Origin of the sequence: Streptomyces swartbergensis, assembly GCF_002148965.1 — a bacterium.
GTDB classification, from domain to species: domain Bacteria; phylum Actinomycetota; class Actinomycetes; order Streptomycetales; family Streptomycetaceae; genus Streptomyces; species Streptomyces swartbergensis.
This window is the reverse complement of the sequence record NZ_NGFN01000020.1, coordinates 1-46,472: the sequence shown is the minus strand read 5'-3', so window position 1 is coordinate 46,472 and position 46,472 is coordinate 1. Positions and strand designations below refer to the sequence as shown.

General features: G+C 71.5%; 42 protein-coding genes. 33 read left to right on the top strand and 9 right to left on the bottom strand.

Features of this window, described 5'->3' with window-relative positions; all coding sequences use genetic code 11:
• The first annotated feature begins 54 nt into the window (after nucleotides 1-54).
• The 21 genes from CA983_RS05810 to CA983_RS05710 all read left to right on the top strand — a co-directional run bounded on the left by CA983_RS05810 (nucleotide 55) and on the right by CA983_RS05710 (nucleotide 27,656).
• Nucleotides 55-1,533 carry a sugar transferase gene (locus CA983_RS05810; protein WP_107500203.1) on the top strand — a complete coding sequence of 493 codons (1,479 nt, stop codon included), beginning with the start codon at nucleotides 55-57 and terminating at the stop codon, nucleotides 1,531-1,533.
• 133 nt (nucleotides 1,534-1,666) lie between these two features.
• Nucleotides 1,667-2,983, top strand: a complete 1,317-nt coding sequence (locus tag CA983_RS05805) for a nucleotide sugar dehydrogenase (RefSeq protein WP_086599805.1) — start codon at nucleotides 1,667-1,669, stop codon at nucleotides 2,981-2,983.
• Complete coding sequence (locus CA983_RS05800) at nucleotides 2,973-4,253, top strand: glycosyltransferase family 4 protein (RefSeq protein ID WP_086599804.1); 1,281 nt, start codon at nucleotides 2,973-2,975, stop codon at nucleotides 4,251-4,253. Before CA983_RS05805 ends, CA983_RS05800 begins: the two co-directional genes overlap by 11 nt.
• Entirely contained in the window at nucleotides 4,250-5,620 is a 1,371-nt protein-coding gene (locus tag CA983_RS05795) for a Wzz/FepE/Etk N-terminal domain-containing protein (RefSeq protein WP_086599803.1), read from the top strand. Before CA983_RS05800 ends, CA983_RS05795 begins: the two co-directional genes overlap by 4 nt.
• Nucleotides 5,617-7,137: a Wzz/FepE/Etk N-terminal domain-containing protein gene (locus tag CA983_RS05790; protein WP_086599802.1), complete on the top strand. Its 1,521-nt coding sequence runs from the start codon at nucleotides 5,617-5,619 to the stop codon at nucleotides 7,135-7,137. Before CA983_RS05795 ends, CA983_RS05790 begins: the two co-directional genes overlap by 4 nt.
• Nucleotides 7,138-7,140: 3 nt before the next feature.
• On the top strand, nucleotides 7,141-9,054 hold the full coding sequence (gene asnB / locus CA983_RS05785) for an asparagine synthase (glutamine-hydrolyzing) (RefSeq protein ID WP_086599801.1): 1,914 nt from the start codon (nucleotides 7,141-7,143) through the stop codon (nucleotides 9,052-9,054).
• A 26-nt stretch (nucleotides 9,055-9,080) separates the two neighbouring features.
• Nucleotides 9,081-11,267, top strand: a complete 2,187-nt coding sequence (locus tag CA983_RS05780) for a bi-domain-containing oxidoreductase (RefSeq protein ID WP_086599800.1) — start codon at nucleotides 9,081-9,083, stop codon at nucleotides 11,265-11,267.
• Nucleotides 11,264-13,207, top strand: coding sequence for an alginate lyase family protein (locus tag CA983_RS05775; protein WP_086599799.1), 1,944 nt, complete (start codon nucleotides 11,264-11,266; stop codon nucleotides 13,205-13,207). Before CA983_RS05780 ends, CA983_RS05775 begins: the two co-directional genes overlap by 4 nt.
• A gap of 8 nt (nucleotides 13,208-13,215) precedes the next feature.
• Nucleotides 13,216-14,751 (top strand): right-handed parallel beta-helix repeat-containing protein, encoded by a 1,536-nt coding sequence (locus tag CA983_RS05770; RefSeq protein ID WP_086599798.1) that lies wholly within the window; start codon nucleotides 13,216-13,218, stop codon nucleotides 14,749-14,751.
• 1 nt (nucleotide 14,752) lies between these two features.
• A complete protein-coding gene (locus CA983_RS05765) occupies nucleotides 14,753-16,054 on the top strand; it encodes a hypothetical protein (protein ID WP_107500202.1) in 1,302 nt (433 codons plus the stop codon).
• Nucleotides 16,055-16,056: 2 nt separating this feature from the next.
• On the top strand, nucleotides 16,057-17,265 hold the full coding sequence (locus CA983_RS05760; RefSeq protein ID WP_086599797.1) for a glycosyltransferase: 1,209 nt from the start codon (nucleotides 16,057-16,059) through the stop codon (nucleotides 17,263-17,265).
• A complete protein-coding gene (locus CA983_RS05755) occupies nucleotides 17,262-18,497 on the top strand; it encodes a class I SAM-dependent methyltransferase (protein ID WP_086599796.1) in 1,236 nt (411 codons plus the stop codon). Before CA983_RS05760 ends, CA983_RS05755 begins: the two co-directional genes overlap by 4 nt.
• Nucleotides 18,494-19,288 (top strand): glycosyltransferase family protein, encoded by a 795-nt coding sequence (locus CA983_RS05750; RefSeq protein ID WP_086599795.1) that lies wholly within the window; start codon nucleotides 18,494-18,496, stop codon nucleotides 19,286-19,288. Before CA983_RS05755 ends, CA983_RS05750 begins: the two co-directional genes overlap by 4 nt.
• On the top strand, nucleotides 19,285-19,932 hold the full coding sequence (locus tag CA983_RS05745; protein WP_086599794.1) for a PIG-L deacetylase family protein: 648 nt from the start codon (nucleotides 19,285-19,287) through the stop codon (nucleotides 19,930-19,932). Before CA983_RS05750 ends, CA983_RS05745 begins: the two co-directional genes overlap by 4 nt.
• A 3-nt stretch (nucleotides 19,933-19,935) precedes the next feature.
• Nucleotides 19,936-20,961 (top strand): NAD-dependent epimerase/dehydratase family protein, encoded by a 1,026-nt coding sequence (locus CA983_RS05740; RefSeq protein WP_086599793.1) that lies wholly within the window; start codon nucleotides 19,936-19,938, stop codon nucleotides 20,959-20,961.
• The gene (locus CA983_RS05735) at nucleotides 20,949-22,298 is read left to right on the top strand and encodes a DUF4910 domain-containing protein (protein ID WP_086599792.1); all 1,350 of its coding nucleotides are present in this window, start codon (nucleotides 20,949-20,951) and stop codon (nucleotides 22,296-22,298) included. Before CA983_RS05740 ends, CA983_RS05735 begins: the two co-directional genes overlap by 13 nt.
• A gap of 5 nt (nucleotides 22,299-22,303) precedes the next feature.
• Nucleotides 22,304-23,593, top strand: coding sequence for an MATE family efflux transporter (locus CA983_RS05730; RefSeq protein WP_086599791.1), 1,290 nt, complete (start codon nucleotides 22,304-22,306; stop codon nucleotides 23,591-23,593).
• Nucleotides 23,590-24,537, top strand: coding sequence for a glycosyltransferase family 2 protein (locus CA983_RS05725; RefSeq protein ID WP_086599790.1), 948 nt, complete (start codon nucleotides 23,590-23,592; stop codon nucleotides 24,535-24,537). Before CA983_RS05730 ends, CA983_RS05725 begins: the two co-directional genes overlap by 4 nt.
• On the top strand, nucleotides 24,534-25,775 hold the full coding sequence (locus CA983_RS05720) for a polysaccharide pyruvyl transferase family protein (protein ID WP_086599789.1): 1,242 nt from the start codon (nucleotides 24,534-24,536) through the stop codon (nucleotides 25,773-25,775). Before CA983_RS05725 ends, CA983_RS05720 begins: the two co-directional genes overlap by 4 nt.
• A complete protein-coding gene (gene rfbC, locus CA983_RS05715; protein ID WP_086599788.1) occupies nucleotides 25,772-26,323 on the top strand; it encodes a dTDP-4-dehydrorhamnose 3,5-epimerase in 552 nt (183 codons plus the stop codon). The genes CA983_RS05720 and rfbC overlap by 4 nt, the downstream gene beginning before the upstream one ends.
• 7 nt (nucleotides 26,324-26,330) lie before the next feature.
• On the top strand, nucleotides 26,331-27,656 hold the full coding sequence (locus tag CA983_RS05710; protein WP_086599787.1) for a glutamate-1-semialdehyde 2,1-aminomutase: 1,326 nt from the start codon (nucleotides 26,331-26,333) through the stop codon (nucleotides 27,654-27,656).
• Between the two features lie 44 nt (nucleotides 27,657-27,700).
• Here CA983_RS05710 and CA983_RS05705 read toward each other — a convergent pair whose 3' ends face one another.
• Nucleotides 27,701-28,387, bottom strand: a complete 687-nt coding sequence (locus CA983_RS05705) for a phosphatase PAP2 family protein (RefSeq protein ID WP_086599786.1) — start codon at nucleotides 28,385-28,387, stop codon at nucleotides 27,701-27,703.
• Nucleotides 28,388-29,303: 916 nt separating this feature from the next.
• On the opposite strand from CA983_RS05705, the gene CA983_RS05700 reads away from it, so the two are divergent.
• Entirely contained in the window at nucleotides 29,304-29,954 is a 651-nt protein-coding gene (locus tag CA983_RS05700) for a uridine kinase family protein (RefSeq protein WP_086599785.1), read from the top strand.
• 136 nt (nucleotides 29,955-30,090) lie between these two features.
• Here the strand turns inward: CA983_RS05700 and CA983_RS47640 are convergent, their stop codons facing one another.
• The 5 genes from CA983_RS47640 to CA983_RS05675 form a co-directional block, all read right to left on the bottom strand.
• A complete protein-coding gene (locus CA983_RS47640) occupies nucleotides 30,091-30,507 on the bottom strand; it encodes a P-loop NTPase family protein (RefSeq protein WP_244206658.1) in 417 nt (138 codons plus the stop codon).
• Nucleotides 30,507-30,932 (bottom strand): PPOX class F420-dependent oxidoreductase, encoded by a 426-nt coding sequence (locus CA983_RS05690; RefSeq protein ID WP_086599784.1) that lies wholly within the window; start codon nucleotides 30,930-30,932, stop codon nucleotides 30,507-30,509. The genes CA983_RS47640 and CA983_RS05690 overlap by 1 nt, the downstream gene beginning before the upstream one ends.
• Nucleotides 30,933-30,989: 57 nt before the next feature.
• Nucleotides 30,990-31,352, bottom strand: a complete 363-nt coding sequence (locus tag CA983_RS05685; protein ID WP_086599783.1) for an MmcQ/YjbR family DNA-binding protein — start codon at nucleotides 31,350-31,352, stop codon at nucleotides 30,990-30,992.
• 8 nt (nucleotides 31,353-31,360) lie between these two features.
• The gene (locus tag CA983_RS05680) at nucleotides 31,361-31,744 is read right to left on the bottom strand and encodes an MmcQ/YjbR family DNA-binding protein (protein WP_086599782.1); all 384 of its coding nucleotides are present in this window, start codon (nucleotides 31,742-31,744) and stop codon (nucleotides 31,361-31,363) included.
• 153 nt (nucleotides 31,745-31,897) lie between these two features.
• Nucleotides 31,898-32,317, bottom strand: a complete 420-nt coding sequence (locus CA983_RS05675) for an alpha/beta hydrolase fold domain-containing protein (protein WP_086599781.1) — start codon at nucleotides 32,315-32,317, stop codon at nucleotides 31,898-31,900.
• Between the two features lie 296 nt (nucleotides 32,318-32,613).
• Here CA983_RS05675 and CA983_RS05670 point away from each other — a divergent pair, with 296 nt between their 5' ends.
• From CA983_RS05670 to CA983_RS46130, 5 genes are all read left to right on the top strand, one after another.
• Nucleotides 32,614-33,639 carry a helix-turn-helix domain-containing protein gene (locus CA983_RS05670; RefSeq protein WP_425276420.1) on the top strand — a complete coding sequence of 342 codons (1,026 nt, stop codon included), beginning with the start codon at nucleotides 32,614-32,616 and terminating at the stop codon, nucleotides 33,637-33,639.
• Between the two features lie 341 nt (nucleotides 33,640-33,980).
• On the top strand, nucleotides 33,981-34,490 hold the full coding sequence (locus tag CA983_RS05660) for a MarR family winged helix-turn-helix transcriptional regulator (protein ID WP_244206656.1): 510 nt from the start codon (nucleotides 33,981-33,983) through the stop codon (nucleotides 34,488-34,490).
• Nucleotides 34,491-34,525: 35 nt separating this feature from the next.
• On the top strand, nucleotides 34,526-35,176 hold the full coding sequence (locus CA983_RS05655) for a LysE family translocator (protein WP_158101832.1): 651 nt from the start codon (nucleotides 34,526-34,528) through the stop codon (nucleotides 35,174-35,176).
• A 45-nt stretch (nucleotides 35,177-35,221) separates the two neighbouring features.
• Nucleotides 35,222-35,986, top strand: a complete 765-nt coding sequence (locus tag CA983_RS05650) for a class I SAM-dependent methyltransferase (protein WP_086599777.1) — start codon at nucleotides 35,222-35,224, stop codon at nucleotides 35,984-35,986.
• Between the two features lie 151 nt (nucleotides 35,987-36,137).
• On the top strand, nucleotides 36,138-36,299 hold the full coding sequence (locus CA983_RS46130) for a hypothetical protein (protein WP_158101831.1): 162 nt from the start codon (nucleotides 36,138-36,140) through the stop codon (nucleotides 36,297-36,299).
• A 52-nt stretch (nucleotides 36,300-36,351) separates the two neighbouring features.
• Here CA983_RS46130 and CA983_RS05645 read toward each other — a convergent pair whose 3' ends face one another.
• From CA983_RS05645 to CA983_RS05635, 3 genes are all read right to left on the bottom strand, one after another.
• Nucleotides 36,352-37,062: a type 1 glutamine amidotransferase gene (locus CA983_RS05645; RefSeq protein ID WP_086599776.1), complete on the bottom strand. Its 711-nt coding sequence runs from the start codon at nucleotides 37,060-37,062 to the stop codon at nucleotides 36,352-36,354.
• 52 nt (nucleotides 37,063-37,114) lie between these two features.
• On the bottom strand, nucleotides 37,115-38,539 hold the full coding sequence (locus CA983_RS05640) for an amino acid permease (protein ID WP_086599775.1): 1,425 nt from the start codon (nucleotides 38,537-38,539) through the stop codon (nucleotides 37,115-37,117).
• Nucleotides 38,540-38,811: 272 nt separating this feature from the next.
• The gene (locus CA983_RS05635; RefSeq protein ID WP_425276419.1) at nucleotides 38,812-40,167 is read right to left on the bottom strand and encodes a glutamine synthetase family protein; all 1,356 of its coding nucleotides are present in this window, start codon (nucleotides 40,165-40,167) and stop codon (nucleotides 38,812-38,814) included.
• A 268-nt stretch (nucleotides 40,168-40,435) separates the two neighbouring features.
• Between CA983_RS05635 and CA983_RS05630 the strand changes: the two genes are divergently transcribed.
• The 6 genes from CA983_RS05630 to CA983_RS05605 form a co-directional block, all read left to right on the top strand.
• Nucleotides 40,436-41,011, top strand: a complete 576-nt coding sequence (locus CA983_RS05630; RefSeq protein ID WP_086599773.1) for a MarR family transcriptional regulator — start codon at nucleotides 40,436-40,438, stop codon at nucleotides 41,009-41,011.
• Between the two features lie 215 nt (nucleotides 41,012-41,226).
• On the top strand, nucleotides 41,227-42,693 hold the full coding sequence (locus CA983_RS05625; RefSeq protein WP_086599772.1) for an aldehyde dehydrogenase: 1,467 nt from the start codon (nucleotides 41,227-41,229) through the stop codon (nucleotides 42,691-42,693).
• Nucleotides 42,686-43,624, top strand: coding sequence for a 3,4-dihydroxyphenylacetate 2,3-dioxygenase (locus CA983_RS05620; protein WP_086599771.1), 939 nt, complete (start codon nucleotides 42,686-42,688; stop codon nucleotides 43,622-43,624). The genes CA983_RS05625 and CA983_RS05620 overlap by 8 nt, the downstream gene beginning before the upstream one ends.
• A gap of 33 nt (nucleotides 43,625-43,657) precedes the next feature.
• Nucleotides 43,658-44,503: a fumarylacetoacetate hydrolase family protein gene (locus tag CA983_RS05615; RefSeq protein ID WP_086599770.1), complete on the top strand. Its 846-nt coding sequence runs from the start codon at nucleotides 43,658-43,660 to the stop codon at nucleotides 44,501-44,503.
• Between the two features lie 42 nt (nucleotides 44,504-44,545).
• Complete coding sequence (locus CA983_RS05610; protein ID WP_086599769.1) at nucleotides 44,546-45,910, top strand: pyridoxal phosphate-dependent decarboxylase family protein; 1,365 nt, start codon at nucleotides 44,546-44,548, stop codon at nucleotides 45,908-45,910.
• Between the two features lie 183 nt (nucleotides 45,911-46,093).
• The coding region (locus tag CA983_RS05605; RefSeq protein ID WP_208636893.1) for an acetoacetate decarboxylase family protein at nucleotides 46,094-46,472 on the top strand (379 nt) is incomplete at its 3' end.

The following is a 46,472-nucleotide window of genomic DNA, read 5'->3' as shown; positions in this document are numbered from 1 at the left end:
GGGAGGAACGGTGTTGGGCGACCACGTCGAACCACTGGGGACCGGGGGGGTTCTGTGCGGCAGGGGGGATTAGCCGGCCCTTTATCGTCGGCGCGCGGGAGTCTGGCGAATGGGGCGATCAGCAGGCCCGCGATCGACTGGGAGCAGCGGTACCGCCGTACCGTGATCACCAGCGATACCGTGGCCACCGCCTTGGTGGTGGCGGCGATCGGCAACTTCTTCGGGGCCCGGGACGCGGCCGACTGGCACGAGAAGTGGGGAATCCTCGCATTCGGCACCGAGCTGCTGGTGCTGGGAGCGCTCGCGGTGAGCAGGGCGTGGTCTGCGGCCGTGCTCGGCCAGGGAGCCGAGGAATTCCGCCGGCTCGGACGCTCACTGTTCGCGGCGACCGTCGTACTGGCGCTCGGCGGGATCGCCCTCACCTCGCGCAACATCAAGCTCTGGATCTTCGTCGCGATCCCCGCGATCGCGCTGGTCACCATGACCGCGCGGTATCTGCTCCGCCTCTGGCTGCACAAACAGCGTAAGGAAGGCCGGTGCCTGAGACCGGTGCTCGCTGCCGGGAGCCCGGACACCTTGCGCGACCTGATCACCCGGACCCGCAAGTTCCCGCACCTCGGCTGGCGGGTGGAGGCGGTGTGCACGGCAGACGGTCTCGGCCTCAACGGTGACCAACTGGACGGAGTGCCGGTCGTCGGTCAACTGGCGGACGTCGCCAAGCACGTCCGCCACGACGGTTACCGTGTCGTCGCGGTCACACCCGACCCGCATTGGTCACCGGACCGGCTGCAGCGGCTGGCCTGGAACCTCGAAGGCAGCGACACCGAGATGGTCGTGGCCCCCGTGCTGATGGAGGTGGCCGGCCCGCGGCTGCACGTCGACGCGGTGCTCGGGATCCCGCTGCTGCGGGTCAGCATGCCGGCCTTCACCGGCGGTCGCCGGGTGATCAAAGGGGTCGTCGACCGGCTGGGCGCGGCGATCCTGCTGGTGCTGTTCGCGCCGCTGATGGTGCTCGTCGGGCTGCTCGTGCTGGTGGACAGCCGGGGCGGGGTGTTCTACCGCCAGCGCAGGGTCGGCAAGGACGGCCGCGAGTTCACCATTCTCAAGTTCCGCACCATGGTCGCCGGGGCTCATAGGGCACGCGCCGGGCTGGCCGACCGCAACGAGGGTGCGGGGCTGCTGTTCAAGCTCCGCCGGGATCCGCGGGTGACCCGGGTGGGAGCGGTGCTGCGCCGGTACTCGATCGACGAGCTCCCGCAGCTTTTCAACGTGCTCACCGGCTCGATGTCGCTCGTCGGTCCGCGGCCTCCGCTACCGGAGGAGTCCGCCGCGTACGGCCCGGACATCCGGCGGCGGCTGCTGGTCAAGCCCGGGCTCACCGGCCTGTGGCAGATCAGCGGACGCAGTGATCTGCCGTGGGAGGAGGCGGTCCGTCTCGACCTGCGGTACGTGGAGGACTGGTCGCTCGCCCTGGACACCGTGATCTTGTGGAAGACGCTGCGTGCGGTGCTCCATGGGCAGGGGGCCTACTGATGCGCGGTGGCCGTCGTCCGGACGGTGCGCGGATCGCAGGCCACAAGGGCTTGCCGTGGGGGAGCGCAGGCCACAAGGGCCTGCTGTGGGGGAGCGCAGGCCACAAGGGCCTGCCTGGGGGGAGGGACGGGTCATGAGAGTCAGCGTTTTCGGGCTCGGCTACGTGGGCTGCGTTTCGGCCGCGTGCCTGGCCAGCATGGGGCACGATGTCATCGGGGTGGACGTGAACCAGGCGAAGGTCGACCTGGTCAACGACGGCAAGGCCCCGGTGGTCGAGGAGCGGATCGGCGAGCTCGTCGCCGAGGTCGTGCGGACCGGAGCGTTACGCGCCACCGGCGACGTCCGTGAGGCGATCATGGGCAGCGAGGTGTCGCTGGTCTGCGTGGGCACGCCGTCGGAACCCAACGGCAGCCTGTGCACCACGTATCTGGAGCGGGTCACCGAGGAGATCGGCGCCGCGCTGGCCGAGCGGGGCGGGCGGCAGACCGTCGTGTTCCGCAGCACCATGCTCCCGGGCACCTGCCTGAACCTGCTGGTACCGATCCTGGAGAAGTACGTCGGCGGCACGGCCGGGGTGGACCTGGGGGTCGCGGTCAACCCGGAATTCCTGCGCGAGGGCACGAGCGTGCGGGACTTCTTCGACCCGCCCAAGACCGTCATCGGCGAGCTCGACCCGGCAAGCGGCGACGCGGTGATGGCGCTGTACGACGGCCTGCCCGGCGAGGTGTTCCGGGTGCCGGTCCCGACAGCCGAGGCGATCAAGTACGCGGACAACGCGTTCCACGGTCTCAAGATCGGCTTCGCTAACGAGCTGGGCGCGGTGTGCCAGGCGCTCGGGGTGGACTCGCACCAGGTGATGGACGTGTTCCTGGCCGACCGCAAGCTGAACGTCAGCCCCGCCTACCTGCGGCCCGGCTTCGCCTTCGGAGGCTCCTGCCTGCCCAAGGACCTGCGCAGCCTGGTCCACGCGGCGCAGCGGGCCGACGTGTCGGTGCCCATCCTCGCCCACGTGCTGCCCTCCAACTCCGCACATCTGCAACGCGCGGTGGAGCTGGTCGAGCGCACCGGCAAGCGCCGGGTGGGCCTGTTCGGACTGTCCTTCAAACCCGGCACCGACGACCTCCGCGAGAGCCCGCTCGTCGAGCTGGCGGAGAGGCTCTTCGGCAAGGGGTACGACCTGCGGATCCACGACGCCAACGTGAGCCTCTCCCGGCTGATCGGCGCGAACCGCGAGTACATCGAGACCCGGCTGCCGCACCTCGCGCAACTGCTCGCGGATTCCGTCGACGAGGTACTCGAACACGCCGAGGTGTGCCTGGTCGGGACCAGGGATCCGGCCGTGCTGGCCGCGCTGCCCCATGGCGGCGGCCCGGTGATCGTCGACCTCGTCCACCTTCCCGACGCCGACGCGCGCCGGGCCGAACCGGGGTACGTGGGCCTTGCTTGGTGACACATCGTTCGGTGACACAGCCGGCGGCGACCGTCCGGGCCGGCGCGCGCTGATCCTGGTGGAGAACCTGTCGGTGCCCTTCGACCGGCGGGTGTGGCAGGAGTGCACGACGCTGCGCGACGCGGGCTGGACGGTGCACGTCATCTGCCCCCAGGGGAGCAAGCGGGACACGGAGCCGGAGGCGGAGATCGACGGGGTGCGGATCCACCGCTACCCGTTGCGCGCGGCCACCGGAGGACCGGCCGGCTATCTGCGGGAGTACGGATCGGCGTTGTGGCACACGGCCCGGCTGGCCCGCGAAGTCGGCCCGGTCGACGTGGTCCACGCCTGCAATCCGCCCGACCTGCTGTTCCTGCCCGCACTGTGGCTGAAGAGGCGCGGCGCGCGCTTCGTCTTCGACCAGCACGACCTGGTGCCCGAGCTGTACCTCTCCCGGTTCGACCGCGGGGAAGACCTGCTCTACCGCGCCGTGCGCGCGCTGGAGCGGCTGACCTACCGGGCCGCGGACGTCGTCCTCGCCACGAACGAGAGCTACCGGGACGTCGCGATGCGCCGTGGCGGTCGGCGGCCGGAGGACGTCTTCGTGGTGCGCAGCGCACCCCAGGTCGACCGGTTCCAACCCGTGCCGTCCGAACCGGAGTTGAAGCGCGGCAAGCCTCATCTGCTGTGCTATCTCGGCGTCATGGGCCCTCAGGACGGCGTCGACTACGCCCTGCGGGCCCTCGCGAAGCTGCGCGACGAGCTCGGGCGTAGCGACTGGCACGCGGTGTTCGTCGGCTCCGGTGACGCCTTCGACGCGATGGTGGAGCTGTCCCGGCGGCTCGGGCTGTCCGATCAGGTGCAGTTCACCGGGCGCGTTCCGGACGCCGACCTGGTGCGCTACCTGTCCACCGCGGACGTGTGCCTTTCCCCCGACCCGCGCAATCCGCTCAACGACGTGTCGACCATGAACAAGGTCCTGGAGTACATGGCGATGGGCCGGCCGATCGTCTCCTTCGACCTCCGGGAAGCGCGAGTCTCCGCCGGTGACGCCGCGCTCTACGCGCCCGCCAACGACGAGGCCCGATTCGCCGAGCTCATCGCGCTGCTCCTCGACGATCCGGAGAAGCGGGCCCGGATGGGCAAGACCGGCCAGGAGCGGATCAGCGGGCCGCTCTCCTGGCGGAACTCGCAAGCGTCGCTGCTCGCCGCCTACGCCGCCGCCTGCCGTGACCACACCCCGGTGTCGGCGGGCGACCCGGCCCGCACAGGGAAGAGGCGGCGCGGTTGAGCGAGGACACGATACGCCTGGTCACCATCGGGCGGATGCTGCGTCGGCGCCGGCGGCTTCTCGCCGTCCTCGCCGTGGTGGGCGCGCTCGTCGGTTACGGCACCTCGCTGGTGTTTCCGCCGCGGTACACGACGTCGGCGTCCGTACTGCTGCCGGGGCAGTGGGAGGAGCGCGAGCTGCTGACCCAGGTGGACATCGCGACCAGTTCGACGGTGGTCGACCGCGCGGCCGCCACGCTCGGCTGGAGGGGCGTCAGCGGCGCCGAGCTGCGGGATCGAGTGACCGCCGAGGCCGCCGACGGGAACATCGTCAAGATCTCGGGTACGGCCGACACCCCGGAGCGCGCGCAGCGGCTCTCCGACCAAGTGGCCGGGCAGTTCGTCGAGTTCGCCGCGCGGATCGCGGGCGGCGGCACCGACTCCGAAGCAGCCACGGGGCTCGAGGCGCTGCGGAAGAACGTCGAGGAGACCAACCGCCGCATCACCGACCTGGCCAGCGCGGCCGGTTCGGGGCAGACCGTGGAGAGCGTGCAGGGCCGCACCGCGCTCGAGAAGCTGCGCACCTCGCTGGAGCAGGCCATGACGAAGCTGGACGAGGCCGACCCGGCGACCAACAAGGCCGGCATGGTCGTCATGGGGCCGGCGGCCCGGCCGGCCGGCGAGGCACCGCCGACGAGGACGCAGCTCGTCGTCTCCGGGGCGCTGCTGTTCTTCCTGCTCGCGGTCATCGGCCATCTCGCCGCCGCACGGATGAATCGCCGACTGCGCACCGAACCGGAGATCGCCGCGGCGCTGGGCTCGGCGCTGCTGGGCACCGTCGACGTGCCCGAGGAACGGAGCGGCGCGCACCGGCCGGAAGACCGCGTCCCACGGGCCCGGATCCGCCGGCTCCTCGGTGTCGACACCCGGTGGGACCTGCCGACCCCGCAGAGGTCCGGCGACGAGGCCGGCAGACGGATCCGCTACCGGCGGGTGTGCGCTCGCCTCCGGGACCGGCTGCCGGCCCCCGGGCGGCTGCTGGTCGTCGTACCGGACGGCGACGAGATCGCCCGCCGGGCCGCCGGGCAGCTCGTCGCCGAGGCCAATGGCGATCTGCTGCTGCGGGTGGTGGAGGTTTCCGTGGACCGGCCGATCGTGCCGGACCGCGACACCGAGTCCGGAGCCCTGGTCGTCCTCAGCGCGGGCGGCCGGACCGCTCAGGAGCTCGCCGGCATCGCCGAGGCGTGTGCGGACGGCGGGCACGAGGTCGTCGGCGTCGTCGTCGCCGGCACGGTCCGGGTCCGTCCGACGCGGTCCGCCGGCCATCCTCCGGATGACGCCACTCCCGCGCTGGCGGTCCGCGGCCACGTGACGGGAGGTTCAGCGTGACGACGAGCACGACGTCGGAGTCGTCGCCAGCCGCTCCGCTCATCGACCTGCAGGCGCTGGTGGTGGCGGTGCGCAGGCGCCGCCGCCTCTGGTGCGCCATGGCGCTGCTGGGACTGCTGGCCGGCGCGGCGGTGGCGGTCCTGATGCCGCCACCGCCGACCGCGGTGACCAAGGTGCTGGTCGCGCACCGGGAGGACCAGCCGAACGACACCGGAACGCTGATCCGCACCGACGTCGAGCTGCTGGGGACCACGCGGATCGCCGAGCCGGCCCTGCGGTCCCTCAACTCCCGGGAAACACCTGAGGACTTCATGCAGGACTACCGGGGTACCGGCCTGACCAACAACCTGCTGCGGATCGATGTGACAGGTGACAGCGAGGCGGAAGCGGTGGCCCGGGCCAAGGCACTGGCCGACGCGTTCGTCGCGGACCACGTGAGGCGGATGCGGGAAACCGCGAAGGCCGAGTCCGAGGCCCTGCTCGACCAGCGTGACCGCATGCGGGACGAGCTCGCCCAGGTCAACAAGGCGATCGGCGACCGCTCGGCCGAAAGCGACCCGGAAGCGTCGGCGAGCATGGAGTCGCTCTTCGCCCGCCGGGCCGAGCTCAACTCGCGGATCGCCGACTTCGACCAGCGCGCCGCGGAGGCACGCACCGGCACGCCCGAGGTCATCTCCGGCACGCAGATCGTGGACGCCCCGCGCGCGGTGCGGCACTCCCTGCCCAGGGCGGCTGCCACCAACGCCGCGATCGGGCTCGTCCTCGGGCTCGTCCTCGGGCTCGCGCTGGCCGCGGTCGGCACGGTGGTGGCGGACCGCCCCGTGCTGCGCCGGGACATCGCGGGGAACCTGGGCGCTTCGGTCATCGCGGAGCTGCCCCGCCGGTCGGGCAGGCGGTGGCGGCGCCGACGGACCCGAGCGGCACGCGAACGGCTCACCGGGACCCTGGTCCGCACCGTGCGCGGCTCCGCGGAACCGCTGTCGCTGCTGGAACTGGGCTGTGCGCGCAGCACGAGCGTGATCGCCCTGGGCCTCGCCCGGGCGATGGCGGCTGAAGGGCCGGTGGTCGTCATCGACGGTCTGCCGGGCCCGCAGCTCGCGAACCGCCGTCCGAAGCCGGGAGACCCCACCGTGGTCGGCGGCGAGCGCGCCGCGACCGTGTCGCACGAGGAGCGCCGGATCGGCGTCGGATCGGTGGCGCCCGGCACGGCGTGGACCGACCTCCAGTACCTCGGCACCCGGACCGTCCTCGTCGTGCGTGCCGGGCACGGCAGCGCCGCATGGCTGCACACCGTGGCGCGACAGCTCGCGGACCAGCGCATCCCGGTGATCGGCGTGGTGCTGATCGACCCCGATCCGCGTGACCGGACCGACGGCACGCTGTGGGACGGCCTGCACACCGCGCTGCGCGGCCGCAGTGAGCGGCCCGCCCGGCACAACGGGACGGGCTCGCCGCGGACGGAGCGGCAGCCGATGTGGGCCGCACGGGTCCCGGACGACGACCAGGAGGCGCGGTAGGACATGTGTGGCATCGCAGGTACGTACCGCTGGCCGGACGGGAAGGCCGTGACCGACCGGCTCACCGACACCCTCGCCCACCGCGGTCCGGACGGGGCGGGCCGCTACGGCCACCCCGCCGGTGACGGCGAAGTGCACCTCGGGCACCGCCGACTGGCCATCATCGACCTGTCCGAGACCGGCGCCCAGCCCATGGTCTCGGACGGCCTCGCCCTGACGTACAACGGCGAGCTGTACAACGCGCCCGAGCTGCGTGCCGAGCTGGCAGCCGCCGGGGTGCGCTTCCGTGGCACCTCCGACACCGAGGTGCTCCTTGAGGCCTGGCGGCGCTGGGGCACGGACTGCCTGCCCCGGCTGCGCGGCATGTTCGCGTTCGGGATCTTCGACGAGCGCACCGGTGAACTGGTACTGGTCCGCGACCAGTTGGGCATCAAGCCGCTGTTCCTGCTCCGGCGCGGCGCGGGCCTGGCGTTCGCCTCCGAGCTCAAGGCGCTCGCCGCCGCGGCCGGCGGGAAGCTGGCGGTCGACCACGCGGCGCTGGTGGCCTCGCTGCTGTACTACTGGGTGCCGGACTCGCGCTGCGCGTTCCGGGAGGCGGAGAAGCTGCCGCCCGGGAGCTGGATGAGGTTCCGGCCCGACGGCCGGGTGGAGCGCGGCCGGTACTGGAACCTCCGGGACGTCGCCCACGAGGCCCGGGACAGTGAACCACCGGACCTCGCCGCCGTCGTCGAGGAGTCGACCCGGCGCCACCTGCTCTCCGACGTCCCCGTGGCGACGTTCCTCTCCGGCGGCCTCGACTCCAGCTACCTGACCGCCCTCGCGGCCCGCCACCAACCCGGGATCTCCGCCTACACGATCGGATTCCGCGCCGAGGACGCCAAGTTCGAGGCGATGCCGGACGACCTGCGCTACGCGCGGCAGGTGGCCCAGCGGTTCGGCGTCGACCTGCACGAGATCGAGATCGCCCCGAACGTGCTCGACCTGCTGCCGCGGATGACGTACCACCTGGACGAGCCGATCGGCGATCCCGCCGCGATCAACACGTACCTGATCTGCTCGGCCGCCCGGGAGGCCGGGATCAAGGTGATGCTCTCGGGGATGGGCGCCGACGAGCTGTTCGCCGGGTACCGCAAGCACCTGGCCAACCTGCTCGCGCTGCGCTACCAGCGCGTCCCGCGACCCCTGCGGCACGGTCTGTCCGGGGCCGTGAACCGGCTGCCCGTCGCCACGTCCCGCCGGGGGTACCGGTCGGTGCGCTTCGCGAAACGGTTCCTCTCCTTCGCCGGCCTGCCGGAGGAGACCGCGTTCCGGCGCAGCTACACCATGTACGACCAGGACGAGTTGCTCGCCCTGATCGATCCGGACCTGGCCCAGGCGGTCGACGACGTGCTCACCGAGCATGCGGACACCTACCAGGACAACGACCTCGACGACTTCGTCAACCGCATGTGCCTGACCGACGCCCGGATGTTCCTGCCGGGCCTGAACCTCACGTACACGGACCGGTCGAGCATGGCCGCGTCGACCGAGGTGCGGGTGCCGTACGTGGACGTCGAGGTGGTCAGGGCGGCGTTCGCCGTGCCCGGCGATCGCAAGATCGTCGGACGACAGGGCAAGGCCGTCCTCAAGGAGGCGGCCGCCTCGGTCCTGCCCCGGGAGATCGTGTACCGGCCCAAGGGCCTGTTCAGCGCCCCGCTGCGTGCCTGGATGAGCCGGGATCTGGCACCGCTGGTGCGCGAGGTGGTCAACGACGGCGTGCTCGTCCGTTCCGGGTTGCTGCGCCGCGACGCGCTGGCACGGATGGTCGCCGAGGACGCCGCCGGGCAGCGGGACTTCTCCAAGCATCTCTGGCACGTACTGACCCTCGAGTACTGGTATCGCGACGCGACCTCTGGGTCCGGCCAGAGCACTCGGTAGACGGCTTAGGAATCAGAGGAGTTCGGGTGAAACAGGTTGTGCAGAACTACAAGAGCGGCGAGCTGGCGGTGCTCGACGTGCCGGTGCCGGAGTGCAAGCCGGGCGGTGTGCTGGTCCGCAGCGCCTTCTCGCTGATCTCCACCGGGACCGAGCTCATGAAGGTGTCCGAGGCCGGCATGTCGATGCTGGGCAAGGCCCGTTCCCGCCCGGACCAGGTGGCCAAGGTCATGCAGAGCGTGGCCACCAACGGGGTGCCCGCCACCTACCGCAAGGTGATGGGCAAGTTGGACTCCTACACGCCGCTGGGCTACTCGCTGTGCGGGGTGGTCGAGCAGGTCGGCGCCGGGATCGAGGACGTGGCGGCCGGTGACCTCGTGGCCTGCGCCGGCAATGAGCACGCGCTGCACGCCGAGCTGAACTGGGTGCCGAAGAACCTCTACGCCCGGGTGCCGGACGGCCTCGCGCCGCGGCACGCGGCCTTCGGCACCGTCGGGTCCATCGCGTTGCAGGGCGTCCGCCAGGGCGAACCGCAGCTCGGTGAAGTGGCACTGGTCATCGGCCTCGGGCTGATCGGGCAGCTGGTGGTGCAGCTCCTCGCCGCCTCGGGAGTCCGCGTCGTCGGTGCCGACCCCGACCCGGTGCGCTGCGAGCTCGCCGAGCGCCTGGGTGCCGCGGCCGCCGGCGATCCGGCGTCAGCGGCCGTGGAAGCCTCCGTCGCCGAACTCACCGGTGGGCACGGCGTGGACCAGGTGTACCTGGCGGCCGGCGGCGGCAGCAACCAGCCCGTCGAGCTGGCCGCGCGGCTCTGCCGGGACCGCGGCCGGGTCGTCGACATCGGCAAGTGCCGCCTGGACCTGCCGTGGAACGCGTACTACGAGAAGGAACTCGACGTCCGCTTCTCCCGGTCGTACGGCCCCGGGCGCTACGACCCGGAGTACGAGCTGGAGGGCCGGGACTACCCGATCGGCTACGTGCGCTGGACCGAGCGCCGCAACCTGGCGTGCTTCCTCGATCTCCTCGCCCGTGGCAGCGTCGACGTGGAGCCCTTGATCTCCCACATCGCCGACTTCGACGACGCCGTCGAGACGTACCAGAGCCTGAAGGACGGCGAACTGAAGGCCGTGGCCGTGCTGTTCCGGTACCCCCGACGGGCGGGGGAAGCGGAGGCCCCCGCGGTCGCCGTGCCCGCGRTGAACGTGAAGCCGATACCGGCCCGGACCGCCAGGACGCCGGTGCGCCTCGCGTTCGTCGGCGCGGGAAACTACGCGACGTCGATGCTGCTGCCGCACCTGGTGCAGCGCGACGGCGTCGAGTTGTCCACGGTCGTCACCACGACGGCGCTGTCCGCGGCCAACGCGCGGCGCACGTTCGGCTTCGCCGAGGCGACCACCGACCTCGACGCCGTGCTCGGCGACAAGTCCATCGACGCGGTCTTCGTCGTCACCCGGCACAGCTCGCACGCCGAACTGACCCGGCGGGCACTCCTCGCCGGCAAGACCGTGTTCGTGGAGAAGCCCCTGGCCCTCACCGAGGACGAGCTGGCCGGCGTACTCGCGGCGGTGGAGGAGTCCGGCAACGACCGGCTCCAGGTGGGCTTCAACCGCCGGTTCGCACCGCTGCTGCGGGAGGCCCGGCGGCGGTTCGGCGCCCGGACCGGTCCGGCGAACCTCCGCTACCTGGTCAACGCGGGCCGCCTGCAGCACGGCAGCTGGTACCTCCAGCAGGGCAGAGAGGGCTCGCGGTTCGCCGGCGAGGGCGGACACTTCATCGACACGGCGAGCTGGCTGCTCGATGCCGACCCGGTCTCGGTGTACGCGGTCGCCACGTCCGGCAACGAGGACCTCCAGGTCGTGCTGCGCTACCCGGACGGGTCCACCGCCACCATCAGCTACGTCACCACCGGCCCGGCAGGCTTCCCCAAGGAGACGCTGGACCTGGTCGCGGACGGCCGTGCGCTGCGGCTCGACGACTTCGTCCGTGCCTCGCTGTATCTGGACGGCAGGGCCGGCCGCAAGCGGTGGGTCAGTTCGCGGCTGCCCAAGGCCCGGGACAAGGGCCAGAACGCCGAGCTGGCCGCGTTCGTCAAGGCCGTGCGGACCGGCGGGCCGATGCCGGTGCCGCTCGACTCTCTGGTCGCCACCACGGCGGCCACCCTCGCCGTGCAGACCGGACTCGCGGGCGGTGCGCCGGTGACGCTGGCGAGGGCGCGATGACCATGAGCGCGGGCTGGTACCTGCGGCGGCTGTCCCGGATGGGACCGCGGGAGGTCGGCGGCCGGGCGGTCGACGCGGTGCGCAGACGGCGGTGGCGGTCGGCGCGGCCGGCCTGCCCGAGCGTGACCGGCGCCCGGTTCACCGCGGTCCTGCCCGCCGGGACGATCGCCGCGATACCTCCGGACGCCGCGAAACGCCTCATCGCCGAGGCGGACCGGCTGATGTACGGGCACGCCGAGTACTTCGGGGTGGTCCGCGACGACCTGGCCGACCCGGACTGGTGGTACGACCCCAGGACCGGGCGCCGGGCTCCGTGGGGCTACGCCTTCGACGTGCCGTACCGGAACGAGGACGCCGTCGGTGACATCAAACAGATCTGGGAGCTGTCCCGGCATCAGTACCTCACCGTGCTCGCCGCCGCCTACGCCATCACCGGGAACGAGCGGTACGCCGAGCGCGTGGCCGAGCACCTGCGGTCGTGGTGGGCGGCCAACTCACCGCTGCGCGGCGTGCACTGGATCAGCGGCATCGAGCTGGGCATCCGGCTGCTGTCCTGGGTGTGGATCCGCCGGCTGCTCGACGGCTGGCCGGGCGCGGCCGGACTGTTCGAGGGCAACTCGGTCGCGGTGAACCAGATCTGGCACCACCAGCGCTGGCTGGCCGCCTTCCCCAGCCGGGGCTCTTCGGCGAACAACCACGTCATCGCCGAGGCCGCCGGGCAGTTCGCAGCGGCCTGCGCGTTCGGGTGGTTCCCCTCCTCGGAGCGTTGGCGAGCCGACGCGCTGCGGTCGCTGGAGCGGCATCTGCGCAGCAACACCTTCGACTCCGGTCTCAACCGCGAGCTGGCCACCGAGTATCACGGACTGGTGCTGGAACTCGGCCTGGCCGCCGTGGCCGAGGCGGATGCCGCAGGGGTGCCGGTCCCCGCGTCGATCCGGACGGTGCTGCTGCGGATGACCGACACGCTCGCGGCCGTCGTGGACAGCCGCCTACGGCCGCCGCGCCAGGGGGACGCGGACGACGGGCACGGTCTGGTCGTGGACGGCGCGGGCACCGACCGCTGGGCCTCGCTGCTGGCCACCGGGGACGCCGTGTTCGGCCGGCTGGCCTGGTGGCCGACGGTGACCGGCACCGATGTGCGCACCCCGCTGCTGGCCGCGCTCATCAAGCCCGCTGAACTGTCCGTGATTCGTCCGGCAACCCGGCCGGCCCACTTCGCCGACGCGGGCATGACCATCCTGCGTGGTCCGGGAGAGATCTGGTGCCGCTGCGACGGTGGTCCGCACGGCTTCCTGTCCATCGCCGCGCACGCCCACGCGGACGCGCTGTCCGTGGAGGTCCGGCACGACGGGGTCGACGTGCTCGCCGACCCGGGGACGTTCTGCTACCACGGGCAGCCCGAGTGGCGGCAGTACTTCCGGTCGACCCTCGGCCACAACACCCTGCAGCTGGACGGCACCGACCAGTCCGTCTCCGGCGGCCCGTTCCTGTGGATCCGGCATGCCAGGAGCCGCGTCCTGACCGCGGACACCTCCGGCGAGGGGGTGGCCCACTGGTGTGCCGAGCACGACGGTTACCAGCGCTCCGTGCACCGCCGCCGGGTGGAGCTGACGGCCGCGAGCCAGGAGCTGAGGGTGGTCGACGAGGTGCGCGGCCCGAGCCGGGACGTACGCCTGGCGTTCCACCTCGGCCCGGCGATCGCCGCGGACCTGGTGGGGAACCGGGCCGTGCTCACCTGGATCCGGGACGGCGAGGGGCGCTCCGCGGTGCTCGATTTGCCCGGGCAGTTGTCCTGGCGGGCGCATCGCGGCGAGACCGACCCGCCGCTGGGCTGGTACTCCGCCGGATTCGGGCGCAGGGAACCCAGCACCACGCTGGTCGGCACCGGCTTCGCCGAGGGCGCGGAGGGCTTCACCACCGTGCTCAGGTTCCGCGGCTAGGGGGGCGCGTGGGGATCAGGAGGCGGCACTGGGCGTGGGCGGCGGCACCGCTGGCGCTGGCCCTGGCGGCGGCGACCGGCTGTGAGAGCACGAACACGAGCACGCCGGGCGCCCGGGCCAGGCCGACCGCAGCGCCGTCGTCCACGCCCGTGGCGCGGGTGTGCGCCAAGCCCGCGGCCGGGCCGGCGAAGGCGCCGGCGGGCGCGGTGACGGTCGACCCCGCGGTGGTCGGTGACCTGGTAGCGAAGACCAAGAACAACCCCCCGAACACCACGTTCTGGCTTCGACCGGGCAAGCACAGGCTCGACCCGGACCGCTACGCCCAGGTCGTCCCCAAGGAGGGGAACCGCTACCTCGGCGCGCCGGGCGCGGTGCTCGACGGCCGGAAGACGAACCAGTACGCGTTCGGCGGCACCGCCCGCGACGTCACCATCCGCCACCTGACCGTGCAGCGTTTCGTCGCGCCGCACGACGAGGGCGTGGTCAATCATGACTCGGCCGACGGGTGGGTGATCGAGCACGCGACGATCCAGTACAACTCCGGCGCCGGGCTGATGGCCGGTGCCCGCCAGCGGGTCCGCGCCTGTTGCCTGCGCGGCAACGGTCAGTACGGCATGAACGCGTACAAGGCCGAAGGCCGTCTCAGCGGTCTGGTGGTCGAGGGCAACGAGATCGTGGGCAACAACACCGGCGACTGGGAGCGGCGGCGGAAGGGCTGCGGCTGCACCGGGGGCGTGAAGTTCTGGGCCGTCGACGGCGCCGACGTGCGCGGCAACTGGGTGCACCACAACCGCGGAACGGGGTTGTGGGCGGACACCAACAACAACGACTTCCGCATCGAGAACAACGTGGTCGAGGCCAACGACGGTGCCGCGCTGATCTACGAGACCAGCTACAACGCCGTCATCCGGAACAACACGATCCGGCGGAACAACTGGGTCGAGGGCCGCAGGGAAGCCGACCGCGGCGACACCTTCCCGTTCGCGACGGTCTACCTGTCCGAGTCCGGCGGCGAACCACGGATCCGAGCCCGCACGGACAAGATCGAGATCTACCGGAACGTGCTGGAGAACAACTGGTCCGGGATCACCCTGTGGGAAAACGCCGACCGGTTCTGCAACAGCCCGGCCAACACCTCGTCCGGTGACTGCACTTTGCTGGTGCGGGACACCGACCGCTGCGCGAAGCCGGCGATCGCCGAGCCACCGCTCTACGCCGACTGCCGGTGGAAGACCCAACGGGTGGACATCCACGGCAACCGCTTCGTGCTGGACAAGTCCGTCGTCAAGTGCACCGTGAAGTGCGACCGCATGGCGGTGCTGGCCAACTACGGCACCTATCCGGACTGGTCGCCGTACCAGGGCGAGAAGGTGGCTGAGGCGATCACCCACAAGCAGGGCAACCGCTGGCACGACAACGTCTACCTCGGACCGTGGAAGTTCGTCGCCCACGACCCGAGCCGGGTGCTCGACTTCGGGCAGTGGCAGGGCACGCAGTACCAGCAGGACGCGGGCAGCACCCTCGCCCCACGGGCCGGTGGCTGAGATGGGCGGGGACCTGTGGCGCGGTGGGCTGCCGGGCGGACCGGCCACGGCGGACACGCAGCCCGGCGCCGAACCGCGTCCGGCCGGCACACCGAGGATCGTCGGCATCGTCTGGGGGCTGCTGATCCTCAACACGCTCGGCTCCGCCGGGGCGAAGACCATCATCCCGCTGCCCCGCTCCCTCATCCAGATGGTCACCATGGGTGCGCTGGTCGCAGCGTTCGCACTGGCCCTCGCGGTGAATCTCCGGCTGCGCATCCGAGCCGGCGCCTTCATGTTCCTGCTCACCCTGCTGCTGGTGCCGAGCGTGATCTCCAGCGCGCACCTGGAGTCCGGGTTCGGCGCGCTGTTCCGCTGCGCCCGGCTGGCTCTCTTCGTCGGCACGCTCTGGCTGCTCAGCCGCTGGTGGGACGGCGGCCTGACGTTCGTCCGGCACCACATCCGGATGTACTTCGCGGTGCTCGGGTCGGTGGCCGTCGGCCTGGTCATCTCACCGGGCGCGGCCCTGCCCGAGCTCTACGGCGGGCGGCTGGTCGGCGCGTTGTGGCCGCTCACCCCGCCGCAGATCGGACAGTACGCGGCGGTGATCATCGGGCTCACCGTGCTGCTCGTACTGGGCCGCCGGACCGACAGGGGCAGCGCGGCGGTGGTCATCGTGCCGTCACTCGTCCTGCTCGCGCTGACCCACACCCGGACGGCCACGCTGGGCCTGCTCATCGGACTGACGCTGGCGATCGGCTCGCTCGTCCTGACCAGCGCCGCGGCCCGCCGGTTCTTCACCTGCGCGGTGCTGTGCGCCGCGGTGGCCGCGGTGGGGTTCGGCTCCGCGCTCCAGGCCTGGTTCCTGCGCGGACAGAGCCAGGAGCACTTCACCAGCCTCACCGGCCGGGCCAAGGTCTGGGACGCCCTGCTGGCGGCGCCCCGGACGACCGCGAACCAAGTGTTCGGCGTGGGCCTGGGCGACAAGTCGTTCGGCGGGCTGCCGATCGACAACAGCTGGCTGGCCGCCTACCACGAGCAGGGTCTGACCGGGGTCGCCCTGGTGGCGGCGATCCTCATCGCTCTGGGCGGCGTCGCGTTGCTGAGGCCACCGTCGCTGTCGAGGGCCTGCGCCATCTTCCTGATCAGCTACTGCGCGATCGCGTCGTACACCGAGGCCGGCCTCGGCGACGCCTCACCGTATCTGCTGCACCTGGCCGTTGCCGCCTCGCTCCTCGCGGCACCTGCCCCGGCCGCTCCTCCCGACGCCCGGAATCCCTCGACCACGCATCCCGGGCCGGCCCGGAGAGCGGAGGTGACCTGAGCATGCACGTCCTCGTGGTGCACAACCGCTACGCCTCGGCGCAGCCGAGCGGGGAGAACAAGGTCGTCGACCAGGAGGTGGAGCTGCTGCGCGGGGCCGGCCACCGGGTCGAGGTGTTCGAGCGGCGCAGTGACGACATCGCCGCCCGGTCCCTCCTGGCCAAGGCCGCGGTGCCGCTCCTGGTGCCGTGGAACCCGGCGGTCCGCGCGGAACTCGCCGCCCGGCTTCGCACCGAGCGACCGGACGTGGTCCACGTCCACAACGTCTTCCCGCTCCTGTCGCCCGCGGTGCTGGCCGCCTGCGCCGACGCCGGCGTGCCCGCCGTCGCCACGCTGCACAACTACACCCAGGTCTGCCCGCCCGGCACGCTTCAGCGGGACGGCCGACCGTGCACCGAGTGCGTCGGGGCGGCCCCGCTGCCCGCCGTCCGGCACGGCTGCTACCGGAGTTCCCGACTGGCGACGGTTCCGCTCGCGGTCAGCCTGTCGGTCAACCGGCGGCGGTGGTGGTCCGGCGTGGAGCGGTTCTTCTGCATCTCCGCGGCACAGCGCGACGTCCTGGTGCGGTCCGGCATGCCGGCCGAGCGGCTGGCGGTGAAGCACAACTTCGTGCCGGAGCCGGGCGCCCGTCGGGCAGGCGCCGGCGAGCACGTGCTCTACCTCGGCCGGCTCGCGGAGGCCAAGGGTGTACGGCTGCTCATGACCGCGTGGGACGAGATCGCCGCGAGCGGCGGGGTCGGCGTACCGCTCGTGATCGCCGGCGCGGGGCCACTGGAACGGGAGGTGACCGCCTGGGCGGCGGGCCGGGACGACGTGCGCTACATCGGCCTGTTGGGCCCGGCGCAGTGCAGGCAGGCCATCGCGCGGTCGGTCGCCGTGGTGGCTCCCTCGACGTGGCTGGAGGCGTTCGGCCTGGTGGTCGTGGAGGCGATGGCGGCAGGGGTCCCGACCGTCGCGGCCGGTCACGGCGCCTTCGTCGAACTCGTCGAGGACGGCGTGACCGGGCTGCTGCACCGGCCGGGCGAGCCCGCCTCGCTCGCGTCCTGCCTACGCCGGATCACGGCCGAACCGGCCCGCAACCGGGAGATGGGTGAGGCGGCCCGGCGCCGTTACGAGCAGGACTTCAGCCCGGCCGTCGGGCTGGAGCGACTGGTGGAGGGGTACCGCACCGCGATCGCGGGGCGGACGAAAACAATGGGGGGCAATAGATGACACGATGCCGACTCTGCGGCTCGGCGGCGCTGGCGAGCGTCGTCGATCTCGGGGCGACACCACCATGCGAGAGCTTTCTCGCCGCGGACCGACTGGACCAGCCGGAGCCTGCGTACCCGCTGCACCTGCGGGTCTGCACCGACTGCTGGCTCGCGCAGATCCCGCCGCTGATCACGCCGGAGGAGACGTTCAAGGAATACGCGTACTTCTCCTCGTACTCCACCTCCTGGGTGGAGCACGCGCGCACGTTCGTCGCCGACGCCGTACAGCGCCTCGCTCTCGGCCCCGACGCCTTCGTGGTCGAGGTCGCGAGCAACGACGGATACCTGCTGAAGCACGTCGTGGGCCAGGGGATCCGCTGCCTCGGCATCGAGCCGTCGGTGAACGTCGGTGCCGCGGCACGCGAGGCGGGCGTGCCCACGCTCACGGAGTTCCTGGACCCGGCCACCGGCGCCGCCGTCCGCGCCGAACACGGCCCGGCGGACCTGGTCGTGGCCAACAACGTGTACGCGCACATCCCCGACGTGGTCGGGTTCACCCAGGGGCTGCGCGCCCTGGTCGCCGACGACGGCTGGGTCTCCATCGAGGTGCAGCACCTGTTGACCCTGATCGAGGAGAACCAGTACGACACGATCTACCACGAGCACTTCCAGTACTACACGGTCGCCGCCGCGATCCGGGCCCTGGCGAGCGGTGGACTCGCGCTCGTGGACGTCGAGTTGCTGCCCACACACGGAGGCTCCGTCCGGCTGTGGGCCCGGCCGGCCGAGGTGGCCGGCGAGCCGAGCCGACGGGTGGCCGACGTGCTGGACCGGGAGAAGGCCGCCGGGCTGCAGGAGCTGTCCGGGTACACCGAGTTCTCCACCCGGGTGGCCAAGGTGCGCCGGGACCTGCTGCGGTTCCTCATCGAGGCGGCCGAGCGAGGCGAGACGGTCGTCGGCTACGGCGCCCCCGGCAAGGGCAACACCCTGCTCAACCACTGCGGCATCCGGCCCGACCTGCTCCCGTACACGGTCGACCGCAACCCCTACAAGCACGGCAGGTTCACCCCGGGCACCCGCATCCCGATCCTGCCGCCCGAGCAGATAGCCGCCGACAGACCGGACTACGTCCTCGTCCTGCCGTGGAACCTGCGGGACGAACTCGTCGAGCAACTGTCCTTCGTGCACGACTGGGGCGGCCGGCTGGTCATTCCCATCCCGGAACTGAGCATTGTCGAGGTCAAGGCATGAAGGTCGTTCTGTTCTGCGGCGGTTACGGGATGCGGATGCGGAGCGGTGCCGCGGACGACGTGCCCAAGCCGATGGCGATGGTCGGCCCCAGGCCGCTGATCTGGCACGTCATGCGCTACTACGCGCACTTCGGGCACACGGAGTTCATCCTGTGTCTCGGGTACGGGGCCCACCACATCAAGGACTTCTTCCTCAACTACGAGGAGACCACGTCCAACGACTTCGTGCTGCGGGGCGGGCGGACCGAGCTGCTGTCCACCGACATCGCCGACTGGACGATCACGTTCGCGCAGACCGGCATCGAGTCACCGATCGGGGAGCGGCTGCGCCGGGTGCGCCACCACCTGGACGGCGACGAGATGTTCCTCGCCAACTACGCCGACGTGCTCACCGACGCCCCGCTGCCGGAGATGATCGACCGGTTCGCCCGGCGCGACGCCGGTGCGTCGATGATGGTGGTGCCGCCGCAGTCCTCGTTCCACTGCGTGGACCTGGGCGAGGACGGCCTGGTGGGGGGCATCACCGCGGTGAGCGAACTGCCGCTGTGGGAGAACGGCGGCTACTTCGTGCTCCGCCAGGAGGTCTTCGACCACATCCCGGAGAACGGGGACCTGGTCGCCGACGGATGCGCCCAACTGGCCAAGCGCGGACGGCTGGTGGCGCATCAGCACCGCGGCTTCTGGAAGCCGACCGACACCGTCAAGGAGCGGGCCGCGCTCGACGACGCCTACGCCCGGGGCGACCGCCCGTGGGCCGTGTGGGAACGGGACGGCGCGGGGGTGAGCGCGTGATCCGGCTCGGGGCCGGGCACCTGGACCGGATCGTGGCGGTGGGAGCGCACTGCGACGACATCGCCATCGGCGCCGGCGGCACGCTGCTGACGCTGTGCCGTGCGCGCCCGGGTATCCGCGTCGACGCGCTCGTGCTCTCCGGCGGCGGAAGTGAGCGGGAGCAGGAGGAGCAGGCCGCGCTCGCCGCCTTCTGCCCGGGCGCCGAACTGCGGCTGACCGTGCACAAGCTGCCGGACGGCCGGCTGCCCGTGCACTGGGAGGAGGCCAAGGCCGCGGTCGAGGAACTGCGCGGGCAGACCGAGCCGGATCTGATCCTGGCCCCGCGCACCGACGACGCGCACCAGGATCACCGCGGCCTGGCGCAGTTGATACCCACCGCGTTCCGCGACCACCTGGTCCTCGGCTACGAGATCGTCAAGTGGGACGGCGATCTCAGCCGTCCGGCGGCGTACCAGCCGCTGTCGCCGGAGATCGCCGAACGGAAGGTGCGGCTGCTGCAGGAGCACTACCCCTCGCAGCGCCACCGGCCCTGGTACGACCGGGAGGCCTTCCTCGGCCTGGCCCGGATCCGCGGCATCGAATGCCACGCGCGCTACGCCGAGGCGTTCACCGCCACCAAACTCACGCTCAACCTGGGGGGTTGAACCATGCGCGTACTGCTGACCGGACACCAGGGCTACCTGGGCACCGTGATGGCCCCGGTCCTCGCGGCCGCCGGACACGAGGTCGTCGGCCTCGACGCCGGCCTGTTCGCCGACTGCGTCCTCGGCCCGCCGCCCGCCGACCCGCAGGGGCATCGGGTGGACCTGCGCGACGTCACGGCCGACCACGTGGCCGGGGTGGACGCCGTGATCCACCTGGCCGCCCTGTCCAACGACCCGCTGGGATCGCTGGCGCCGGAGCTCACCTACGACATCAACCACCACGCGTCCGTACGGCTGGCCCGGCTGGCCCGCGACGCCGGAGTGGGGCGCTTCCTGTACGCGTCGACCTGCTCGGTCTACGGCGCCGCCGGCGGCGACGACCTGGTGACCGAGAACGCCCCGCTGCGCCCGGTGACGCCGTACGCGGAGTCCAAGGTGCGGGTCGAGGACGACCTGCACGCGCTGTCCGACGGCGACTTCACCCCCGTGTTCATGCGCAACGCCACCGCCTTCGGCTACTCACCCCGGCTGCGCGCCGACATCGTGCTGAACAACCTGGTGGGTCACGCGCTCCTGTCCGGCGAGGTGCTGGTGCTCTCCGACGGCACTCCCTGGCGCCCGCTGGTGCACGCCGCCGACATCGCCCGGGCCTTCACGGCCGCACTGACCGCGCCGCGCGAAGCCGTGCACGACCGGGCGTTCAACATCGGCAGCGAGATCAACAACGTCACGGTCGCCGAGATCGCCGAGCAGGTCGCCGAGGCGGTGTCCGGCGCGAAGGTCGTGATCACCGGGGAGACCGGGGCCGATCCGCGGTCGTACCGGGTGGACTTCTCCCGGTTCCGCACCGCGATACCCGGCTTCGACTGCGAGTGGACGGTGAAGCAGGGCGCGCTCGAACTCGCCGACGCCTACCGGGAACACGGGCTGACCCGGGAGGACTTCGAGCGACGCTTCACCCGGCTGGCCGTGCTGCGCGCGGCATCCGACGCCGGCGCCGTCGACGACACCCTGCGGTGGCGCCCGTGACCGAGATCGGCCAGGAGATGTACGCGCTGGTGGAGCGGCTGTATCCGCTGTGCCGGAGCATCACCGGCGACGGTGTGCGCGCCACCTTGGACATCGTCGGGGAGTACATCCCGCTCCAGACGCACGAGGTGCCGACCGGCACGCAGGTGCTCGACTGGACCGTGCCGCAGGAGTGGAACATCCGCGACGCGTACATCGCCGACACCACCGGCCACCGGATCGTCGACTTCGCCGCGTCCAGCCTCCACGTACTCGGCTACAGCGTGCCGGTGTCGGCCACCATGCCGCTGGCCGAACTGCGGGAACACCTGCACACCCTGCCGGACCACCCGAGCTGGGTGCCGTACCGCACCAGCTACTACAAGCCGGACTGGGGATTCTGCCTGGCCCAGGACACCCTGGACGCGATGCCGGACGGCGAGTACGAGGTCCGCATCGACTCCACCCTCGCCGACGGCCATCTCACCTACGCCGAGCACGTGGTCCCCGGGCAGGTCCCTGACGAAGTGATCGTCTCCTGCCACGTCTGCCACCCGTCGCTGGCCAACGACAACCTGGCAGGCATCGCGGTGGCGACGTTCCTGGCCCGGGCGCTGGCCCGGCGAACGCCGTACTACACCTACCGGTTCATCTTCGCGCCCGGCACCATCGGGGCGATCACCTGGCTCGCCCGCAACGCTGAGCGGGTGAATGGGGCATCCCCTGCTCTGGGGGCCCCTCCCGGCCGAAGGCTGGGGGAGGAGCCGAGAGCTGGGGGAAGGGTCAAGCACGGCCTGGTGCTGGCCTGCGCCGGTGACTCCGGGCACCTGACGTACAAGCAGAGCAGACGCGGCGACGCGGAGATCGACCGGGTGATGCGGCACGTGCTGACCGCCTCCGAACGCCCGCACCGCGTCACCGAGTTCACTCCGTACGGGTACGACGAGCGGCAGTTCTGCTCGCCCGGGTTCGATCTCGGCGTGGGCTCGCTCAGCCGGACCCCGTACGCCGGCTACCCCGAGTACCACACCTCGGCGGACAACCTGGACTTCGTCTCCCCGGAGGCGATGACGGACACGCTCGCCGTCTGCCGCGAGGCGTTCGCCGTCCTCGACCGCAACCGCCAGTACGTCAACCTCAGCCCGTACGGCGAACCGCAGTTGGGCCGACGCGGGTTGTACGACGCGCTCGGCGGCCGCAGCGACACCAAGCAAACCCAGATGGCCATGCTCTGGGTGCTCAGCCTCTCCGACGGCGAGCACAGTCTGCTGGACGTCGCCGAGCGGTCCGGGTTGCCGTTCGACACCGTCGCGGTCGCGGCCGACGCCCTGCACGGCGCCGGGCTGATCAAGGCATGACGCCGATGACCACCGAGGGGGAGAAGACGAGGCCGGCCACGGCGGCCGCCAGGCGGGCCGTCCTCGGCCGGCTGTCCTGGGGACTGGCCGACCAGGCGGCCTCCAGCATGACCAACTTCGCGGTGGGGATCTACGTGGCACGCTCGCTCGGGCTGGCCGCGTTCGGCGTGTTCAGCCTGGCCTGGGTGACCTACGGCGTGGTGCTCAACGTCTCCCGCGGGCTGGCCACCGACCCGCTCATGGTGCGCTTCAGCGGCGTGCCGGACACGGCCTGGCGCGGGGCGGTGGCCCGGTCGTCGGGTACCGCGCTCGGCGTCGGTGCCGCCCTCGGCGCGGCGTGTCTGGTGGCCGGCGTCGGCGTCGGCGGCCGTGTGGGGCCCGCGTTCGCCTGCCTCGGCGTCGTCCTGCCGGGGCTGCTGCTGCAGGACGCGTGGCGGTTCGCGTTCTTCGCCGCCGGCGCCGGGCGGAAGGCGTTCGTCAACGACCTCGTGTGGGGCGTCGCGCTCGTCCCCGCCATGGTGGTGGCGGCCCGCGTGGGCAGCGTGGCCGCTTTCGTGCTCGCCTGGGGCTCATCCGCCGCGGTGGCCGCCGTGTACGGCTGCTTCCAGTCCGGCATCCGGCCCCGGACGAGCGGAGCCCGCGCGTGGCTGCGCGCGCACCGCGACCTCGGCTACCGGTACCTGGTCGAGAACGTCGGCGTCAGCGGCGCGAGCCAGCTGCGGGCCTACGGGCTCGGCGCGATCGTCGGAGTCAGCGCGGTGGGTGTGATCCGGGGAGCCGAGCTCCTGCTCGGCCCGTTCCTCGCAGTGCTGATGGGGCTGTCACTGGTCACCGTCGCGGAGGCGGCACGGGTGCTGCGGCGGGCCCCGCACCGCCTCGGCCCGTTCTGCCTCCTGCTGGGCGGCGGACAGGCCGTCGCCGCGCTGCTCTGGGGTGGCGCGCTGCTGCTGGTGCCGGACCGGGTCGGCGAACTCGTCCTGGGAGGCGTCTGGCACGCCGCCTCGGAACTCATCGTGCCGGTCACGCTCGGCGTCGCGGGCGCGGGCCTCGGCACCGGCGCGGCGGCCGGGCTGCGCGCGCTCGGCGCGGCCCGGCGCAGCCTGCGCGCCCAGTTGCTCGCCTCCACCTGCTATGTCGGCGGCGGGCTCGGCGGGGCGGTCGCGGCCGGCACGGCCGGCTCGGCCTGGGGCGTCGCCGCAGCGACCGCCTGCGGCTCGGCCGTGTGGTGGCTGCACCTGCGGACCGCCCTGCGCGAGCACCGTCAAAACCCCATCCCCGAAGTGAGGACCTCATGACCGCCCGACCCAGGCTGAGCATCGGCCTGCCCGTGTACAACGGCGAGCAGTACCTCGCCGAGTCGCTCGACGCCCTGCTCGGCCAGACCTACGAGGACTTCGAGCTGGTCATCTCCGACAACGCCTCGACCGACGGGACCCGGGACATCTGCCGCGAGTACGCGGCCCGGGACTCACGCATCCGGTACATCCGCCTGTCGCGGAACATCGGCGCCGCGCCGAACCACAACCATGTGTTCACCGAGTGCCGCGGCGAGCTGTTCAAGTGGGCCTCGCACGACGACCTCTACGCCCGCGACCTGCTGCGGCGCTGCGTTCAGGCGCTGGACGAGCGGCCCGACGTGATCCTCGCGCACGCCGATCAGGCGGTCATCGACGAGGACGGCCGGGTGAAGGTCCCGTACGAGTACACGCTCGCCACCGCCTCGCCGCACGCACCGGAGCGCTTCCGCAGCATGCTGTTCGAGCCCGGCGGCGACGACTTCTACGGGGTGATGCGGGCCGACGTGCTGCGCCGGGTGAAGCCGCACGACAGCTACCACCACGCGGACCGCACGTTCGTCGCCGAGATCGCCCTGCACGGGCCCTTCCACCAGGTGCCGGAGCTGCTGTACTTCCGCCGCGACCACCCCGCCCGCGCCGAGCGGGCGAACCCGTCCAAGCGGTCCCGGTGCGTCAACCTGGACCCGCGCCGGGCCGGCCCGCTGCACCCGACGCCCCGGCTGCTCGCCGAGTACGTCTGGGGCTTCGCCTCGGCGATCCGGCGGGCGCCGTTGTCCCCGGCCGAACGGCGCGCGTGCTACCGCCATCTGGCCGCGTGGATGACCAGCCGGGCCCGGCCGGGCGCCGGCGAGCGGGTCGAGGACCGGGCCCCGGTCGACCCGGGACGGCACACTGCCGCCGTCGACGCCCTCGTCGCCGGCCGTGAGGGGAGGCGGGCATGACCTCGGTGCGGGTGGGGGTGTTCGGCCTCCTCGGCTCCGGCAACCTCGGCAACGACGGGTCGCTCCAGGCCGTGCTCGGGTACCTCCGCGCCGAGCACCCGGAGGCGGTCGTGGACGCGCTGTGCGGCGGACCCGAGGTCGTCTCGGCCCGGTACGGGATCCCCGCGACGCGGCTGCACTGGTACCGCGGGGAGTACCGGACCGCATCGCGTGCGGGCACGATCGCGGCGAAGGGCCTGGGCAAACTCGTCGACGCCGTCCGCACCGCCGCCTGGGTGCGCCGGCACGACGTGGTGATCGTGCCGGGCATGGGCGTCCTGGAGGCCACGCTGCCGCTGCGGCCGTGGGGCTTCCCGTACTCGCTGTTCCTGCTCTGCGCGACCGGCCGGCTGTTCGGCACCCGCGTCGCGCTGGTCGGCGTCGGCGCCGCCGCGATCGGCAACCGGCCGACCCGGGCCCTGGTGCGCTGGTCGGCGCGGCTGGCCACGTACCGGTCGTACCGGGACACCCAGTCCCGCGAGGCGATGCGGGCGATGGGCGTGGACACCACGCGTGACGAGGTCTATCCGGACCTCGCCTTCGCCCTGCCGACGCCGCGGGCGAGCACGCCCACAGAACACGTCCTGAGCCCGCCGGGCCCGGTCTGCGTCGGCGTCATGGCCTTCCACGGCGGCGACGACGACCGTGCCCGGGCCGAGGAGATCCACCGGCGCTACCTCGACGGGACGACCCGCTTCGTCCGCGCGCTGGTGAAGGACGGCAGGCCGGTCCGGCTGCTCACCGGCGACGCGTGCGATGCTCCGGTGGTCGCCGCGATCCTCGACGCGGTGGACTCCCCGCTGGTCACCGCCGCCGAGGCGGCCTCGCTGGCCGACCTGATGAAGGAGACGGCGGCTGCCGACACCGTGGTGGCGACCCGGTACCACAACCTGGTCTGCGCGCTGAAGGCCGGCACACCGACGCTCGCACTCAGCTATGCGGCGAAGAGCGACGCGCTCATGGACCGGATGGGTCTCGGCGCGTACTGCCACCCGGCTCGCGAGGTCGACGCCGACCGGCTGCTGGAGCAGTTCCGGGCGTTGGAGCAGCGGTCGGCGGAGCTGCGACGGACCCTCACCGAGCGGAACCTGGCCGCCGCCCGGCGCCTTGAGGACCAGTTCACCGCCCTGACCGCGGCCCTCTTCCCGGGGACCGACCACGCCCAGACCCACGCCCACGCTCGGCAGGAGGCTCCATGAAAGCGACCGAAGTCCCGGAGATCGCCGGCGCGTACCTGTTCGAGCCGACGCCGTACGCCGACGAGCGGGGCTTCTTCTGCCGCACCTTCGACGCCGACGTGGTCCGCTCCGTGGGCCTCGACCCGAGCGCCTTCGTCCAGGACAGTGTGTCCCGCTCGGCCCGGGGCGTGCTGCGCGGCCTGCACCTGCGCTCCGGCGCCGGTGAGGCCAAGCTGGTGCGGTGCTCGCACGGGAGGATCTTCGACGTCGTCGTGGACCTGCGGACGGACTCGCCGACGTACCGCGACCGGGCCTTCTTCGAGCTGTCCGACGAGACGCAGGCGACCCTGTACATCCCGGCGGGCTGCGCGCACGGCTTCCAGGCGCTGACCGAGACCGCTGACACCTCGTACCGGATCGACCGCCCGCACGATCCGGCCGAGGACGTGACGATCGCCTTCGACGACCCGGAGCTCGCCATTCCCTGGCCGCTGCCGGTCACATCGATGTCCCAGCGGGACCGGGAGGCGACGAGCCTCGCCGAGGTCCTGCAGCAGAAAGAGAGTTGAGGTCGGCGTGGACACCGAAGAGTTCCAACTGCCCCGGTCGCGGACGGCGAACGAGCGGCTGCACGCCATGATCCCCGGGGGCGCGCACACCTACGCCAAGGGCGACGACCAGTACCCCGAGAACCTGGCCCCGGTCATCAGCCACGGCCACGGTGCCCACGTGTGGGACATCGACGGCAACCGCTACATCGAGTACGGCTCCGGCCTGCGGTCGGTCAGCCTCGGCCACGCCCACCCACGCGTGATCGAAGCGGTGCGGCGGGAACTCGACCGCGGTAGCAACTTCGTCCGGCCGTCCATCGTGGAGGTAGAGGCCGCGGAACGCTTCCTGGCCACGGTGCCGACCGCCGAGATGGTGAAGTTCGCGAAGAACGGCTCCGACGCCACCACCGCCGCGGTGCGCCTCGCCCGCGCCGCCACCGGGCGCCCGCGGGTGGCCCTGTGCGCCGACCATCCGTTCTTCTCCGTCGACGACTGGTTCATCGGCACCACGCCGATGTCCGCCGGCATCCCGGCCGCGACCACCGACCTCACCGTGTCGTTCCCCTACGGCGACTTGGCCGCCACCGAGGAGCTGCTCACCCGCCACCAGGACGAGATCGCCTGCCTGATCCTCGAACCCGCCACCCACACCGAGCCGCCGCCCGGGTACCTCGCCGGCCTGCGCGAGCTGGCCGACCGGCACGGCTGCGTCCTGATCTTCGATGAGATGATCACCGGCTTCCGCTGGTCCGAGGCGGGCGCCCAGGGCCTGTACGGCGTCGTCCCCGACCTCTCCACGTTCGGCAAGGCGCTGGGCAACGGGTTCGCCGTCTCCGCGCTGGCCGGGCGCCGCGATCTGATGGAGCGGGGCGGACTGCGTCACTCCCGGGACCGGGTGTTCCTGCTGTCCACCACGCACGGTGCGGAAACGCACTCACTGGCAGCCGCGATGGCCGTGCAGACCACCTACACCGAGGAGGGCGTCACCGCGCGGCTGCACGCCCTCGGCGAGCGGTTGGCCGCCGGTGTTCGCGACGCCGCGGCGAGCATGGGCGTCGGCGACCACATCGTCGTCCGGGGCCGGGCCAGCAACCTGGTCTACGGCACCCTCGACGAGAACCGGCAGCCGTCGCAGCCGTACCGCACCCTGTTCCTGCGCCAACTCCTCGTTGGTGGGGTGCTCGCCCCGTCGTTCGTGGTGAGCAGCGCGCTCAGCGACGCCGACATCGACCGCACCGTCGAGGCGGTGGCCCAGGCATGTGCGGTGTACCGGAAGGCACTGGACGCCGCCGACCCCACCCCCTGGCTGGCGGGGCGGCCGGTGAAGCCCGTGTTCCGCCGCTTGGCGTGACGTGACTGAGGTGACGTGAGGTGACGCGCCTAAGTGACGTAACGTCAGCGGCGCTCCCGCCGACCGGCGTCTGCCATCCGGTCGACCAGCCGGTCAGCCATATGGTCGACCAGCCACGCGGTCGCCGGTATCACCGCGAGAGCGGTGCACCAGCCGCCGAGGACGTCGGTCGGGTAGTGCGCGCCCAGGGCGACCTGCGCCCAGCCCATGGCGGCGCCGGCCGCCAGCGCCGCGGCGATCACGAGTAACGTGCCGGCCGTCCTGCCGAGGCCGAGCCGGCCGGCCGCGAGCAGCGCCACCATGAGAGCGAGCGCGGTGAGGAAGGCGGTGTGCCCGCTCGGATAGGACAGGTTGCCGTCGCCGTGGATGGTGCGTCCCACCAGGGACTTGAGCACCGTCGTCGTCCCCACGGCCAGGGCCGCGCCGGCAACGATGAACACCGCCGCGCGAGGACGCCGAAGCAGCAGGCAGCCTGCCACGGTGGCCACGACCAGCATCGCAGCTCCGGCGGGCTCTGCCAGGAAGTCCGTGGCCAGAGCGACGCGCCGCCACGGCGGCCGCACGGTGTCCGCCGTCGGCTGGGTGATCCATGTGTCCACCCCGGCGGCCTCGCTGTGACCGGCGTACAGGACCCCGAACACGACGACCACCAGCGCGGCGAGGACCGCGACCAGCCCGAGCCACGCGCGCAGCGACGGGGGCAGCACCGCGGGCGCCGGCCGGCCGGTCACACGCCCACCGCGTCCGGTCGACCTGCGGGAGTCACCTTCTCGTCCGCTGTGCGCAGCGTCCCGTCAGGCACGAACTGGGCTGGGCCGACTTCCGGTTCCGCTCCGGCCAGGCGATCCAACGCGAACTCCCCCCGGGTCGTGTCCCACCAACCCCCAGCGACCATGACCGCGCCGTGCCATGGCTTCGAGATCAGCTTCCCTCGTCACCCTAACCAACAAGCCGGTCGCGGCAGGCCGCCGTGGTGGATGCGCGGTGCGTGGTTTCCAGAGAGCGTCGGCCAGTACGTGGGGGTCGTGGTGGCCCTTGCAGCGCGGGCGGTTTCCTGTCGCGGCCGTTCTCGCCCGTCGATCGGGAACCGCACAGCGTCAGCGTTTCCCGCGCCTGCGTGCGCCGTCAGTGGGCCGTTGGTCACCCGCCTGGTCCGGACGGCCATGGGGACGGGCTGCCGTGGTTGGTGGGCGGGCAGGGACGACGACGCCCCGGTCGGTGGACCGCCGTCGTCACCGACCGGGCCGTGCGTTGCGGCTCGCGACCAGGCCCGACTCACCGCCCGAACCCGTAGGTTCTTCCACCGCCGCCCGCCGGCCACACATCAGCCGCGGCTACACGTGGAACGAGTCCACCTCGTACTTCGTGCCGTCCGCGAGAGCGTAGGAGAAGCGCGCCGAGACGTAGTCCTGGCGCCATGACAGGGATGTGCACTGCCCTGTCGTCTCCAGACCTGACGCCAAGCCCTTCAAGCCACCACGGCACTCGCCACCCATCCCGCGGTTGATACGGGAGCCGGCGAAATGGAAAGAGTGTCGCCGCCCGACTCCGACGTGGCCTCCCGGCCATGACCTCGATAAGGTCAGGCGACCGGGGACCGTCCGGGCAGGCCGGGCGCGTGTCCTCACCTCCGGAGACAGGTTGTCGATGCGTCTGCATCCAGGCGAGACCGAGGCCGTTGGCTGGCGGGTGGTGACCGTGGTCGACGCCGTCCGGCAGCTGCGCGATGCATCACCCGACGTCACCGGACGTCCGCGGGTGATCGCGATCGACGGCCGGGGCGGCGCCGGCAAGACGACCCTGGCCGAGCGGCTACGCAAGGTGGTGCCCAACTCCGCCGTCGTGCACACCGACGACATCGCCTGGAACCATGCCTGCTTCGACTGGGCCGCCGTGCTCGTCGAGAACATCCTGCGACCCCTGCACCGGGGTGAGGCGGTGGACTTCCGCCCTGCTGCCTGGATCACCCACGACCGGCCCGGATCGATCACGATCCCCGCCGGTGCCGACTTCATCTGGGTCGAGGGCACCGGCATCATCCGCGAAGAACTTGCCCCGTGGTTGGACGCCTCGGTGTGGATACAGGGTGACCTCGATGAGCAGGAGCGCTTGTTGGCCGTCCGCGACGGTGACTCCCCCGAGCAGCGGAAGCACGTGGCGAACTGGCTGCTGGAGGAACTGCCGTTCATGTTGCGAGAACAGCCGTGGGCCCGGGCCACCATGATCGTCGCCGGCCCTCCGCAGATCGACCACGACCCGGACACCGAGTTGGTCGTCGCCCCGCCGACCAGCCCTTAGCCCGACTGGCGTCACAACAAACCGGCATCGCAAACTCGGTCAGAGGTCGACGACCAGCGTCTCACCGACCTGCCAGAAGCAGTCACCAGGACGATCTCGTCGGCCGGACGGTCGAGAAGTGCTTCGCGGACGGCGTTCATTTCCCGAATTTGATCTCGAATTTGATCTTCGAGGACAGGAAGAACAGCGCTGCCGTCGCCGCGATGAGACTTCCGGCCAGTTCTTCGTAGGCCTGGAAGTAGGTGATGGGGATGCCGATCGCACAGGCTGCTCCGACCAGGTCCATGGTGGTCTTCCCGCTTCCGGGCGGCCCCCACAGGATCGCCGACACCAGCCGCCCCTGCTCCACCATGCGCCCGATGGGGGCGTCGGGCGCGAGCAGGTGCTCCTGTCCGACGACGCCCTCCAAGGCGCGCGGCCGCAGCCGGTCGGCCGGCGGGCGCTGCGCGTCGGTGTCCTCGTCGAGCAGGGACGGCCTCTGTGCTTCGTGGTTCATGGACGGGTCCTTGTGCGAGGCGCGCGAGGCGGTCGTGGTGAGCGGCCGGGTCGTCATCAGTCGGTGATGCCGCCGTAGGCGATGACCTTGGCGGGGCGCAGGCGGACGACGAGTTCGCCGGGGACGGCATTGCGCCTGCCGAATGCCTCGGCCCGCTCCGCACCCATGTACCGGGCGCCTGCCCGGGTGGCGACGTCGAGGAGTTCGCCCAGGTCCTCGCTGAGCGTCACCTCGCCGCGCGCTTCGACATACGCGAAGGGTGGGGCGTCGTCGGCGACGCAGAGGGAGGCGCGGGGATCACGGCGCAGGTTGCGGGCCTTGGCCGTGGTGTCGCCCGTGGTGAACAGGAAGTCCTCGCCGTCGAAGACGTACCAGACGGGGGTGATGTTCGGGGTGCCGTCGGCCCCGACGGTGGCGAATCGTCCGGTGGGCGCGCCGCGGGTGACGAAGGCGTGCCATTCCTCGGTCGACATGGAGTGCATGGGTGGTCCTTGTCCGTTCCTTGTCGGTGCGTCTGTGGGGCCGTGGTCGGTCGGTGGTCATCCGGGACGGCGGTTGCGCGGAACCGTCTCCAGGACCAGGTGGTAGGAGTCGTCGACGAGTTCGGCGACCAGATCCGCGGTGACGCCCCGGCCGGCTCCTACGGAGATCCAGTGCCGTTTGTCGAGGTAGCGGCCCCGGGTGATCCATGGGTGTTCGCCTTGCAGCAGGCGCCCGTACTCGGGTTGCGCCTTGACGGTGACGATGCGTTCGTCCGGGTCGTCGGTGACGATCAGGAAGACCTTGCCCGCCACCTTGTAGACGTCCAACTGCTCGGTGAACGGGCGCCCGTGGCTGACCCCGGGCAGCGCGAGGGCCGTGTCGCGCGCGGTGTCCTGGAGCTGCTCGCCGCTGAGGGACATGACGCGGGTCAGGCGCCGCGGCCGTAGGTGTGCGGGTCGACGGGCTGCTGGGCCTTGGGGAGCCGGCCGACCACGAGAAGGTAGGACTCCGTCACGAGTTCCCTGACAAGCTCCTTGTCGATCGCGTCCCCACCTTCGACCGTGATCCAGTGCTTCTTGTTCATGTGGTAGCCGGGGGTGATGTTCGCGTTCTGCTCGCGCAGCGCCTGGGCCTCGGCCGGGTCCGACTTGAGGATCACGACGGGGCGTCCAGGAACCTCGGTCATCAGCATGAAGACCTTGCCGCGCACCTTGAAGACCTCCCAGTCGGGGCCGAAGGGATGTTCCAGGCCGGCACCGGGCAGTTCCTCGGCGCAGTCGGCCGCGGCCTTCTGCAGCGTCTTTCCGTTCATGGTCGTCAACTCCTCGATCGATGTCAGTGCCCGAGCCCGCGCGGGCCAGGGCGTGTGGGGTCGTATCCGGGCGTGGTCAGTACGAACGGCAGCGGGGGCAATGCGGCGGCAGCGTGGGCACGCCCGGTGCGAGCCTCGCTGGAGTCCGGACGGTTACGCGGTCGGCGCGACGCGGGCGGCGGGGTCCGCGTACACCGATACGGCGGCCGCGTACTCGTCCGGCATCTGCGCCGGTGACATCAGGTCAGGGCCGTGGCACAGCCCAGGCATGAGACGCAGCGCGCTGTCGACACCTGCCTCGACGAGCTTGTGGTGGTAGGCGATTCCCTCGTCGCGGTGGAAGTCCAGCTCGTTGACCGAGACCACGTGCGGGGGCAGCACGGTCACGTCTTCGGCGGACGCCTTCAGCGGCCAGCACAGAGGGTCATCCGCATACTCGCCCGTGGGATCCATGATCGCGGCCATGATGTCCAGAGCGGTGCTTTCCAGGAGGTAGCAGTCGTTCAGGCCGGCCGGATGAGGGTGGGGTTCGAACTTGCCCGAGCCGTTGCGGAATTCGACGCCGATCACCACGACGCCCCAGTAACGTCGCCCGTCCCCTGTCGGCGGTCCGTCTCAGGATTTCCGAGCCTGCGGGGAAGCTCGTTGCCGGTGACAGTCACGTGCGGAGACCTTTTCCTTTCGCTGGAGGTGTTTGGAGGCGCCGCGCACCTCGCCACGGCGAATATTGGGCGAGATGCGACTGTATGCGCCTTCTAATGGCTGTGCGTGGGTGCGGCGCTGAACGGGGCCGGCGGCACGCACACGCGCGCGCCCCGCTCCCCATCCTTTCTCCCAGGTCCGCAATTCGGACGGTAAGCTGCGGACACATCATGGTCGACAGGCGACACCCTCAGCGATCGGGACGGCCCTCCTCCACCGTCTCCTCCTCGCGGCCGCTCTTCATCGCGGGGGCCGAGCCCGCTTCCGTCCCGCTGTACGGCTTCCAGCCCCCAGTCGGTACGCCGTACGGCCTGGAAGTGACCACCGTCGAGGACTTCCACGCCCACCACGACGACTGGCCGTGGAACCCGCCCCGTCCGGGCCGGGCCACCTTCCACTACCTGATCCTGGTCACCGAGGGTGTACTGCGGCACGACGTCGACCACGTCACGCGCACCGTCGCCCCCGGCCAGTGGCTGTGGGTGCGCCCCGGGCACGCCCAGTGCTGGCACGACCCCAGCACCGCCCGCGGCCCGTTCGTCCTGTTCGAGCCGGACGTGCTCCGGCCCGACACCGCCCGCGAGCTGGCTCCCCTCACCTCACACGACGCTCCCGCCGTCCTGACCCCCCACTCCGACGACGCGCCCTGGCTGGAACAGACCGCGCTCCAGCTCCTCGACGAACACCGCGCGCTGGGACGCCGCCCGCTCGCGGCCCACCACGCCCTGCGGCGCAGCCTCCTCGAAGCGCTGCTCCTGCGCCTCGCTCACTCCCCAGGTGTCTCGGACCCTCCGGCCGACGCCGGAACCGCCTCCTCAGGCAGCAGCCCCCGCTCCGCGCCCCACGGCGACACCGCGGCGCGCCACCACACCTACGAACGATTCCTCGACGCCCTGGAGCTGCACTTCCGTGAGCTGCACCGCGTCGACGACTACGCCCAGTTGCTCGGCTGCTCGGTGCGCACCCTCAGCCGCGCCGCCCAGGCCGCCATCGGCAAGGGAGCACGGGAGGTCATCAACGAACGGCGGCTGCTCGAAGCGCGCCGCCTCCTCGGCCACTCCCGGTGGACCGCCCACGCGGTCGCCGCCCACCTCGGCTTCACCGACGCGGCCAACTTCGGCCGCTTCTTCCGCCACCACACCGGCCTCACCCCCGCCGCCTACGCGGCTCGCCAGGCGACCCCCGAGCGCTGACGGCGAGGTGCACCGGGTGCGCCAAGGAGGAACGACATCCACCCGGGACTTGGCCGCCGTGATGCCCTTGTGGAAACGACGACGTCGTAGGTCTCCGCGGGGAGACCCGACATCCCCGCCGCCTACGCTCACCACCAGTCCCTCGCCTTCGGCTGCCCTGAGACCATCCAGGGCGATGGACAGGAGCTGTACGCGGCCTGGATGTACCGCAAGCAGACCCTCCGCGACGCTGTGCTGGTCCGTCGCACCGCCCGTCGCCTCCTGGCGACGGGCTATGGCGCGGGACCGGCACCGCACCCCTCTTTTTATTGCTTGAGCAAGCAGATAAGGTGCCCGGCGTGATGGCTGCGACACGGAGATCCCAAGAGACGCGGCGTCCCGCCGACGACGCACAGGACGAGCGCTGGTGCATGGCTGTGCGGTTGCTGGGCCGCGTGGAGAAGCAGTTGGACGAGGCTCTGCAGCACGAGCACGGCCTGCCGCTGTCGGAGTACCGCGCCTTGTGCGCGCTGAGCCGCCCCGACAGCGGCTCCGCCCTGCGCATGGGTGAGCTGGCCGACCGGATCGGGCTGAAGGACAGCACGGTGACACGTCTGGTCGGCCGACTGGAGGCCCGGGGGCTGGCGGAGCGGGCTTCCGCGGCCGGTGACGGCCGGGCGGTCGCCGCGAGCATCACGCCGGTCGGTCGGCAGCGTTACGCGGAGGCGACACCCACCTATCGGGCGGCCCTCGGGGACGCCCTGGAGGACGCCCTGGCGAACGTCTACCTCGCTGATCTCGCCGCCTGGGTGCGTACGGGCGAGTCGGCGGTGAACGGCGCTGCCACCCTCGGCCCGCCCGCCGGGGCATAGGTGCCCGCATCCGCTCACCCCTGGAAGAAGAACCCGTGTCCGAATTAACCGGTTTCATCGCCGTTTCCCTGGTCATCATCGTGGTGCCCGGACCCGATCTGGCCCTGCTGCTGGCCAACACAGCCCGCTCCGGACGGCGTGCGGGCATCGCCACCGCGGCGGGGATCATGCTGGGGAACGCGCTGCTGGCGGCCGCTGCGGTGGCCGGTCTGACGGCCCTGCTGACCGCCTCGGAACTCGGCTACGCGGCCCTGCGCGTCGCGGGTGCCGGATATCTCGCCTACCTCGGCATCCAGGCCCTGGCCGACTTCTTCCGCCTGCGCCGAAGCGGCGCCGCGGACGCCCGGTCGCACGGCCCTGTCCCTTCCTCACCCCCGGCCACGGCACGCGGCGCACGCATCGCCTTCCGGCAGGGTCTGATCAGTAACCTCCTGAACCCGAAGGTGGCGGCCTTCTACCTGTCGCTCTTCCCCCAGTTCACCCTGCCGGGCCTGACCCCGACGGCGGAGCACACCGTGCTCGCCGGGCTGTTCTGGCTCCTGGCCCTGCTCTGGTACGTCCTGGTGCTCCTGCTCCTCACCCGCATCGAGGCCCTGCTGCACCGTCCCGGCTTCCGGCAGGGCCTCGCCGGGGTGTCGGGCGTAGGACTGATCGGCCTGGGCGCCGCGCTGGCCCTGCGGGACTGACTCCCCGACGGAACCGTGTCGACCGACTTCACGAAAGGAACGTGCATGACCACCGCTGCCGACCACTACGACCACCTGCTCGCTGAGCACTACACCTGGATGCTCGGCGGGGACATCGAGACAGCGGCAGCGGCACAGGCCGAACTCCTCCGCGGGCTGGGACTGACTCCCCGTCCGGAAGAGAAAGCCGCCGCCGTCGACCTCGGCTGCGGCCCCGGCCCGCAGACCCTGGCTCTCACCCGCCTCGGCTTCACCTCGGTGACTGCGGTCGACACCAGTGCCGTACTCCTCGGCGAACTCATGGAGCACGCCGGGCGCTCCGGGGCCGCGCAGGCCGTCCGTCCCGTCCAGGGGGACATCCGCGGCATCCTGCCCCGACTGACCGCTCCGGGTTCGGTCGCGGCCGTCGTGTGCATGGGCGACACCCTGCCGCACCTGCCCGGCCGGGCGGATGTGCAGGAGCTGATCGCGGACGTCGCCAAGGCGCTGCGCCCGGGCGGGAGCTTCGTCGCCACCTACCGCGACCTGACACGCGAACTCCACGGCCCGGACCGTTTCATCCCCGTCCGCAGCACCGCCGACCGGATCCTCACCTGCTTCCTCGACTACCTCGACGAGGACACCGTCATGGTCCACGACCTGCTGCACACCCGCCACGACGACGCCTGGCACCTTCAGACCGGCAGCTACCCCAAACTCCGGCTGACCCCCCAGTGGTTGACCGCACAGTGCCACGCGGCCGGCCTCGACGTCCGCCGCGACGAAGCGGGCCCCCGCGGCCTGCGGGTCCTGCATGTCATCAAGTCCTGACCGTGCTCTCGGCGGCCGGCGGAAGATCGCGAAGCTTACTTCGCTTCTGGCATCAAGCGCCGGTAGGTGGACGCAAGTTGTCCTTCGCCCTCGTCGACGCCGCCAGCCCCCGAACACCTCGCGGCACGCGGCACCCTCGTCGGCCACGCGCGTGAGCCGCCTTCGCCGCTACCGGCGACCCGGGCCGGCCCGCCTACGACGCGGACGCGGCGGCAACGCGCTGGTCATCGGCGGCCCTCCGGCCGCAGCGCGCCGGATGGTCACCGAACTCCCGGCCGACGATGTCACCGCCCTCTGGCCCGCCCTGGCCTGACACGAGGGCGCCCCCGGGCTCCCGGCGGAACAGTCCTGCGCCGTCCCGGGTCTCAGCAGACTGGGGAGGCCGCCCGGTCGAGGAACGCGTCGACCAGGTGGTACGCGTTCTCCCGCGCCACCGGTTCCATGGCGCGGCTGCGCGCGACCAGTTCTTCCGGATCGATGCCGAGCCGCGCGCACTGCTGCGCGCCGCCGAAGTCGACCCAGCGCCGGACGACGGCCGGGATCGCCTCGGGGTGGAACTGGACGCCGAGCGAGTTCCCCACCCGGAACGCCTGCGTGCACACGGCGTTGCGGGCCGTCTCCTCGGCGCCGGGCGGGGGGACGCAGCGGTCGTAGTGCCACTGCATCCAGGGGCCGGGCGGTATCAGGGCGGGGTCGTCAGTGTCGATGCCGACCCAGCCGATCTCGGGACGCGGGGCCGCCTCGACACTGCCGCCCAGGGCGGTGGTCAGGGCCTGGGCGCCGAAGCAGATGCCCAGCACGGGGATGCCGCGGTGGTGGGCCTTGCGCAGCAGGGTGAGCTCGCCGCCGATCCAGCTGCCGACCGCGGTGTCGTCGTACACCGACCAGGGGGCGCCGAGCGACACGACGAGGTCCCAGCCGTCGGCGTCGGGGAAGTCGAACCGTACGTCCGGTGTGTGGTGCCGTTCCTGCGGGACGACGGTGAGGAGTGTGAGGTCGTACCCGCGCTGGACGAGCCGGTCTCCGACCAGTCCGGGCTCCGTCACATGGTCGTGCCGGATGACGAGTGCACGCACGATGGGCTCTCCTTTCTCCTGAACGAGGGGTGACGCGTAACCCCGCTCGGGGCTATGGCTTGGCAGGGTTCTTCGCCCGTGCGGTGCGGATGGCCGCGGCGAGCAGGATGAGCGCGGTGAGGGCGGCGGTGGAGAGCAGCTGGCCACGTGCGCCGGTGTCGGTGCACATCAGGGCGAGGACGCCGGTCATGCCGGCCAGGGCCGTCCAGCTCAGCCAGGGGTGGCCCCACATGCGCACGGTCGGCGTCCGGCCGGGGGTGCGCTCGGCGATCTGCCGCAGGCGGAGTTGGGAGAGGGCGATGGCGATCCAGACCACGAGGATGATGGCGCCGATGGTGTTCAGGAGGAAGGGCAGGACGCGGTCGGGGGCGAGGAAGTTGAGGATGACCGCGACGAAGCCGAAGGAGACGGAGGCGAGGACGGCCATGCGGGGGACGCCGCCGCGGGAGACGTTCAGCAGGCCCTGCGGGGCGTCGCGGCGCTGGGCGAGGGAGAAGGCCATGCGGGAGGCGCCGTAGAGGTTGGAGTTGAGGGCGGAGAGCAGTGAGGTGAGGACGACCACGTTCATCAGTCCGGCGGAGGCGGGGATGCCGATGCGCTGCAGGACGGTGACGAAGGGGCTGGTGGCGGCGGAGGCGGAGGTCCAGGGCAGCAGCAGCACCATGAGGGCGACGGAGCCGATGTAGAACAGCAGCAGGCGGGCTATGACGGTGCGGGTGGCCTTGGCGACGGCCTGGGAGGGGTCGGGTGATTCGGCTGCGGCGATGGTGACGAGTTCCATGCCGCCGAAGGAGAAGACGACCGCGAGGAGTCCGGTCAGCACGCCGCTGATGCCGTGCGGGAGGAAGCCGCCGTGGCTGGTGAGGTTGGTCAGGCCGACGGGGTGGCTTCCGGGCAGCACGCCGAGGACGGCGAGGGTGCCCAGGACGAGGAAGGCGACGACGGCGGTGACCTTGATGGCGCCGAACCAGAACTCGAACTCGCCGAAGTGGCCGACGTCGAAGAGGTTGACGGCGGTGAGGGCGGCCATGAAGGCCAGGACGTAGGTCCACTGGGGTACGGCCGGCAGCCAGCTGTGGGCGATGGCGGCCGCTCCGGTGGCTTCGGCAGCCACGACGACGACCAGGAGCCACCAGTACAGCCAGCCGACGGTGAAGCCGGCCCAGCGGCCGAAGGCTCTCTCGGCGTAGACGGAGAAGGATCCGCTGCTGGGCTGGGCGACGGCCATTTCGGCGAGCATGCGCATGACGAGGACCATGAGCAGGCCGGCCAGCGAGTAGGAGAGCAGGATGCCGGGTCCGGCGGTGTGGATGCCCGCTCCGGCGCCGAGGAACAGGCCGGCGCCGATGGCGCCGCTGATGGCCAGCATGGTGACGTGGCGGCGTTTGAGGCCGGTGCCCAGGACAGGGGCGCCGGACTGGGGACAGTCCCCGCGCTGCGGGTCTGCCGGGTGCGACGTACTGCTGTCGGTCGACATGCGAGATGCCATCGGGAAGTCCTTCTCAAATGGTGGGGTGACGTACGGACGCGGCACCCTGTTCCGGGGGTGTGGCGAGGACCCGGCCCGCACGGGTGACGGCGGGGGAGGGCGAGGCCGCGGAAGGCATGCGGTAGCAGCGCCGCGGCGACGGTCGGTCCGTGCGGGAAGCGGCGGATGAAGGGGGAGACGCCTTGCGGGAGCAGGCGGAAGCGGGGTGAGGCGCCGAGCAGGTGGTTGAGCCGGGTGACCGGGCGGGGGAGTGGGCGGTGTCAGTTGATCTGGGCGTACTCGCGGAACTCCCAGTCCGTGACGTGCTGGTGGAAGCGGGCGAGTTCATCCCGCTTGAACGTGAGGAAGGCGTCGACGAACGACTTGCCGAGCATGTCGGTGAGCTGGTCGTCGGCCTGCAGGGAGTCAAGGGCCTGGCCGAGGTCGCCGGGCAGCTTGGCCGCTGCGTGGGTGTCGGCGGCGCGGCCGGTCGCCGGGGCGGGGGGCTCGGTGGCGGTGGTGATGCCGAGGTGGATGGCGGCCAGGAGGCCGGCGATGGCGAGGTAGGGGTTGGCGGTGGCGTCGCCGAGGCGGACCTCCAGCCGGGAGGCGGCACCGCGCTCCGGCGGGATGCGCACCATGGCGTTGCGGTTGTCCAGGCCCCAGTTGATCAGCCAGGGGGCGGTGGTGTCGGGGCCGAACCGCTTGTAGGAGTTGACGGTGGGGTTGAGCAGCGCGGACAGAGCGGGCGCGTGGGAGAGGACGCCGGCCAGGGCGTGGCGGGCTGTGGCCGAGAGGCCGTGGGAGTCGTGGGGGGCGTCGAGGACGTTGGTCCCGTCCGCGTCGACGAGGGAGACGTGCAGATGGAATCCGGACCCGCCGCCGTCGTTGAACGGCTTGGCCATGAACGTCGCCAACCGGCCCTCGACTCGGGCGAGTTCCTTGACCGCGGCCTTGAACCGGAAGGCACGGTCGGCGGCGTCCAGGGCCTCGGAGTGGTTGAGGTTGATCTCGAACTGGCCGCCGTCGAACTCGCGGTTGCCGCCGCTGACGTCCAGGCCGAGCGCGTGCAGGGCGCGCGCGGTGCGCAGGAGGTGTCCGTCGGGGTCGGCCCGGCGGCCGGTGGTGTAGACGTTGCCCGGGGCGGGGGCGTAGCGCCGCCACCCGGTGGGCGCGTCGGCGTCCGGCTCGAGCAGGACGTATTCCAGCTCAGGGCCCACGAGCGCGGTCAGGCCCGCGTCGTTCAGGCGGGTGAGGACCTGACGCAGCAGGTCCCTGGGCGATTCGGGCACGCTCCGGCCGGTGGCGGGGTCTTGGACGTCGCCGATGCACCAGGCCACGTTCGGTTCCCACGGCAGCGGGACGACGGTGTCCAGGTCAGGGCGCACCACGATGTCCGGCATGCCCGACTCCAGGCCGCCGGCGATGTCGGAGTGATCACCCAGGGCGCCGGTGTGGTAGACGGCGCGGCTGAAGGCGAGGCCGTGTCCGGCCGCGTGCGGCAGATGGTGCAGCAGGATGTCCCGGCTGCGGTCGGACCCCATCAGGTCCGGGTAGGCGACGCGGAGGACATCGATCCCCTTGGCGTCCAGCGCTTCCATCGTCTGTCGGACCTGGCGGTCTGTGTGGGCGCTCAAGGGATGCTCCAGTGGTGTGGCGATGAGGTGCATTCTGTCCGATTCGCCCGCGCGGATTCCGGCGGCTTGGTGTCCGGTCGATGACGCCAGGGCGATCATTTGATGCCAAACGATAAGAGTCGGGTGTACCGCCCACAAGAGGGTCAAGCAGATTTTGCCCACTCCCACCCGTGGCCGAAGGCCGCCGGGTCGAGCGGCCGCGGGATACATTTGACCGCAAACGAACACGCCGGCGGCCCCGCGTCGCCCCTACGCGGAGGAGGAGCCTGTGCCCGGGCCTCGCCGATCCATCACCGAGACCGAGCAGGCCATACGGCAGCGGCTGGGCGGCCTGACGCTGCAGCGCGAGGCCATGGCCGCCGTGGGCAACATCCACCGAGCCGCCGCGGCCGTCCGCAGCCATCTGGAGAACTCGGTGCTGCGCCCGCACGAGCTGACGTGGACCAGCTTCGTCGTGCTGTGGGTGCTGTGGATCTGGGGTGAGGCGGAGACCTGGTCGGTCGCGGAGGAGGCGGGCATCTCCAAGGGGACACTGACCGGCATTTCACGGACCCTCGAGTCACGCGGGCTCGTGGCCCGCTCCCCCCACCCCGAGGACCGTCGCCGGGTCCTGCTCTCCCTGACCCCCGAGGGGGAGAAGCTCATGGAGGAGCTGTTCCCGGCGTTCAACGCGGAGGAGGCGTTCGTCTCCGCCTCGCTGAGCCCCGAGGAGTGCCTCCGCCTCGCCGACAGTCTGCGCACCATCGTCGGCCGGCTGGAGGAGCACGGCGAGCAGCGCCGGCGGGAACTGCTCGCCGGCGAGGACCTGGCCCCGCGGCGCTCGGGCCGTCGCCCGCGCCCGTAGCCACGCGGCCGGGGCCCGGCCGTCCGCGATGCACTCCCCGGCGTCACGCTCACTGCCGGAGGCGGCGTGTGCGCCCTGCGGGTCTGCCGGTCACTCCGCTGTTGCGGCAAGGTGACCTCCACCTCAAACGTTTGAGCCCAAATAAAATCCGGGCAACCCTTGACACCTTCACGACGCGGCTGTTTATTTGGGCCCAAACGAAAGGAGGTCGGGGCATGATCCGCGAGTCCCAAGCAGCTGTCATAGCCGGGGTGGCCGTTGACACCCGGCACTGGATCGGCGGCGAGCGCGTCGCCTCCACCGAGACGTTCACCGACACATCGCCGATCGACGGCAGTGTCCTGGGGGAGATCGCCCGGGGCACCGCGATGGAGGCTGCGGCCGCGGTGGCCGCCGCGAAGGCCGCTTTCCCCGGCTGGGCCGCCACCTCGCGCGCCGAGCGCGCGCGGATCCTGCACGCGATCGCCGACGGCGTGGAGAAGCGGCTGGAGGACCTGGCGATCGTCGAGACGTGCGACAGCGGCGCCCTGCTGCGCTCTCACCGGCGCGGCGTGATGCCCCGTGTCGCGCACAACTTCCGCTTCTTCGCGGACTGGCTGCTGCGGCTGGAGCACGAGGACTTCGAGACGCGCGGTCACACCAACCACGTCAGCTGGGACCCGGCGGGCCCGTCGGTGCTGATCACGCCGTGGAACGCCCCGCTGATGCTGGCCACCTGGAAGGTCGCCCCCGCCCTCGCGGCCGGAAACACCGTCGTCCTCAAGCCCGCCGAGTGGTCCCCGCTGACCGCCTCGCTGCTGGCGGACATCGCCGCCGAGGCCGGGCTGCCGGCCGGTGTCCTCAACGTCGTCCAGGGCTACGGCGCCGAGATCGGCGACGCGCTGACCTCGCATCCGGACGTACGCCGGATCAGCTTCACCGGCTCCGTGCCCACGGCCCAGCGGATCGCCGAGTCCGCCGCCGCCAACCTCACCCCGCTCAGCCTCGAACTAGGCGGCAAGTCACCGCTGCTGGTCTTCGCCGACGCGGACCTGGACCTGGCCGTCGACCTCGCGGTGGAGCAGTACGACAACGCCGGGCAGGTGTGCCTCGCGGCGACCCGCATCCTGGTCGAGGAGTCGGTCGCGGAGGAGTTCACCCGCCGCTTCGTGTCGAAGGCGTCGGCCTTGAAGCAGGGCGACCCGCGCGACGAGGCCACCGACATCGGCCCCACCATCCACTCCCGCCAGCTGGAGAAGATCGACGGCTTCGTGCAGCGAGCCCTGGCGGCCGGGGCCCGCACGGTGATCGGCGGCCACCGCGACGGCCAGTACTACGCGCCGACCCTGCTCACCGGCGTCGCCCAGGATTCGGAGATCGTGCAGGAAGAGGTCTTCGGCCCGGTGCTGACCCTGCAGACCTTCACCACCGAGGACGAGGCCGTCCGCCTCGCCAACGGCACCCGCTTCGGGCTGGCCGCCACCGTCGCCACCGGCGACCCGGAGCGCGCCGAGCGGGTCACCTCGCAGCTGGTGGCGGGCACGGTGTGGGTCAACTGCTTCTTCGTCCGGGACCTCCAGGCCCCCTTCGGCGGCTCCCGCCTGTCCGGGGTCGGCCGTGAGGGCGGCACCTGGAGCTTCGACTTCTACTGCGACCTCAAGAACACCGTCACCGCCCCGAAGGGATGGACGAACCATGGGTGAGATCGTCGGGGCGGGCCTGCTCGCCCACGTCCCCACCATCGTGCTCCCGAAGCAGGAGCGCCTGGCGCTGAACGAGGGCAAGGAGATCACCCTCGTCACCGGCCTGGAACAGCTACGCCGGGACGTCTTCGACTCGGACGACTACGACACCGTCGTCGTCCTCGACTCCCACTGGGCGACCACCGTGGAGTTCGTCGTGACGGCACAGGACCGGCGGGCGGGTCTGTTCACCTCCGAGGAGCTGCCGCGCGGTATGTGCCGGATGCCGTACGACTTCCCCGGCGACCCCGAACTCGCCCACACCATCGCATCGTTCGCCGACAAGCACGGCACCTGGATCACCCCGATCGACGACGACTACCTGCCGATCTACTACGCCACCCTCAACCTCTGGAAGTTCCTCGGCGAGGGCCTGCCCGACAAACGCTGGGTGACCATCGGCGTCTGCCAGACCGGCGAGATGGAGGACCACTTGCGCCTGGGCCGTGCCCTGGCCGACGGTATCGCCGCCACCCCGGGACGACGGGTCCTGCTCATCGCCTCCGGCGCCCTCTCGCACACGTTCTGGCCGCTGCGCGAGATCCGCGACCACGAGGCCAGCGACCTGGCGCACATCTTCTCGCCCGAGGCCCGCGAGGCCGATGAGGAGCGCATCACCTGGTTCAAGGAGGGCCGGCATGACCAGGTCCTCGACACCATGGACGAGTTCTGGAAGGTGAAGCCGGAGGCGAAGTTCTTCCACTACCTGATGATGGCCGGCGCTCTCGGCGAGCAGGCCTGCGTCGCCCGGGCCCGCCAGTACGGCGCGTACGAGAACTCCGTCGGCACCGGCCAGGCCCACCTCTGGTTCGACCGCCCCGAAGGCGGCTGGACCGGCAGCGGACTGCCCACCGCCGCCACGCCACACACCCCGCGCGGCCACGCCGTCTGAGCACGCCTCCCCACGGCATTCAGGAGACCCACTATGTCCGAATACCGCCGCATCCTCCTCGAAGGCGCCGCCGTCCAGGTCACCGTCGACGGTGACGAACTCGTCGCCGGGGACGGCCGCCGCGTCAAGATCGAGGACGCCCAGCACCTGCCCCCCGTCGTCCCCTCGAAGGTCATCGCCGTCCACCTCAACCACCGCAGCCGGGTCGACGAGTTCCGGATCGACCTGCCGGACACCCCGACGTACTTCCACAAGCCGACCTCGTCCCTCAACTCTCACCGGGGCGCGATCGTCCGCCCCGCGGGCTGCACGTGGCTCAATTACGAGGGCGAGGTCGCCATCGTCATCGGGAAGACCGCCCGCAACATCTCCCCGGCCGAGGCGGGCGAGTACATCGCCGGCTACACCATCGCCAACGACTACGGCCTGCACGACTTCCGCGACACCGACGCCGGCTCCATGCTCCGCGTCAAGGGCTCCGACACCCTCTGCCCCCTCGGCCCCGGCCTGGTCACCGACTGGGACTTCCACGGCAAGGCACTGCGCACCTACGTCAACGGCAAGATCGTCCAGGACGGGTCCACGGACGAGATGAAGTGGGACATGCACTACCTCGTCGCCGATATCGCACGTACCATCACCCTCCACCCAGGCGACGTGCTGCTCTCCGGCACGCCCGCCCACTCGCGCCCCGTCCAGCCCGGCGACATCGTCGAGGTCGAGGTCGAGGGCCTCGGACGCCTGACCAACCACATCATCACCGGCCCCACCGCCATCCGCACCGACGTGGGGGCCCAGCCCACCGAGTCCGAGGAAGTCCTGTCCACCGCCCTCGGCGGCGACTGGGAGTTCCGCGGCATCCGCCCGCCCAAGCGCTGAGCCCGAACACGTCAACACGCGAGATCACGGAGGAGTGACGAGATGGATCTGAACAAGTGGCTGACCGAGGCGGTCGCGTCGAACGCCGAGTGGGCGGCAACCTTCGGCCCTTTCGACCCACACCCGGCGCTGGCCGTCGACGACGGCCGCTTCGCCGCCGCGTTCGAGGTCTTCACCGAGCGGCTGAAGGACAATTATCCGTTCTTCCACCCCCGCTACGCGGGCCAGATGCTCAAGCCGCCGCACCCGGCGGCCGTGGTCGGCTACCTGACCGCGATGCTGATCAACCCGAACAACCACGCCCTGGACGGCGGCCCGGCCACCGCCGCCATGGAGCGTGAGGTCGTCCAGCAGCTGGCCACCATGTTCGGCTACGACACCCACCTCGGGCATCTGACCACCAGCGGCACCATCGCGAACCTCGAAGCCCTCTTCGTCGCCCGCGAACTGCACCCCGGCAAGGGCATCGCCTACAGCACCGAGGCTCACTACACCCACGGCCGGATGTGCCGCGTCCTGGGGGTGGAAGGCTTCCCCGTCCCCACCGACGACCTCGGACGCATGGACCTCGACGCGCTGGAGGAGCTGCTGCGCGGCGGCAAGCTGGGCACCGTCGTCCTCACCACCGGTACGACCGGGCTCGGCGCCATCGAACCGGTCCACGAGGCGCTGGCGCTGCGCGAGCGCTACGGCGTGCGCATCCACGTCGACGCCGCCTACGGCGGGTTCTTCACCCTGCTGGCAGGCGCGGACGGTCCCGAGGGCCTGCCAGCCGAGCCCTGGCAGGCCCTCGCCCAGGCCGACTCCATCGTGGTGGACCCGCACAAGCACGGCCTGCAGCCCTACGGCTGCGGCGCCGTCCTCTTCCGCGACCCCGAGGTCGGCCGGTTCTACCTGCACGACTCGCCGTACACGTACTTCACCTCCGACGAACTGCACCTGGGCGAGATCAGCCTGGAATGCTCCCGCGCCGGTGCGGCGGCCGCCGCCCTGTGGCTCACCTTCCAGCTGCTGCCGCCCACTCGCGAGGGGCTCGGCCAGGTGCTCGCGGCCGGCCGGCGGGCGACGCTGCGCTGGGCGGAACTCATCGAGCACTCCGAGCACCTGGAGCTCTACCAGCCCCCGCAGCTCGACATCGTCAGCTACTTCCCGGTCACCGCCGGCCACACCCTCTCGGAGATCGACGCGGCCAGCAACCGCATCCTGCAGGAGGGGATGACCGACAGCCAGGACCCGGTCTTCCTCAGCACGCTCCGCGTCGGCGCCGAGCGCTTCACCGCCCGCCACCCGAAGATCACCGCGGACGCCGACGGCGCGCGCATCCTGCGCAGCGTGCTGATGAAGCCCGAATCCGAGACCTACGTCGAGGACCTGCACCAGCGGCTGGAGCGGCTCGCCCGCTCGTGACGCCCCCGGGCGTCACCGGCTCACCCCGACCGGGCCGGCGATGAAGCCGGAAGTCGGGCGCCCGACCCGAACCTCACGCGACGGCGCACCCCTCTTCCTTTTTGCCCTTTTTCTCTCCTTTCCGCCGCCTCTGCCGCAGGTGGCGTGCCTGCCCTTGCCCTGATCTCTCTGGAGCGTGACGACATGGCCAGTGTCCGTGGCTACTTCCACCCCAAGACGGCGACGGGCGCCTCGTCGCTGATCCCGTCCCCGCCGTGGCGCTACTCCGGTGACCTGCTCACGGTCGAGTACCGCACCGACCCGGCCCGGGTGCGTGAGCTGCTGCCCGAGCCGCTGGAGCTCGCCGACGAGGACCCCGGCGCGGTGGCGCTGATCTGGGCCGACTGGCAGTCCTGCTCGGCATCCGGCGCCGAGCTGCTGGACCCGGTGCTCGCCCAGTACAAGGAGGCGTTCGCCGTCGTCCGCTGCCAGTACAAGGGCCGGACCTACACCCGCTGCGTGTACATCTGGGTCGACAAGGACTTCGCGATCGCCCGCGGCCTGCACCAGGGCTACCCGAAGA

Excerpts from the sequence above, each read along its gene's own strand:
- CA983_RS05625 (WP_086599772.1), top strand. The coding sequence starts at position 41,227 with ATGATCCGCGAGTCCCAAGCAGCTGTCATAGCCGGGGTGGCCGTTGAC.
- CA983_RS05775 (WP_086599799.1), top strand. The coding sequence starts at position 11,264 with ATGACCATGAGCGCGGGCTGGTACCTGCGGCGGCTGTCCCGGATGGGA.
- CA983_RS05725 (WP_086599790.1), top strand. The coding sequence starts at position 23,590 with ATGACCGCCCGACCCAGGCTGAGCATCGGCCTGCCCGTGTACAACGGC.
- CA983_RS05750 (WP_086599795.1), top strand. The coding sequence starts at position 18,494 with ATGAAGGTCGTTCTGTTCTGCGGCGGTTACGGGATGCGGATGCGGAGC.
- CA983_RS05640 (WP_086599775.1), bottom strand. The coding sequence starts at position 38,539 with ATGTCGACCGACAGCAGTACGTCGCACCCGGCAGACCCGCAGCGCGGG.
- CA983_RS05755 (WP_086599796.1), top strand. The coding sequence starts at position 17,262 with ATGACACGATGCCGACTCTGCGGCTCGGCGGCGCTGGCGAGCGTCGTC.
- rfbC (WP_086599788.1), top strand. The coding sequence starts at position 25,772 with ATGAAAGCGACCGAAGTCCCGGAGATCGCCGGCGCGTACCTGTTCGAG.
- CA983_RS05610 (WP_086599769.1), top strand. The coding sequence starts at position 44,546 with ATGGATCTGAACAAGTGGCTGACCGAGGCGGTCGCGTCGAACGCCGAG.
- CA983_RS05730 (WP_086599791.1), top strand. The coding sequence starts at position 22,304 with ATGACCACCGAGGGGGAGAAGACGAGGCCGGCCACGGCGGCCGCCAGG.
- CA983_RS05650 (WP_086599777.1), top strand. The coding sequence starts at position 35,222 with ATGACCACCGCTGCCGACCACTACGACCACCTGCTCGCTGAGCACTAC.
- CA983_RS47640 (WP_244206658.1), bottom strand. The coding sequence starts at position 30,507 with ATGACGACCCGGCCGCTCACCACGACCGCCTCGCGCGCCTCGCACAAG.
- CA983_RS05615 (WP_086599770.1), top strand. The coding sequence starts at position 43,658 with ATGTCCGAATACCGCCGCATCCTCCTCGAAGGCGCCGCCGTCCAGGTC.
- CA983_RS05690 (WP_086599784.1), bottom strand. The coding sequence starts at position 30,932 with ATGCACTCCATGTCGACCGAGGAATGGCACGCCTTCGTCACCCGCGGC.
- CA983_RS05765 (WP_107500202.1), top strand. The coding sequence starts at position 14,753 with ATGGGCGGGGACCTGTGGCGCGGTGGGCTGCCGGGCGGACCGGCCACG.
- asnB (WP_086599801.1), top strand. The coding sequence starts at position 7,141 with ATGTGTGGCATCGCAGGTACGTACCGCTGGCCGGACGGGAAGGCCGTG.
- CA983_RS05660 (WP_244206656.1), top strand. The coding sequence starts at position 33,981 with ATGGCTGCGACACGGAGATCCCAAGAGACGCGGCGTCCCGCCGACGAC.
- CA983_RS05700 (WP_086599785.1), top strand. The coding sequence starts at position 29,304 with ATGCGTCTGCATCCAGGCGAGACCGAGGCCGTTGGCTGGCGGGTGGTG.
- CA983_RS05720 (WP_086599789.1), top strand. The coding sequence starts at position 24,534 with ATGACCTCGGTGCGGGTGGGGGTGTTCGGCCTCCTCGGCTCCGGCAAC.
- CA983_RS05685 (WP_086599783.1), bottom strand. The coding sequence starts at position 31,352 with ATGTCCCTCAGCGGCGAGCAGCTCCAGGACACCGCGCGCGACACGGCC.
- CA983_RS05760 (WP_086599797.1), top strand. The coding sequence starts at position 16,057 with ATGCACGTCCTCGTGGTGCACAACCGCTACGCCTCGGCGCAGCCGAGC.
- CA983_RS05805 (WP_086599805.1), top strand. The coding sequence starts at position 1,667 with ATGAGAGTCAGCGTTTTCGGGCTCGGCTACGTGGGCTGCGTTTCGGCC.
- CA983_RS05620 (WP_086599771.1), top strand. The coding sequence starts at position 42,686 with ATGGGTGAGATCGTCGGGGCGGGCCTGCTCGCCCACGTCCCCACCATC.
- CA983_RS05680 (WP_086599782.1), bottom strand. The coding sequence starts at position 31,744 with ATGAACGGAAAGACGCTGCAGAAGGCCGCGGCCGACTGCGCCGAGGAA.
- CA983_RS05740 (WP_086599793.1), top strand. The coding sequence starts at position 19,936 with ATGCGCGTACTGCTGACCGGACACCAGGGCTACCTGGGCACCGTGATG.